Raw genomic sequence first — 55,348 nt, 5'->3', positions numbered from 1 at the left:
GTAATGAAACTCGATGGCACCGTGGCCGCCATGGGCGAGCGCGTGCCGGTGAATCAACAGTTCCTGGTGCCAGACCCGAAGCGGCGCGGTGTTACCTGGCGCCGGTTTGTGCAACTCCTGGTAGGCATGGGCTACCAGGTGGAATGGCGCATTGTGAAAGCCTGCGACTATGGCGCACCTACCACCCGTGAGCGCCTATTCATGCTCGCCCGCTGTGACGGCCAGCCCATTGTTTGGCCGGAACCGACCCACGCCAAGAAGCCCGCAAAGGGCCAGCAGAAGCATCGCACCGCCGCCGACTGCATCGACTGGACTGTGCCGAGCAAAAGCATTTTCGGCCGCAAGAAACCCTTGGCCGAGGCCACGCTGCGCCGGGTAGCAAAAGGAATGAAAAAGTTCGTTCTGGACAATCCGAGCCCATTTATCGTGCCGATAGCCAACTGGTCGGGGGAAAGCGTGCAGCCCCTGGACGAACCCTTGCGCACCGTCACGTCCTGGCCACGCGGGGGCACTTTCGCCATGGCAAGCCCAACCCTGGTACAGACGGGGTACGGAGAACGCGAGGGGCAGCAGCCACGCGCCCCAGGCATCGATCAGCCCCTGGGCACCGTCGTCGCCGGCGGCGTGAAGCATGCGCTGGCCAGCGCCGTGGTTCTGCCGGCAACCCACCAGGGCAGCGATCGTACCAACGACCCAGCCGAACCAATGCCGACCGTGACCGCTGCCAACCGAGGCGAACTGATGTTGGCCAGTCCGGTGATGGTGACCGCCGCGCACGGCGAAGGGAAGCCGGGCGGCGTACAGCGCTGGGGGAACGGCAGCAAATCAGCCAGCGAACCGCTGGGAACTGTCACCGCCAGCGGCGGCCATTCGATTGCTACGGCGCACCTGGTCAAGTTCCGCTTCAACAGCGAAGGCGCAGCCATCACCGAACCGCTACCCACCATCACCAGCGGCGGCAACTACAAGCGCCCGGCAGGGGCAGCTCATGCCCTGGGCACCTGCACGGCGTTCATTGAACAGGCCAATGGCGGCTTCAACGCCACCCACGCCAAAGGAATCACCGAGCCCATGACCACTGTGACCAGCAGCGGCAGCCAGCAGCGCTTGGTCACCGCGAACCTGGCTACCCTGCGCCGCAACTGCACCGGGGTCGCCATTGAAGACCCAGTGCCAACCATGACCGCCGGCGCCGAGCATCACGCCCTGGTCGAGTACAAGCTGTCTCCAGACCAGGAAGCCGGCGCCCTTCGCGTCGCGGCCTTTCTGATCCGCTACTACGGCACTCACAACATGAGCCCCTGCGACGAACCGCTCTCGACGATCACCACCAAGGACCGCCTGGCCTTGGTCACTGTGTACGTGAAAGGCACGCCCTATGTGATCGTCGATATCTGCCTGCGCATGCTCCAGCCGCACGAGCTGTACCGCGCCCAAGGCTTCCCGGCCAGCTACATCATCGACAAGGGCGCCGACGGCAAGCCATTCACCAAGACCGAACAGGTCCACATGTGCGGCAACAGTGTCAGCCCACCGCCGATGGCCGCACTGGCCCGGGCCAATGACCCATGGCGCAACGTCGAGCAGATCAAGGAGGCCGCATGAGCCGGAAACCCATGTGCGAATGCAACCAGGGCCGCCTGCCCTGTAGCTGTACCGGTATCAATTGCGCCCGCTGTGGCCAGCGCAACGTACCAATTACCCACTTCAAGGATAACGGTGTATGCGCCAGCGCGGAGCCGAGTGCCGCTACTTGTCTCGACGACCGGACCGCTCCAGGAGGCGAGCCTACCGAATGCGTGCACGAATTCATCCCGTTTACCAAAGGCTGCAGCAAGTGCGGCGAGCCCTACCGCGCCGAGGGCACGAGCCATGAGTAACGGCGCGCTATCGCATTTCCGGTATGTCTGCCGCACCTGCAAGAAAGAAACTCTGCAGCCAATCGACAAAGACAAGCCGAAACAAACTCCAATCCCAACCTGCTGCGCAGGTGGACGCAAAAATATGGCCTTTCAGGGGTGTATCTATGGGCGCTCACACAATGAGTAACGAACCTATTCCCTGTCCGACCTGCGGACAGTTCTGCGGCGATCAGTTCGACCAGACCTGCGATGAACTGCGCACCAGGATCAGCACTGGCCCGCTCCTCAACGTCCCACGCGAAATGCTCCAACAGTGGATGGACGACATCGGCGAAAGCCGGCACGTCACCCGGTACGCAGCACGCAAGCGCGAGGAGCTGCGCGCCCTTCTCGCCCAGCCTGCCGAACCAGTTGTAAGCCCCGGCGACGAAAATTTTTCACACCTCAGCACAATAGAACTGAGGGGGTATCACAAGGGTTGGGCAGCGGCTTCGGCAATCCAGCTCGCAGAGATCACGCGGCTGAAAGGGCTGCAGCCAGACCTTCCCCCTCGCCCGCCCGAGGGAGAAGGTCTGCCACGTTACGGTTTGCGCTGGAATGGCCCCCAGCAGCCACTCGCGACACCAATGGACGACGGCTACTGGACTCCGTGGCACCTGGCCAACGAGCTGCACAAGGACGCCGAGCGCTACCAGTGGCTGATCAGGAGAATTTCGAAATCCCAGTATTACCTCCTGGGCGCACAACTGACCAGCAATACCGTTGAAGGCGTAGACGCAGCTATTGACGCGGCCATGGCCCAGGAGGTGCAGCCATGACCGTCTACGTCGACGACATGAACGCAACGTTCGGCCGCATGAAGATGTGCCACATGTTCGCGGACAGCACCGAGGAACTGCTGCGGATGGCCGACAAGATCGGCGTACAGCGTAAGTGGATACAGAAAGCCGGCACCACCCGCGAACACTTCGATATCTGCCTCAGCAAGCGCGCTAGAGCAGTAGGCATGGGCGCGGTGGAAATCAGCTACCCAGGTGACGTTGCCGAGCTGATGCGGAAGCGCAAGGCAGCAGTGCCGGGGGTGCAGCCATGATCCTGCTCACCTTCCCCGCCCTGCTCTACCTCGCCTGGCATATCCATACAGGGCCAAAACAATGAACCAAGCCATCGCTTACGCGAAAGCCAGTCTGCACCGGGCGATCAACCAGGGCGACAAGGTAATGAGCATATCGACTCTTGACCTCAAGGACGTCCTGGCCGAGCTGGAGAAGCTGCAAACCCATCAAGACCCCGCACGCCCTAGCGCGCCACTGGTGGGCTGGGCCGACCCGGAGAAGATCGAACAGATGCGTCAAGGTCACCGCCGATATCTCACTGTCAGCCGCAAGCGCGCCGAGACATTCACCCAACAAGTCTGCGCCACGAAAGCGCAGCCAGCCTACAACCAGACCGAGGAGGCAGCATGAGCGCGGCAGAAAAGATCGAAATTGAGATCGAACATAACTTCGTCATGCCCGGCGCATGGTTCAGGGAGCAACTACTGCCAACTGTTTTCGGAATCAGCACCGAGGCCGCCCGAAAATACCGATCCAGGGGTAAATGGCTGGAAGGCAAGCACTATCGAACCGACCCCGCAAACGTTCTGGTTTACAACAAAGAAGCCATCGAGAAGTGGATGGCCGGCCAACCATGAAGGGGAAAATGCCAACAGGCGTCGAAATGAACGGCAAGCAACTACGCATTGTGTTCATGCTCCACGGGCAGCGGTGCCGAGAACCGCTGCCCGGCATAGCTGCCATCAACAAAGCATCGATTGCTTATGCCGACAACAAGCGCCGGACGATCCTTACAGAGATCAAAGAGGGGCGGTTTGATTACGCCGCCCACTTCCCTGACTCACCGAGGGCGACCATGTTTTCAGGGGCCGGCGGCCACTCGACAAAACGAACCGTGCAAGAAGGCATAGATAGGTGGCTAGAGGTACAGCGCGCACTTCGTGCCTCCAGCACAGTGGCGAACTACGCCAGTAAATCGAAACACGTCGGCGCCAAATTCGGCAAACAGCGCATTGTCGACATCAGCAAAAGCGATATCGAACTGTTCCAGGCGCAACTGCTCAAGCAGAACCTATCACCGAAGACCGTAAATGATATTTTCACCGTAGTCCGTGGTGTCTGGGCCGACGCATTTGGCGACGGAATACTAAAAACGAATCCCCTGGAGCGGATCAGCAATGTCGGCAGCGATTCCGACTCCGAACATGCTGACCCTTTCAGCCGGGAGGAAATCGAGCTAATTGCGACGGGGGACCCAGAGCGCCTGGAAGACGCCCGCATGCTCGCCTTCAACTGCTGGACCGGTCTGTCAATGTCCGAAATCATCGCCCTGGCCCTGGAGGACGTGGATCTCGTCGCCGGCACCGTTCATGTGCGCCGCGCGTTAGTCGTGGGAGAATTCAAAGTCCCCAAGGAACGATCACGGATACGAATCGTCGAGCTGATAGATCCAGCCCTCGACCTGATGCGCGAGATTGTTGCCGCAGCACGGACAGCACCGGCAGTAGAGATCAAAGTGATGCAGCGCGACAACATCACAGCGAAGAAACAGAAAGTACGGTTTCTTTTCCGCAACTCAAGAAGCGCCTTGCTTTGGAACGGAAAAACCCTTAGCAAATGGTTTACCGCCCATCTGAAAAAGATCGGAGTCCGGCACCGCGGCGCCAACCAATGCCGCCACACGTTCGCAAGCCAGATGCTATCTAGCTATGTGCCTGTTGAATGGGTGGCCCGCCAGCTAGGCCACTCGGATACCACAATGGTGCGGAAGCACTATGGCAGATGGATTCCCAGGGACACTAAGAGCATGGCGGGTAACGTATCGAAGATGCTGGGCTTTAGAACAGAGTGATCCCCCCCCCTGTGGCATCCCACCACAGGGGAAGATTCAGACAGAATGTCACTGAACATTCATCACTATTACACTACCCACATGATTCTCAATTATTTTTCCAGCAGGTGTATTTGCAAAGGTGTGCATGTAGGAGTGATGCACCGTGAGCACAAGGTCTTGCAGCTCTGCGTCATCCTCAAGCCGAACAACCTTCAAACCAAGGCCGACCGCATCCTCGATATGAAGATGCCTTGAATGCGTTTTCGTGCCTGAATGATCATTCAACGCAAGCAAGATGTTTCGAGCCTTTGTAACCGCATCTTCTTCACCGCTGAACATGCCAGTCACCAGCCAGCCGTTAACCACCATATCAGCCAGCTCGATAGCCTTCTGGCACTCGCCCAAAAAAGTAGGGTGGTATTTGCTAATGATTGTTTGCCAGATTGGCGTTGATTGAGGGTCAGCTTTCACTCTCTCGATCGCCATTTCAAACTCCTCAAGCACACCATGCGCCGGAAGCCCGCCGAGCTGCGGATCGAACGGGCCGATATTAGATTGCTTTCCCATCACAATCTCTTTACAGGCGCACGAAATCATCGTGCCGGCAGACATGGCGATTTGAGGAACGATTGCTCGTATGTCGAAACCAAACATCTGCCGAAGGTAATGCACGATCGACTCAGCCGCCGCTAAATCGCCTCCAGGCGTATGCAAAATCAAATCTAGGCCAAGACTCCTATCAAGCCCATGCACGGCATTCATGAGCCCATTTTTATCGTCGTCATTGATCTGCCCAATGGAAAACCCTGGTTTCTGCAGGAAGCCGGAGTAGTAGGCAATCACATTCCTGCCGGTTTTTTCTTGAAGCAGCGCCAGATATTTCCGACGCACCTCATCTATTCCATTTCCGCTGGTGTTCTGCTTGAAGATGATTTCTTGTAAAACCTGAGTCCAATTCGGCATGTCTTCATCCATAAAAAAGCCCGGGAGTCCGGGCTTTTTGAGTCATCGGGCTAATTCCTATTTTCGAGAGGATAGCTTTCCTTCGCTTCCCGTCGAGGTGCTAGCCGAGTAAGTAACATTCACATCAGTCAGAATCGAGCACTTCTTGAATTGTCGAGGATAGGCCACAGCACCAAGGGTGTTTGCACCAGGCTTGGTGTCTAAGCCCAAGAGGGCGAAACCAGCTTCGAAATCAGTGCGATTGGTATGCATGTTCTGCTCCGATAAAGATCTCGTATCCCTACGAGCCCTATAAATTTGGTTCGCGATACTAGCAAAGCGATATTTGCAATGAAAGCACGCGTTACGTTGTCCGTTCGTAAATCCGACGACCGTAAATGGCGTTCGTTCCTTTATTCAACGTTTCAATTCCTGAATCGTGATTCGCATTCGACTGTAGCTGATGAAATATCCTCCCGCCATCGCCGACGATCACCTACGCGCGTAAGCTTTTTCGTACACGAAGAATATTCGAGAACGCAGCCGAGACTCTCAGAGCAAAATGCCCTAAAAATGCCCTAAACGGAATGCAAGAAACGAAAAAGCCCCTGTAATCTTTAACGATTACAGGGGCTTAGTCTTGTTCAATAATGGCGGAGAGATAGGGATTCGAACCCTAGGTACCCGCGAAGGTACAACGGATTTCGAATCCGTCCCATTCGGCCACTCTGGCATCTCTCCAACGGCGCGCATCATAACAGCACCTTTGCCGGAAGCGAAGCCCCTTGAGCAAAAATTTTCCGTGCTATCAGATGCTTGCGTCGATTACAGCGGTACGCCGAGGCGCTGGGCCACTTCTTCGTAGGCTTCGATCACGTCACCGAGGCCCTGGCGGAAGCGGTCCTTGTCCATCTTCTTCTTGGTGTCCTTGTCCCACAGGCGGCAACCGTCCGGGCTGAACTCGTCACCCAGGACGATGGAGCCGTCGCTGAACACGCCGAACTCCAGCTTGAAGTCCACCAGCAGCAGGCCGGCGTCGTCGAACAGCTTGCTCAGGACTTCGTTGACCTTGAGCGACAACTCTTTCATGCGGGCCAGTTGCTCGGCGGTGCCCCAGCCGAATGCCACTACGTGGGATTCGTTGATGAACGGGTCGCCCTTGGCGTCGTCCTTGAGGAACAGCTCGAAGGTGTAGGGGTTGAGCTTCATGCCCTCTTCAACGCCCAGACGCTTGACCAGGCTGCCGGCGGCGTAGTTACGCACAACGCACTCGACCGGGATCATGTCGAGTTTTTTCACCAGCACTTCGTTGTCGGCCAGCAGCTTGTCGAATTGGGTCGGCACGCCCGCGGCTTCGAGCTTCTGCATGATGAAGGCGTTGAACTTGTTGTTCACCATCCCCTTGCGATCCAACTGCTCGATGCGCTTGCCATCGAACGCCGAAGTGTCGTTGCGAAACAGCAGGATCAGGCGGTCGGCGTCATCGGTCTTGTAAACCGATTTGGCTTTGCCACGGTAGAGTTCTTCACGTTTTTCCATGATGGGCTCCGCTTGCTAAGTAGGTGGGCTAGGCGATGTAGCGCCAGTCGAGCCCTGAATCTTGATCGGCCAGTTGCAGCCAGTCCGGATCGCACCCGAGGGTGTCGACAAAACATTGCCGGGCCAGCTGCGGCAGGTTGTTCTTGCTGCTCAGATGGGCCAGGACCAGGTGTTGCAGGCCCTGCCATCCCAATTCGGCCACCAGGCTTGCGGCCTGATGGTTGTTCAAATGTCCCTGGTCACCGCCAACCCGCTGCTTGAGAAAGTACGGGTAGTGACCGCGCGCCAGCAGGTCGCGGCAGTGGTTGGCCTCGATCATCAAGGCGTCCAGGCCACGGTAGCTGCCCAGCACATCAATGCCATAGGAGCCAAGGTCCGTCAGCAGGCCAAAACGCCGCCGACCGTCGCTGAAGACAAACTGCGTAGGTTCCTGGGCATCATGGGCAACGGCAATCACCTCGATACCCAAGGCACCGATCTGCAGCCGCTCGCCACCACTGACAAAACCTGCCGCCTCAACCGGCTTGCGCATCCCGCGCAAGGTGCCCTGGCTGAGGTAGACCGGTAGATTGTAGCGCCGCGACAGCAAGCCCACGCCATGCACGTGATCGGCATGTTCGTGGGTCACCAGGATAGCGCTCAGCTGCGCGGGATCGACTCCCAGTCGCAGCAAGCGCCGCTCGGTTTCTCGCAGGGAAAAACCACAATCCACCAGAACACAGGTATCGGCGCTGGCGATCAGCGTGCCATTCCCTTGGCTACCACTGCCGAGAACGGCAAAACGCATCCAATCAGCCCAGGTTGTCCTGAATCACGCCCAGCACCTTGCGCGCCACATCGGCGGGGGCAACGGTGTTGATGTTCTTCTCGACAGTGACCTGTACGTTCTCGCCCACCTTGCTCAGGCGAACCTGATAGCGCTCGGCACGGGCCTCGATTTCTTCCTTGGCCGGCTTGCTGCCGAACAACTTGCCGAAGAAGCCTGGCTCGTCGTTCTTCTTCTCGGCTTTTTCGGCCAGGTTGATGTAGTACAGGCCCAGGCTGCGGTTGATGTCTTCAACTCGCCATTCGCCCTGCTCCAGGGCACGACCCACGCTGGACCAGGCACGATCGAGGTCGGCCCCCAGGTTCAGCACCGGGTTGCCGCTGCCGTCTTCGCTGAGGCTGACTCGGCTCGGGGTATCGAAATCACGGGCCGCCAGCAACGATACCGAACCGCCTTTCTCGGAGGTGCGGCTCATGCTTGCCAGCATGTCGTCCACCAGGGCGGCGTCCAGGCCAGTGTTGACCGAACGATTGGTGAACTCCACATCCGCGCTGCTTCCGGCAGGACGCTCGGCGCTGACCACATAGACTTCACTGGTGTTGCGCTGCACGCCCGGCTCGATACGCACTCGTACGCGGGTCTCGCTGTCAGCGGCGACGCCGGCACTGGCCAGGCGCTTGGCCACGGCAGCCGACAGTTCGTCGGAGCGCTGCCAACGGGTGGTGAATTCACCGGTCTGTGGGCGCTGCTGGTCCAGGCGGAAACCATTGTCCTGGAAGAACTGCACGGCCACAGGCCAGACTTCAGCCGGTGGGTGCTGGGCCATTACCCAGCGGGAATCGCCGCTCTTCTGCAGGGTGTAGTCGCTGGAGTCGGCAATGGCCGACAACGGCAGCGGACGAGGCACTTCGTACTCGCCCTTGACGTTGTCATCGGCAACGTTGCGTGGAATCGGCAACAGCGGATCCAGGCGCTTGGAGGTCTGGACATCCGTTGGCAATTGCATCGGTGCTGTTTGTTGCGCTTGCAGGTAATCGCTACCCCGGTCACGGAAGTAGCCTTCCGGCCCCCAGATCCAACCGCAGCCACTGGTGCTGGAGATAATCAAGGCAAGTGCGGAAAGTCCGGCCATTCGCTTCATGCGTTGTACTTCCTCAATTAAACCAAGACGCCGGACTGGCGCATGGCCTGCCGCAGCGGTTCGTGACAGGCAGCACTGAGCCAGGTGAGCGGCAGACGGATACCGTCCGGCATCATGCCCATTTCGTGCAGGGCCCATTTCACGGGAATAGGGTTGGATTCGATGAAAAGTGTCTTGTTCAGCGGCATCAGGGTCTCGTGGATCGCCCGGGCCTTGTCGGCATCGCCAGCCATGGCTGCGGCGCACATTTGGCTCATGGCCCGTGGCGCAACGTTGGCGGTCACCGAGATATTGCCCTTGCCGCCCAGCAGGATCAGCTCCACAGCAGTGGCGTCATCGCCGGAGTACACCAGGAAATCGGCAGGCACGCCGGCCAGGATCGCCTTGGCCCGGTCCAGGTCGCCGGTGGCTTCCTTGATACCGATGATGTTCTTCACGCTGGAGAGGCGAATCACGGTCTCGGCCTGCATGTCGCAAGCGGTGCGGCCCGGCACGTTGTAGAGGATCTGCGGAATGTCCACCGCCTCGGCGATCGTGCGAAAGTGCTGGTACAGGCCTTCCTGGGTCGGCTTGTTGTAGTACGGGGTCACCAGCAGGCAGGCATCGGCGCCGGCGATCTTCGCATTGGAGGTCAGTTCGATCGCTTCGCGCGTCGAGTTGGCGCCAGTACCGGCAATTACCGGGATGCGCCCAGCCACCTGGTCAACCACCCGGCGGATCACTTCGATGTGCTCGTCGACGTCCAGGGTAGCCGATTCACCTGTGGTGCCGACCGCCACGATGGCGTTGGTGCCCTCTTGCAGGTGAAAGTCCACCAGTTTGCTCAGGCTGTCCCAGTCGAGATTCCCCTGTGCATCCATGGGTGTGACCAGTGCCACCATACTGCCCGCAATCATGCAACCGCTCCTGCCGGAAAAAGAGAGCGGTAATGGTACTGGCGCCAAGTTCCTTGCACAAGCGAAGTCCCGCACCCTGAGCATTCCCCTGAGCGATGGTTTTCGCTACCCTTCAGCCTTTGATTGCTACTGAATAAGCACATAAGCCGGGTTATCGCCTGCCTGCTGGTTCTGCAAAGCCCCACTCTTGTGTTGCCTGCCCGTGTTCCGCGAGTTTCGGGACCCGCCGTCGGCTTGAGGTTCAAGGCCCATCCAGACCCGTCCACGGCCCTTGCCCGGTGTTGGCTTGTTCACAGTGGCGACCGCTCATCGCTTTAGGAATGCTGCATGTCCACCCCCACAGTTCGCGAACAATTCCTTGTCATCAGTGCCCTCGGCGCCAACCCCATGGAGCTGACCAACGTCCTGTGCCGCGCCAGCCATGAAAACCGCTGCGCCGTGGTGACCTCGCGCCTGACCCGGCACGGCGAGTGCAGTGCGTTGGTACTGGAGGTTTCCGGTAGCTGGGACGCCCTGGCGCGCCTGGAAAGCAGCCTGCCGTTCCTGGCCAAGAAGCATGCCTTCACCGCCAATGTAGTGCGTAGTGCCGCCCTGGAGAATCGCCCCCAGGCCTTGCCTTATGTCGCCTACGTCAGTGCAGCCTATCGCCCCGACATCATCAACGAGCTGTGCCAGTTCTTCATAGACCACCAAATCGAACTGGAAAACCTCACCTGCGACACATACCAGGCGCCGCAAACCGGCGGCACCATGCTCAATGCCACCTTTACCGTGACCTTGCCCGCCGGGACCCAGATCAGCTGGCTGCGCGATCAGTTCCTGGACTTCGCCGACGCCATGAACCTCGATGCCCTGATCGAACCCTGGCGCCCACAGAACCCCATGTAAGGAAACCCTCATGGCCGTAGCTATCGACCAACCCGTCGCCGATTTCCAGGCCCCCGCTACCAGCGGCCAGACCGTCAGCCTGTCTGGCCTGAAGGGCAAGCAGGTGGTGATCTATTTCTATCCCAAGGACAGCACTCCGGGTTGCACCACCGAAGGCCAGGGCTTTCGCGACCAATACGCCGCCTTCCAGGCTGCCAATACCGAGGTTTTCGGTATTTCCCGCGATGGCCTCAAGTCCCACGAAAACTTCAAGTGCAAGCAGGAATTCCCCTTCGAGCTGATCAGTGACAAGGACGAAGCCGTCTGCCAGCTGTTCGACGTGATCAAGCTGAAGAAGCTCTATGGCAAGGAATACCTGGGTGTAGACCGCAGCACCTTCCTGATCGACAAGGACGGCGTGCTGCGCCAGGAATGGCGCGGCGTGAAGGTTCCCGGTCATGTCGATGCGGTACTGGCTGCCGCCCAGGCACTGCACAAGGCTTGAAAACAACGGGGCGGCATAAGCCGCCCCGCTTGCATCTACCGACCCTGCACTAGAGCAGAGGCGCCACCACCGGGTCTTTTCGTGGCCAGGCATCCAGTACGGCCTTGAACAAGGTCGCCAGGGGAATCGCAAAGAATACCCCCCAGAATCCCCATAACCCGCCAAACAGCAGCACCGCACAGATGATCGCCACGGGATGCAGGTTCACCGCACCGGAGAACAACAGTGGCACCAGCACGTTGCCGTCCAGGGTCTGGATGATCCCGTAGACCGCCATCAGATAGATGAACTGATCACTCCAGCCCCACTGAAACAGTGCGATCAGCGCCACCGGCACCGTCACTATCACCGTGCCGACATACGGCACCACCACCGAAATCCCCACCAACAACGCCAACAGCGCCGCATAGTTCAAGCCAAGCATGACAAAGGCGACATAGGTCACGCCGCCACAGATGACAATCTCGATGACTTTGCCACGGATGTAATTGGCAATCTGCTGGTTCATTTCATGGGCTACCCGGGTAATCAGGGCCCGCTCTCGCGGCAAGTAGCCAATGACCCAGCGACTGATCATCGCCCGGTCCTTGAGGAAGAAGAACACCAGGATGGGCACCAGCACCAGGTAGATCATGATGTTCACCAGCAACGGGAGGCTGGACAGGGAGAACGTCAGCGCCCATTGCCCGAACTTGCCGATTTCACCGCGCGCCACCTCGATAGCCTGGAGCACCTGCTCATCGGATACCAGGTGCGGATAACGCTCAGGCAACAGCAACAACAGCGACTGCCACTTGGCGAGCATGCCCGGCAGTTCGTTGAACAACGTGATCAACTGGTGCCAGAGCAACGGCACCACCACCAGGATGAACAACAGCAGCACCCCCATGAACAGCGCAAATACCAGCCCCACCGCCGCAGCCCCGGGCAGACGCAAGCGCTCCAGGCTCACCACCAGGCCTTGCATCAGGTAGGCCAGGACCATGCCGGCCAGCACCGGCGCAAGCATCCCGCCCAGGGTCAGTACGGCCGTGAAGGCCAGGAACAGCAGGACGGCCAGCACCACCGCCTCTTCATCCGAGAAGTAGCGCTGTATCCAGTCGCGTAGCACTTTGAACATCAATGATCCTTAAAAGATGAAAGCGGTGAACGGCGCTCAGGCCTTTTTCAGCCAGTAGCGATAAACCCCGGCATCGTCCTCTTCGCGCAGCAGGGTATGACCGGCCAGCCGGGCGAAAGTGCGAAAGTCGCGCTGGGAGCCAGCATCGGTGGCAATGACCTTGAGCACCGCGCCACTGGCCAGGCGATTGAGCTCCATCTTGGCCTTGAGCAGCGGCAGCGGGCAGTTCAAGCCACTGGCATCCAGCTCGGCATCATGGGTGACAACATCCGTCATGGCGTTACTCCGGTGATCGATTCAAGGTGCCTAGAATACCCTGCGAGGCCAAGCTGCCGACAAATAAGACAGCCTGAGAAATCAACATGCAACTGGGGTATCACGCTGCTTGTGTAGACGCAGGATATTGCCGAAAAGCACCTTTTTTCGATCAGAGTTTTCAATGCTATTGTCTGGTCCCCAGGCAGGTGTCCAGCTACAGTAGACCCTTTGTCGATTAAGGCTTTGTGCATGAATTTTTTGCGCCCTACCCTGCTGACGCTCGCTTGCCTGCTCGCCTCACCGGGCTTCGCCGACGACCTGCCGTCACTCGGTGATGCCAGTTCAGCCATTGTCTCGCCACAACAGGAATACCAACTGGGCCGTGCCTGGCTGGCCCTGCTACGCAGCCAGGTTTCGCAACTCAACGACCCGCAGCTCAAGGACTACGTCGAAAGCAGCGTCTACAAGCTGGTGGAGACCAGCCAGGTCAATGACCGCCGCCTGGAGTTCATCCTGATCAACAGCCCACAACTCAACGCCTTTGCCGCTCCAGGCGGGATTGTCGGGGTCAATGGCGGGCTGTTCCTCAATGCCCAGACCGAGGGCGAATACGTTTCGGTACTGGCCCACGAACTGGCGCACCTTTCCCAACGCCACTTCGCTCGCGGCGTCGAGGCCCAGCAACGGATGCAGATCCCCATGATGGCCGCGCTACTCGCCGGCATCGTGGTGGCCGCCGCCGGCGCTGGCGATGCAGGGATCGCGACCATTGCCGGCACCCAGGCAGCGGCGATCCAGGAACAACGGCGCTTCTCTCGGCAGAACGAGCAAGAGGCTGACCGGATCGGCATTCTCAACCTGGAGAAGGCCGGCTACGACCCTCGCTCGATGCCGACAATGTTCGAACGCCTGATGCGCCAATACCGTTTCGATGCCAAACCGCCAGAATTCCTCCTCACCCACCCGGTCACCGAATCGCGGATTGCCGACACCCGCAACCGCGCGGAACAGGCCAGGCCCGGGGGAGTCGAGGACAGCTTGCGCTATCAACTGATCCGCGCACGGGTGCAGCTCAATTACGAAGAGTCTCCGGGCCTGGCGGCCAAGCGTTTTCGGGCCCAGCTCGATGAAAACCCAAAGAACGACATCGCTCGCTACGGACTGGCCATCGCCCAGCTCAAAGGCAGCCAGTGGAACGAAGCCAGGGAGAATCTCAAGCCATTGCTGGCCAAGTCGCCCAACGACATCACTTACAACCTGGCCCAGATCGAACTGGACATGAACAACAATCGCCTGCCGGACGCGCAGTCGCGCGTCGAGCGGATGCTCGGCCTGTACCCGAACAACTATCCGCTGAACCAGATCCGGGTCGACCTGATGCTCAAGCAGAATCGCCCCAGCGATGCGGAAAAAGCCCTGGAGGGCCTGCTCAAGAGCCGGCCTAACGACCCAGACGTTTGGTACCTGGTCGCAGAAACCCGTGGCCTGTCGGGCAACATCATCGGCCTGCATCAGGCTCGGGCCGAGTACTTCGCCCTGGTGGGCGACTATCGCCAGGCCATTCAACAGCTGGATTTTGCCAAGCGCCGTGCCGGAAGCAATTTCCCCCTGTCCTCACGAATCGATGCTCGCCAGCGCGAGATGATGGACCAGGAACAGATGGTCAAGAACATGATGCGCTGACCCTGGCAACAACAAAAAAGCCCGCCTCTTGTGAGGCGGGCTTTTTATTGGGTTAACCCCGGGGCTGGTGAATTATTCCGCCAACTTGAAGGTAATGAAGCTGGCTCGGCCCTGGCGCAACACGCGCATGGACACCGAACGATTCTTCGGCAGCGCCTTGGCGATCTCGGTGAACTCCTTCGCCGAGGTGATCGCCTGGTTGTTCAGGTGCGTGATCACATCACCTGGCTGCAAGCCGATCATCGCGGCCGGGCCATCCTGGACTTCCTTGATGACCACGCCACTCTTGAGGTCGTAAGCCTTCTTCTGCTCTTCGCTGAGTTCGACCACGGCCACCCCAAGACGATTGCTGCTACGCTCGACACCGGATTTGGACGCCTGGCTCAGGTCCTTGTCTTCTTCCGGGATAGCGCCAACGGTCAACTCGATGTTCTTGCGCTTACCATCGCGAATCACTTCCAGGTTGGCCTTGGCGCCCGCCTTGAGTGCACCAACCAGATGTGGCAGGTCCGCCGACATGACAATCGGCTGGCCATTGAGACTGAGGATCACATCACCGACCTGCAGGCCGCCCTTGGCCGCAGGGCCATCGTCCTGGATCTGGGCGACCAGGGCACCAGCCGGTTTTTCCAGGCCGAAAGATTCAGCCAGGTCCTTGTTGACCTCCTGGATCACCACACCAAGCCAGCCACGGCTGACTTTGCCGCCTGCCTTGAGCTGGGAAGAAACATCCATGGCCACGTCGATCGGAATGGCGAAAGACACTCCCATGAAGCCGCCGGAACGGGTATAGATCTGCGAGTTGATCCCTACGACTTCACCCGCCAGGTTGAACAGTGGACCACCCGAGTTGCCTGGGTTGATTGGCACATCTGTCTGGATGAACGGGACATAGTTCTCGTTGGGCAAGCTGCGGCCAATGGCGCTGACGATGCCCTGGGTCACCGTGTGATCGAAACCGAATGGCGAGCCGATGGCCACGACCCACTGGCCAGCCTTCAGATCCTGGGATTTACCCAGCTTCAGCACTGGCAGGTTCTTGCCGTCGATTTTCAACAAGGCCACGTCGGAGCGTGGGTCTGTACCGATCAGCTTGGCTTTCAGTTCGCTGCGATCGGCCAGGCGCACGAGGATCTCGTCGGCGTCGGCGATCACATGGTTATTGGTCAGGATGTAGCCATCCGGAGAGATGATGAAGCCCGAACCCAGCGATTGGGCCTCACGCTGGCGATCCCCGCGAGGAGAGCGCTGCTGGGGCATGCCACGCTCGAAGAACTCGCGCAGCATGGGCGGCAGCCCTTCAAGGTCAGGCATCTGCGCCGAAACACGGCGATCAGGCAATTTCTGGGTAGTACTGATGTTCACCACCGCAGGCGACGCCTGCTCGACCAGTTGCGTGAAATCAGGCAACTCGGCGGCCTGGGCAGAAACAGCCTGCCCAAGCACCAGCACAGTGGCAAGAATGGTGAAGTACGACTTCAAGCGTGGTATCGACATACGGCTCCCGTTACGACGAGCGTGGTTAAGCGATATGGAACAAGCCGTGCCGTAGTAGCAGGGGCGGCACTTTTATTCCAGGAACGACGAATAAGGTCAGAACCGAGGGGGCTCTGACCTATAGAAAAACTCTGGGAATTTTGCAAATGAAATTGTTCACCGAACATTTCATCTTCTCAATTGTGAAGTAGCCATCCCTGCCCTCTTGCACAACCAGCGACGCTTCATTGCTTGGTGCTGGAGTCAGAACGCATCGACAAGGCGATACGCTCGGCAGTACCAATAGGAATTTCCCCGACCACAGTGACCATCATTTCGCCGTCGGGCGTGGTCAGACGACGAGACACCGCAACGGTAGGCCCAAGCTGAGTCCGAGTATCGGTGACCGTCGCGCCATTGAGTGGTTCGAGAAACACCGAGAAACGCGCCAATCCATCGTCATACAGCAGGCTGTTGACCATGACCTTGGTTTCAGGGTCCTTGCGGGCGCTACTGCTGGTCAGTTCGAAACCTGGCGGAAGCCAATCGGAATGCCATGCCTGCGTAGCCTTGATCGCCGAGGCCTTGTCGCTGTCCAGCACTACGGCCTTGCAATTGCCGCTAGGACGTAGCTCGGCATCCCCAGGCACATCAGCCGTATCCAGCTGGGTGAACTGGAAACGCTCGAGCAGCTGCCCCTTGTCGTTCAATAACAGCGACTTGAGCGGTAGCCCGGTTTCACGATCCAGATGCAGTTCAAAACCGTAACGGTGCTGGTCCCTGGGTGCGAGCGAAACGATGACTGCCGGACGCCCAGCCACTCGCGACTTGCCGATAACGGCAAGATCGTACCAATTCTTGAGTTTCTGCGGGTCCAAAGAACGCGCCGCAGAATCGGGCGAGTCTCCCAAGCCTGCGACCAGCGCACCACTGACGCATTGAGTGCGACCATCGACGCGCACGACCTCTTGGGCGGAACCATCGAGCTGGATCAGCCGCTCAACAACCTTCCCATCCTGGACTCGATGCCAGATGTTATGGGTGGAGAAACTGCCATTGCGCTCGTAAACGAAGGTACCTTGAAAGCTTTGCTGTTGTTCCGCTTGCCCAAGACGCTGCAGCCAGTCCTGGGCTTCATCGGCATGGGCTGGAACCACGAACCAGCCACTGAGCAGAAGCGAGAGTAGAGGGATGGCGCGCATGATCCTCCTTAACGGTTTTCCAAGCTCGCCGCACGAGCATAAGGCAGTGCGCTTTCAGTGCCTTTGAGTGCAGCTTGCTGGGCATGCTGACGCAGATAGCTTGGCAGACGCTGGTCATGCCAACCTGGCTGCCCTTGCAATACGCCATTGGCCATGGGGCCTGTGGCTTCCGAGCTTTCATTGTAGCCGGCCAATACCGCTGGACCTTTGACCTGAGGCGTTACCAGAGGAGGTTGATTAGCCTGTTGGGCTAATTCGACACCCGCAATTTCGTCGTGGTTATACAAACGTACACCAGCCAGCACGGCCACGGTCACCGACGCAGCGACTGCCAGGCGACCCAGGCTGCGCCAAGGACCACGGGAGGCCTTGGTCGGTGTGGCTTCATCAGCCAAGGCTGCAGAAACGGCAGCGGCGATATCCAGACGCGGAAGCAGCAACTCCTTGTGCATGGCGGCCCGAGCGATCTGATAACGAGCCCAGGTCTCACGGGTCTCCACTTCGTCGACGGCATTCAATACCCGACGTAATTCCAATTCGTCCGCTTCGTTATCCATCACCGCGGACAGCGATTCCTGCAGGGCTTCACGACTCATGGCGGTTCCTCTCTTGGCTGTCGCCGCTGTCTCAGGTTTCCTGCAACAACGGCTGCAGGGCTTTGTCGATGGCTTCCCGGGCGCGGAAAATCCGGGAGCGCACGGTACCAACCGGACATTGCATGACGCTGGCAATGTCTTCATAACTCAGACCATCGAATTCACGTAAAGTTAACGCTGTACGCAAATCTTCCGGCAATTGCTGGATGGTTCGATGGACAGTGCCCTCGATCTCATCCCTTAGCAGTGCACGCTCCGGTGACTCAAGATCTTTCAGGCCATGATCGCCGTCATAGAACTCCGCATCCTCGGAACTTACATCGCTATCCGGCGGCCGGCGGCCGCGTGAAACCAGATAGTTTTTCGCCGTGTTGATGGCGATGCGGTACAGCCACGTGTAGAACGCGCTGTCACCTCGAAAATTACCTAGTGCACGGTATGCCTTGATAAAGGCTTCCTGTGCGACATCCTGGGCTTCATGGGTGTCGTGCACGAAACGCACGATCAACCCGAGAATTTTGTGCTGGTATTTCAGCACGAGCAGATCGAACGCTCGCTTGTCGCCACGCTGAACGCGCTCGACCAGCTGCTGATCCTCTTCCTGGGTTAGCATGAACACTCCTCGATAAGCTCGGAGGAGGCTTGCATCACTAATCGATCAGGCTTGCAAACATAGACTCGGGCTTTTCGCAAAAGTTCTCCCCCTCCAAGCAAGTTTCCTGCGGGCTCTGAAGCGGCACGCACGAAAAACGCAGCGCGGGCTAGGCCGGCTGCGCGAATAATCCTGTCATCGATTCCGACCGAGGGAAATACACTGCAAACCCTGGGTAAAACCGACGCTGTCCCTTCTTTCAGGCAACCTTCTATTGAGTTTGGGGCCTCGGCAAAAGTTCCCAATCTTTATAGCTGCGCTGGACGAAGATTGTGTAACGCTAAAGAGAAAAACAGCCCGGCGCCCTCGATCTACCCGGCTACGAACAACATCCAACACGCCGCAGTGATCGAGAACAACGCATTTGCTCAGCGAAGTCGCACAATGCCATGAAGGCGCGACTATTGTGCCGATCCCCCCCTCTATATACTAGTGGGCTGTGTGGCTGCTTCGACTCGCCGATTCAGGCGTCTTGCGCCAACCCCATATCGGGTCGCTTTGAGCGGAATCCATCAAATGAGCCAACAGTTTCAACACGATGTCCTGGTGATTGGCAGCGGCGCCGCCGGCTTGAGCCTGGCCCTGACCCTGCCCAGCCATATGCGTATCGCGGTACTGAGCAAGGGCAACCTGGCCAACGGCTCGACCTATCGTGCCCAGGGTGGTGTAGCCGCGGTGCTGGATGACACCGATACCATAGAATCCCATGTCGACGACACCCTCAACGCCGGCGCCGGCCTGTGCCATGAGGATGCGGTGCGTTTTACCGTGGAACACAGTCGAGAAGCCATCCAGTGGCTGATCGACCAAGGCGTGCCCTTTACCCGTGACGACGAGTCCGGCAACGATGACAACGGCTTCGAATTCCACCTGACCCGAGAAGGTGGCCATAGCCACCGGCGGATCATCCATGCCGCCGACGCCACTGGCGCAGCCATTTTCACCACCCTGCTGGCCCAGGCCCGGCAACACGCCAATATCGAACTGCTGGAACAGCGGGTCGCCATCGACCTGATCACCGAAAAACGCCTGGGCCTTGGGGGCGAGCGCTGCCTGGGCGCCTACGTACTCAATCGTGCTACCGGTGAAGTCGACACCTTTGGCGCACGCTTCGTGATCCTGGCCTCCGGTGGTGCAGCCAAGGTCTACCTCTATACCAGCAATCCCGACAGCGCCTGTGGGGATGGCATCGCCATGGCCTGGCGTGCCGGTTGCCGGGTGGCCAACCTGGAGTTCAACCAGTTCCACCCCACCTGCCTCTACCATCCGCAGGCCAAGAATTTCCTGGTGACCGAAGCCCTGCGTGGCGAGGGCGCCCATCTGAAACTGCCCAACGGCGAGCGCTTCATGCACCGCTTCGATGCCAGGGCGGAACTGGCGCCCCGGGATATCGTCGCCCGGGCCATCGACCATGAAATGAAGCGCCTGGGTATCGATTGTGTCTACCTGGACATCAGCCACCAGCCGGAAGCCTTCATCAAGAGCCATTTCCCGACGGTGTACGAGCGTTGCCTGGAGTTCTCCATCGACATCACCCGGCAACCGATCCCGGTAGTACCGGCCGCCCATTACACCTGTGGTGGGGTGATGGTCGACCAACACGGCCACACCGACGTCCCAGGCCTGTATGCCATCGGCGAAACCAGCTTCACCGGCCTGCACGGGGCCAACCGCATGGCCAGCAACTCACTGCTGGAATGCTTTGTCTATGCTCGCTCGGCCGCAGCCGACATCCTCCGGCAACTGCCGCATGTCTCGATTCCCATCGCCCTGCCCGCCTGGGACGCAAGCCAGGTCACCGACTCCGACGAGGACGTGATCATTGCGCACAACTGGGATGAACTACGGCGCTTCATGTGGGACTACGTTGGCATCGTGCGCACCAACAAACGCCTGCAACGCGCCCAGCATCGAGTCCGCCTGTTGCTGGATGAAATCGATGAGTTCTACAGCAACTACAAGGTCAGCCGTGACCTGATCGAGCTGCGCAACCTGGCCCAGGTCGCCGAACTGATGATTCTCTCGGCCATGGAGCGCAAGGAAAGCCGCGGCCTGCACTACACGCTGGACTATCCAGGTATGCTCGACGAAGCCAAAGACACCATTCTCTGCCCGACCTGATCCGGCCAACGGGGCTTGAGCATGATGCGCCAGTCCCTTTCCGTCTCTTCGCAACACCTTCTTTGGGGCCAGCCCTCCCCCTAGACCGATCCCCATCTGCTGCGGCCGAACTTGAGCCGCACACGCAGTCGCCGGTGCTCATCGGACGCCATCGAGTCCCATGGCACGCAAATGCAATGAACCCAAGGCCGCCCCGGCAACCGAAAACGCAGCACCACGATCAATGGCAATGCCAGGCTATCGGGACGCAGCTCCACAGCCTGCCAACCCCGTGCCGGGCTCCACAATTGCCAACCGCTGGTACCGTGGCGCAAGCACCTGAATGCCCGGGAGTGGCTCAGCAAGACTTGCCGGGGCAACACCCAGGCGCCGTGCAGCAGGCACGACAAAACCGCCAGTACCTTGGCAACTGAAGGGATATCAAGCAGGAAGATGGCGCCCAGGGCCATGGCCTGGGCCAGCAGGTACGCCGCCAGCAGCAGCCTTGAGGCCTGCCAGCGGCATTCGAACAACTTACTTGGGTTGGACACGGTCCAGGATCATGCGCACCATGCGCTGCAACTCAGGGTCCGAGGACTCGCTGCGCTCCATGAACCAGCCGAACATGTCCTGGTCCTCGCATTCGAGCAACTTGCGATAGCACTCGCGGTCGGTCTCGTTGAGATTCGGGTACACCTCCCTGACGAACGGCACCAGCAATACATCCAGCTCGAGCATGCCGCGACGGCTGTGCCAGTAGAGGCGATTCAGTTCAACATCTTCAACCATGGAACGCTCCTCAAATAGGGCGCCAGTATACAGCCCGAGGAAAGCGATGACAGTCGGCTTTGGTCGTCCACCGCCTATCCTTTGTGAACTATCCATTTCAAGGGCACCCCCTTATCATGTGCCCCAGACTTTTTACCCTGCGATGACCCATGGCTGACTCCGCTTTTTTCTGCCCCCTGTCCCACGAAGGCGTACTCGCCGTCCGCGGCCCCGACGCCAGCAAATTCCTGCAGGGCCAATTGACCTGCAACCTCAACTATCTCAGTGCCGACCAATCCAGCCTGGGCGCGCGCTGCACCCAGAAGGGCCGAATGCAGTCGAGCTTCCGCATTCTCCTGGAAGGCGACGGTTGCCTGCTGGCCATGGCCTGCGAACTGATCGAGCCGCAACTGGCGGACCTGAAGAAATACGCGGTGTTTTCCAAGGCCAAGCTCACCGATGAAAGCGCCAGCTGGGCACGTTTCGGCCTTAACGCCGCCCAGCATGTGCTAGCCGGCCTGGGCCTGGAACTGCCCCAGGAAGCCGGCGCCGTGGTCCGGACGGACGACCTGATCGCCGTACGCGTCTCGACCGATCGCGCCGAGCTCTGGGCCCGGGCCGAACGCGCCGAGAGCCTGCACCAGCAACTGATCGCACAACTGCCCCAAGGCGACTTGAACCAGTGGCTGCTGGGCCAGATCCGTGCAGGCCTCGGCCAGGTCATGCCGCAGACCCGTGAGCTGTTCATCCCGCAGATGCTCAACCTGCAAGCCGTGGGCGGTGTCAGTTTCAAGAAGGGCTGCTATACCGGCCAGGAAATCGTCGCGCGCATGCAATACCTCGGCAAACTCAAGCGTCGCCTGTACCGCCTGGCACTTGCCGCCGACGAGCTTCCCGCTCCTGGCACGCCGCTGTTTTCCCCAACCCACGGCAGCTCCATCGGTGAAGTGGTGCTGTCCGCCCAGGCATCCGGCCAGGTGGAACTGCTGGCCGTGGTGCAGGCCGAAGCGGTAGAGGATGACAACCTGCACCTGGGGACGCTCGAAGGACCTGGCCTGCAATTGCTGGACCTGCCCTACCAGTTGGATCGTGATCGAGAAATCCAGCGCTGATTGCCTGCCCCTTTCCTGCAATACCCTAGAGAATTGAAATGACTGAGCTGGCGGAAAAGGTCCAACAGGATTTGGTCGAGGCCATCGACAACGATGACCTGGTCCTGCCAACCCTCCCGGAGGTGGCCATGCAAATTCGCCAGGCCGCCGAAGACCCGGAAATCAGCGTCAGCACCCTGAGCAAAGTGATAGGCCGCGATACCGCGCTGTCGGCGCGGCTGATCAAGGTGGTCAACAGCCCGTTGCTGCGAGCGACCCAGGAAGTCACCGACCTGCACACCGCCATCACCCGCCTGGGCGTCAACTACAGCAGCAACCTGGCCATCGGCCTGGTGATGGAGCAGATCTTCAACGCCCGTTCCGAGGTCGTGGAGCGCAAGATGCGCGATGTCTGGCGCCGGAGCCTGGAAGTGGCCGGGGTCAGCTATGCCCTGTGCCGCAGCTACACCCAACTCAAGCCGGACCAGGCGGCGCTCGGTGGCCTGGTGCACCAGATCGGCGTACTGCCGATCCTGACCTACGCCGAAGATCACTATGAGCTGCTGGCCGACTCGGTGAGCCTCAATCACGTGATCGAAGAGATCCACCCACTCCTGGGCAAGAAGCTGCTGCAAGTCTGGGAGTTTCCCGAACAACTGGTGCAGATCCCCGAGCACTACCTGGACTTCAATCGCCAATCCAGCGGGATCGACTACGTGGACCTGGTCCAGGTGGCGACCCTGTACTGCCACAAGGACAGCGACCACCCGCTCTCGCGCATCGATGCCTTCAGCGTACCGGCCTTCAAGAAACTCAAGATCGATCCGGACGACCAGGCCATGTGCAACGACCTGCAAGAATCCCGTTCGATGCTCTATTGAGAGCGTGCCTTGTCAGGACTCCCGGCCCGCGACGAAGCTCACCCGCACCTTCAATCCCGACGGCTGGCCGTCATGCAGGCTGATCTGCGCCAAATGTGCACGACAGATCTCGCCGACGATCGCCAGCCCCAACCCTGACCCTGCCACCTGCTGGTTACGTCGGTAGAAACGCTCGAAGACCCGGTCGCGCTCCTCCAGGGGAATCCCCGGCCCGTCGTCCTCCACCTCCAGCACCCCTGGTGGGGTAACCCGCAACACCACATTGCCGCCCGACGGGGTGTGGGCCAGTGCGTTGTCCACCAGATTGCTCAGCAACTCATTGAGCAGGGTTGGCTCGCCTTTGAGCCAGACCGGCTCGTCGGCTTCCAGGGCCAATGCCACGCCACGGGCATGGGCCAGGGGTGCCATGGCCATGCCCAGCTCCCGCGCCAGTTGACTGAGATCGAGCAATTGCGCACCGCCTTCGGCGATGGCCCTGGCACCGTTCTCCACCCGGGCCAGGGACAACAACTGGTTGGCCAGGTGGGTCAGGCGGTCGGTCCCCTGGGCCGTGCTCTCCAGGGTGGAGCGCCAGGCTTGTGGTTCATTGGAGCGCAGCCCCAACTCCAGGCGCGCCTTGAGCGCCGCCAGGGGCGTGCGCAGCTCATGGGAAGCATCGGCGATAAATTGCGCCTGGCGCTCGAACTGCCCGCGCAAGCGTTCGGTGAAATGGTTCAACGCCCGCACCAGAGGCCAGAGCTCGCGCTGCACCGAAACCAGCGGCAAGGGCCGCAAGTCGTCCGGCTGGCGCTCCTCCACCGCACTGCGCAAACGCTCCAGGGGCCGCAAGGCGGCGCTCACCGCAAACCACACCAGGAGCAAGGCGCCGATGGCCAGCATGCCCAGGCGCAGCAGGGTATCGGCCATCAGGCTGCGGGCCATGGCGACCCGAGCCTCATCGGTCTCGGCCACGCGGATTTCCGCCATGCCATTCATGTTCGGCTCGCTGACCGCCTTGAGCAGGCTCACCACCCGCACGTTCTGCCCCAGATAGCTGGCGTCGTAGAACCGCGCCAGGGCCGGATAGTCATCGGTACGCGGAGTACCTGGTGGCGGCCCGGGCAGGTTCTCGTAGCCGGAAATCAGTTGCTGGTGAATGTCGTTGACCTGGTAGTAGATGCGCCCGGCGCTGTCATAGGCAAAGGTATCCAGGGCCACATAGGGCACATTGGCACTCAGGCTGCCATCGCGCTGGGACAGGCCGGCAGCGATGGTTCGCGCCGACGCCAGCAGGGTCCGGTCATAGGCAGTATCGGCCGCCTCGCGGCCATTCCAGTAGGCGCTCAGGCCGCTGGCCAGCATCAGCACCACCAGCAGCAGCGCCAGGTTCCACAGCAGGCGCCAGCGTAGGCTGCTGGGCTTATGCATCGCGGCTTTCCAGCAGATAACCCAGGCCACGGAAAGTGACGATGGCCACCGCGTGGCCATCGAGCTTCTTGCGCAGACGATGGACGTAGATCTCGATGGCATCGGGACTGGCCTCCTCGTCCAGGCCGAAAACCTGGGAGGCCAGTTGCTCCTTGCTCATCACCCTTCCTGGCCGGGCGATCAACGCCTCGAGCACCGCATGCTCGCGAGACGTCAGGGTCAACAGCTCATCACCCAGAGTGAAACGCCGGGTATCCAGGTCATAAGCCAGCCCTCCACAGCGTTGCTGGCGCTCCCCGCCCAGCACGCTGCGACGCAGCAGGGCCTTGACCCGGGCCTCCAGCTCGCTCAGTTCGAAGGGCTTGGCCAGGTAGTCATCGGCCCCAAGGTTGAGGCCGTGGACCCGATCCTTGACGTCGCTGCGAGCGGTAAGCATCAGCACCGGCAGGTTCTTGCCACGGGTACGCAAGCGCGCCAGCACCTCGAAACCGTCCATGCGCGGCAGGCCGACATCCAGCACCGCCATGGCGTACTCCTCGCTGCTCAGCGCCAGGTCGGCGGCCACCCCGTCGTGCAGCACGTCCACGGTCAGGCCCGTGCTCTTGAGCGCCTGGGCGACACTTTCAGCCAGTTGCAGATGGTCTTCGACCAGCAGGACCCGCATGGTTTTGCACCTCGTTCAGGGGGGAATCGACAGTACTTTTGCGCGCGGAGTGTACCGCCGCAACCGCTGCTGTGAAGCCTGGAAACCGCGAAAGCTGGCTGAAAGGTTAGCGAAAGGTTGGCCCTTTAGAGTCCTGTTACGGAAAGTTTCGGCAGCCTTGCCGAGTTCCGCCGACATGCAAAGCGCCTCGAAGCGTTTTCATCAGAATAAGAACAATATCGGAGTACCACCGGATGCCATCCACGCACTCCCAGGCCAGCGCGCCTGTGCGTTTCTCCCGCCTGACCCCGACCGCCCTCGCCAGCGCCGCCGCCCTTGCTGCTCCGCTGACCCAGGCCGCGTTCTTCGAAGACAGCAGCGCCACCTTCGAAACCCGCAATATGTACTTCAATCGCGACTTTCGCGACGGCACCAGCGCCCAGCAATCCAAGCGCGACGAGTGGGCCCAGGGCTTCATGCTCAACCTGCAGTCGGGCTACACCGAAGGCACCGTGGGATTTGGCGTCGATGCCCTGGGCATGCTGGGCGTCAAGCTCGACTCCAGCCCCGACCGTACCGGCACCGGCCTGTTGCCGACCCACGACGATGGGCGCGCGGCCAACCAGTACTCCAAGCTGGGCCTGACCGGCAAAATCAGGTTCTCCGCCACCGAACTGAAGGTCGGCAGCCTGATCCCCGAACTGCCGATCCTCAAGCCCAACGACGGGCGCATCCTGCCACAGACCTTCCAGGGCGGCCTGCTGACCTCCAGGGAAATCAAGAACCTGACCTTCACCGGCGGCCGCCTGGACAAAGCCAAGGACCGCGACGACAGCAACTACGAGGATATCCGCCTCAACAACAAGAACAGCCGCTTCGCCGGCAACGTGGCCGGCAAACACTTCAACTTCGGCGGCCTGGACTACAAGCTCAGCGACAAGATCACCGCCAGCTACCATTTCGCCCAGCTCGACGACGTCTACAACCAGCACTTTGTCGGCTTGGTGGCGTCGCGCCCCATGGGGCCCGGCACCTTCGCCAGCGACCTGCGCCTGGCCATCAGCAATGACCAGGGCCAGGCCCGCGGTGGAAAAATCGACAACCGCGCCCTCAACGGCCTGGTGAGCTACGCCCTCAAGGGGCATAAACTCAGCGCCGGCTATCAGCACCTGTCCGGCTCCAGCGCCTTTCCCTACGTGGATGGCAGCGACCCTTACCTGGTGAACTTCGTGCAGATCAACGATTTCGCCGGCGCCGAGGAACGTTCCTGGCAAGCCCGCTACGACTACGACTTCGCCAAGCTGGGGATCCCCGGCCTGAGCTTCATGACCCGCTACCTGAGCGGCGACAACATCGCCTTGAAGAACGGCGACACCGGCAAGGAATGGGAACGCAACACCGAGGTCAAGTACGTGGTGCAAAGCGGCACCTTCAAGGATGTTGCGGTGCGCCTGCGCAACGCCACCTACCGCTCCAACTATTCGGCTCGCGACGCGGACGAGGTACGCCTGCTGGTGAGCTACAGCGTGGCCCTGTGGTGACCCCACAGGCCGCGCCCACGGCCGGTGCTGGCAAGCCGGCCCCTGCGCCCAAGGATCGAGGACGACCCGGGCATACCGATAACAACTCCTGTGGAGACACTCATGGACTTTTCATTGCGTAAACTGGCCCTCGCCGTCGGCTGCCTGTTGTTCACCGGCCAGCTGCTGGCCGCATCCGCCGAACCCAAGCGCCCGGAATGCATCGCCCCGGCCTCCCCCGGCGGCGGCTTCGACCTGACCTGCAAGCTGGTGCAGAGCGCCCTGGTCAACGAGAAGATCCTCAGCAAACCGATGCGCGTCACCTACATGCCCGGCGGCGTCGGGGCCGTGGCCTATAACGCGGTCGTGGCCCAGCGCCCGGCCGATGCCGGGACCCTGGTGGCCTGGTCCAGCGGTTCGCTGCTGAACCTGGCCCAGGGCAAGTTCGGGCGCTTCGATGAAAACGCCGTGCACTGGCTGGCGGCCGTGGGCACCAGCTATGGCGCCATCGCGGTGAAGAACGATTCGCCCTACAAGACTCTCGATGACCTGGTCGCGGCCCTGAAGAAAGATCCGAGCAAGGTGGTGATCGGCTCCGGCGGCACCGTCGGCAGCCAGGACTGGATGCAAACCGCGCTGATCGCCAAGGCCGCCGGGATCAACCCGCGGGACCTGCGCTACGTGGCCCTGGAGGGCGGCGGGGAAATCGCCACGGCCCTGCTGGGCGGGCACATCCAGGTGGGCAGTACCGACATCTCCGACTCCATGCCACACATCCTCGCGGGCGACATGCGCCTGCTGGCGGTGTTCTCCGAACAACGCCTGGACGAACCGGAAATGAAGAACATCCCCACTGCCAAGGAACAGGGCTATGACATCGTCTGGCCGGTGGTGCGCGGCTTCTACCTGGGGCCGAAGGTCAGCGACGAGGAATACGCCTGGTGGAAAAACGCCTTCGACAAGCTCCTGGCCTCCGAGGAGTTCGCCAAGCTGCGTGACCAGCGCGAGCTGTTCCCCTTCGCCATGACCGGCCCGGAGCTGGACACCTACGTGAAGAAACAGGTGGCCGACTACAAGGCCCTGGCCAAGGAATTCGGCCTGATCCAGTGACCACCCCATTCTGACGGCCCGGCCCTTGCGCAGCGGGGGTCGAGCCCGGGAGTTAGCCATGCTCGTTCAACGTCTATTCGCCTCGGTGCTGTTGCTGGCCTGTGCTGGCCTTGCACTGATGGCCTGGCCGTACCAGGCGGCCTTTTCCTACGAACCCGTGGGCCCAAGGGCCTTTCCGCTACTCATGCTCGGCCTGATGGGCCTGGCGCTGCTGTACCTGCTGGTGCGCCCGACACCGATCAAGCACAGCGACGACGAACCGCCCCTGGACCGTGAAACCCTGGTCAAGATCGCCCTCTGCGTGGCCCTGCTGCTGGTATTGGCCGGCACCTTCGAACCCCTGGGCTTCATCCTCGCCGGGATCCTCGTCGGCGTCCCCATGGCCCGCCTGTATGGCGGCCGCTGGTTGCCCAGTCTGGTGATCGTCAGCCTGCTCAGCATCGGCCTGTACTGGCTGTTCGATCGGGTCATGGACGTGCCCCTGCCCCTGGGCCTGCTCGACGTTCTGGAGAATTGATATGGATACCTTGAGCTATCTCGGCCAGGGCTTCGGCGTCGCGCTGAGCCCGTACAACCTGGTCACCGCCCTCACCGGCACCCTGATCGGCACCGTCGTCGGCCTGCTGCCGGGCCTGGGCCCGATCAACGGCGTGGCGCTGCTGATCCCCATCGCCTTCGCCCTGGGCCTGCCGCCGGAGTCGGCGCTGATCCTGCTGGCGGCGGTCTACCTGGGCTGCGAGTACGGCGGCCGGATCAGTTCGATCCTGCTGAACATCCCCGGCGAGGCCTCTACGGTGATGACCACCCTCGACGGTTATCCGATGGCTCGCAAGGGCCTGGCCGGGGTGGCCCTGTCGTTGTCGGCCTGGAGTTCGTTCCTTGGCGCCTTCATCGCCACCTGCGGCATGGTGCTGTTCGCCCCGCTGCTGGCCAAGTGGGCCATCGCCTTCGGCCCTGCGGAATATTTCGTGCTGATGGTGTTCGCCATCGTCGCCCTCGGCGGCATGGCGGGCGACCGGCCACTGAAGACCTTCATTGCCGCGCTGATCGGGCTGTTCCTGTCGGCGGTAGGCATCGATGCCAACAGCGGCGTGTATCGCTTCACCGGTGACAGCATCCATCTGGCCGACGGCATTCAGTTCGTGGTCCTGGTACTGGGCCTGTTTTCCATCAGCGAAATCCTCCTGCTGCTGGAAAAGACCCACCGCGGCCAGGAAGCGGTCAAGGCCACCGGACGCATGCTGTTCAACTTCAAGGAAGCCGCCTCGGTGTTCACCGTCAACCTGCGCTGTGGCCTGCTGGGCTTCATCATGGGGGTATTGCCCGGTGCAGGCGCGACCCTGGCCAGTGCCGTGGCCTACATGACCGAGAAACGCATCGCTGGCGCCACCGGCACTTTTGGCCAGGGCGACAAGCGCGGCCTGGCGGCTCCGGAAACCGCGATCGGCGCCTCGGCCTGCGGCGCCCTGGTGCCGATGCTGACCCTGGGCGTGCCGGGCTCGGGCACCACGGCGGTGATGATCGGCGCCCTGTCGCTGTACAACATCACGCCGGGGCCGTTGCTGTTCCAGCAACAACCGGACATCGTCTGGGGCCTGATCGCCTCGTTGTTCATCGCCAACATCATGCTGGTGATCCTCAACATCCCGATGATCCGCATCTTCACCCGCATCCTCGCGGTGCCGAACTGGGCCCTGGTGCCGGCCATCGCGATCATCACCGCGATCGGCGTCTATGCCGTGCATGCCACCACTTTCGACCTGTTCCTGATGGTGGGCATCGGCATTTTCGGCTACATCCTGCGCAAGCTGGACTTCCCGCTCTCGCCGGTGCTGCTGGGCTTCATCCTTGGCGGCTTGATGGAACAGAACCTGCGTCGTGCACTGTCGATCTCCAATGGCGCTCTGGAAATCCTCTGGTCGAGCCCGATCACCGTCGGTGTCTGGGCACTGACCCTGTGCATGCTGCTCATGCCGCTGCTGCGCATCTGGCGCAAGCGTGCCAGCCAACGCCGCGCCTTAGCCGATGTCTGACGCCACCTTCAGGCAATGGTGGGGCACGCCCCTGGTGGGCCTGGCGGGTGGCTACCTGGCCAGCCAGGTCGGCTGGCCATTGCCCTGGATGGTCGGTTCGTTGCTGGCCGTCATCCTGGTGCGCTGCCTGACCCCATGGCAGTTGGGGGAAATTCCCGGCGGTCGCAAATGCGGACAATGGGTGGTGGGCATCGGCATCGGCCTGCACTTCACCCCGGCGGTGATGGAACAGGTCATGAGCCATTTCGGCCTGATCTTCTGCGGTGCGCTGGTTACCAGCCTGTCCAGCGTAGTGGCGGTCTGGTTGCTACGACGTACCGGCGAGGATCGGGCCACCGCCTTCTTCTCCAGCATGCCGGGTGGTTCGGGGGAAATGGTCAACCTCGGCGCACGCAATGGCGCGGTACTCAGCCGGGTAGCCGCCGGACAGAGCTTGCGGGTACTGGCGGTGGTGCTGTGCGTACCCGCCGCCTTCAAGTACCTGCTGGGCCAAGGCTCACCGGTATTGCAAGGGGCGGTCGTCGACTGGCACTGGCTGGCCCTGCTGTTTCCCGCCGGAGCGCTGCTGGCCTGGCTCTGGCAGCGCCTGCGCCAACCCAACCCCTGGTTGTTCGGCCCCTTGCTGCTCAGCGCCACGGCGAGCATCGCCTGGAACCTGCACATCGGCCTGCCGGACGGAGCCAGCCAGCTGGGCCAGTGGCTGATCGGCAGCGGCCTGGGTTGTCATTTCAATCGGCAGTTCTTTCGTCGGGCGCCCTCATTCATGGGGCGTACGCTGGTGGGCACCGCCCTGAGCATGTTGATCGCCGGCCTGGCGGCCTGGTGCTTGAGCCTGCTGACCCACCTGGATCTGCGTTCACTGACCCTGGGCATGATGCCCGGAGGCATTGCGGAAATGAGCCTGACGGCCGAGGTGCTGCAACTGTCGGTGCCATTGGTGACAGCGATGCAGGTGATGCGCCTGTTGTTCGTGCTGTTCCTCGCCGAGCCCCTGTTCCGCCACTGGAACAAGGATCTGTAGCCGCTGCCGCAGACGGGGTCGGGCAGCGACCACAGGGCTGGCCTACAGCGGTGGCAGGCGCCACTCGATCGGGGCTTCGCCGTTCTGCTCGAGGAACTTGTTGGTACGACTGAAATGCCCGCAACCGAGGAACCCACGGTAAGCGGACAGGGGCGATGGGTGCACGGAAGTCAGCACCAGGTGCTTGGTCGCGTCGATCAACTTCTGCTTGCTCTGGGCATGGGAGCCCCAGAGCAGGAAGACCAGGTGCGGCTGGTGGGCGCTGACCACCTCGATGATCCGGTCGGTGAAGAATTGCCAGCCCTTGCCCGCATGGGAGGCGGCATTGGCGCGCTCCACGGTCATGGTGGTGTTGAGCATCAACACGCCCTGGTCGGCCCAGCTCTGCAGGTAACCGTGGTTGGGGATGTCGATGTTCAAGTCGCGCTTGAGCTCTTTGTAGATATTCACCAGCGAGGGTGGCGCGGGCACGCCCGGCTGCACCGAAAAGCACAATCCATGGGCCTGGCCCGGGCCGTGGTAGGGGTCCTGGCCGAGGATCACCACCTTGACCTTGTCCAGGGGTGTCGAATTCAGGGCGTTGAAGATCAGCGGACCCGGCGGATAGATCTGCTTGCCGGCGGCATGTTCTTGGCGCAGGAACTCCCGCAGTTCGCTCATGTAGGGCTGCTCGAATTCGGCACGCAGTGCCTCCTTCCAGCTCGGTTCGAGTTTGATACGATCGTCAGCAGTCATGGCCATGCCCGTGAAAAACAATGGCCGCACCCTAGGAAAGCCGACTTCGCTTGTCAATTGATCTGACACAGGAGCAGTACTTTCCCTCACGGCGATCATACTGACCGCTCTTATTTTCCATCGAGGTCACGATGAACCTGCACGTCGAAGAACTCACCGGTACCGGCGGCGCCCGCATCGCCATCGCTACCCTGGACGCGGAAAAATCCCTCAACGCCCTGTCGCTGCCCATGATCCAGCAGTTGAGCGAACGCCTCGACGCCTGGGCCAAGGCCCCCCGCGTGGTCTGCGTGATGTTGCGTGGCAACGGTGCCAAGGCCTTTTGTGCCGGTGGCGAGGTCCGCAGCCTGGCCCAGGCTTGCCTGGCACAACCCGGCCAGGTACCAGCCCTGGCCGGGCATTTCTTCGCCGCGGAGTATCGTCTCGACTACCGTCTGCACACCTATCCCAAGCCATTGATCTGCTGGGGCCATGGCTATGTGCTCGGAGGCGGCATGGGCCTGCTGCAAGGCGCCGGCATCCGCATCGTCACCCCCAGCAGCCGCCTGGCGATGCCGGAAATCAGCATTGGCCTGTATCCCGACGTGGGGGCCAGCTGGTTCCTTTCGCGCATGCCCGGCAAGCTGGGGCTGTTCCTGGGGCTCACCGGTGCCCACATGAACGGCCGCGACGCCCTGGACCTGGGCCTGGCGGACCGCTTCCTGCTGGATGAGCAACAAGAGGCGTTGATCCAGGGGCTGCTGCAATTGAACTGGCAGGAACAGACCCCACGCCAGCTCAATAGCCTGCTCAAGGCCCTGCAACAAGAAGCCCTGGGGCAGATGCCCGACGCCCAATGGTTGCCGCGCCGGGCCGAAATCGATCAATGGCTGGACGTCAGCGACGTGGCCTGTGCCTGGCGCGCCATTGGCCAGTTGCACGACCATCAGGACACGCTCTACAGCCGTGCGGCCAAGACCCTCGCCGAAGGCTGTCCACTGACGGCGCACCTGGTCTGGGAACAGATCCGCCGGGCCCGCTACCTGTCGCTGGCCGAGGTGTTCCAGATGGAGTACACCCTGAGCCTGAATTGCTGCCGGCACCCGGAGTTCGCCGAAGGGGTGCGTGCACGCCTGATCGACAAGGATCACCAGCCACGTTGGCACTGGGCAGATATCACCAGCGTGCCGGAAGCCGTGGTCGAGGCGCATTTCCACAAGGCCTGGGAGGGCCGTCATCCGTTGGCGGACCTCACAGGCTATTAACGGCCAACCCACTACCGGGGATGGGAAGTATCCAGCCCCGGCGTGCAACGGCCCTAGGATTGCGGGTCGTGCGAGCCTCAGTGGCCGCGCCCTCCCCGGCCGCGGTCATGACCGCCATGGCCTCCCCAGTCGTGGTTGCCCCCATTGTTATTGCCCCAGTTACCCTGATGATCATGCCCTCCCCAACCATGACCCGGGTATGGCCGGTACCCCGGTCGAGGCTGGTAGTAGCGTGGTGCCGGTTGGTAGTAACGGGGGGCTGGCTGGTAATAGCGGGGCGCGTAGTAGCTGCGCCCAGTGGAGTAGTAATAGGAAGAACCGCCACCGTAGTAATAGGCCGGCGCCGGCGAGCTGTAGACCCGGGAGCCGTAGTAACCGGAGTCTCCATCGTAATAGGGGACGCACGCGCAAAGACTCGAACCCAACAGGATAAGCAGCAGAAGTCGACGATACATGGCGGCCTCCTGGACCGCGAAGAAGCCAGACCAGCGACGCTGGCAGGCGGCAGCCAGCAATGCTGACTGACAACATATCTGACCGCGAAAACCGCTTTCAGTGCGGTTCTCACCCCCACATTTATAGTGCCTGACGACCACCGGCGACCTGGGCACGAGAACCCTCCAGGCCACGTTACTTGCCGCTGATCGTCAGCCGCTGCTTGACCGGTCCGCAATCCGCAGACACCCTGCACAACCTGTTACCCCGAGCCGCCCATGCGAAGCAGGCCGGACACCATCGAGCCTGCGCGCAAACACCCCTGCATACCATGAACAGACCCGACCTTTGCCCAGCCTGCGGCGCCCGCAATGACTGCACCCTGGCCGACCCGCGCAGCGCCGACCGTGCCTGCTGGTGCTACAGCGTGAGTATCGACCCTGCCGTCATCGAGGCCCTGCCGCAGGAGCTGCGCAACCAATCGTGCCTGTGTCCGCGCTGTGCGGGTGTCGAGGCGCAGTTGCGCACGGCCCAGGCACCACGCTCATGAGCCCGCGCTTCCTGCCTGCAAGGCCTGGGCACCATGCGTATTGATCGCTTCCTCGGTAACCTGCCGCACTTGAACCGCCAGCAAGCCCGCCTGTTGCTAGCGCAACAGCGCGTACGCATCGATGGTCGGCCAGTCACCGATGCCATGGCCGAGGTCCGCGAATTCAGCCGGGTGGAGCTGGACGGCGAGGTGGTGCAGGCCGGCAAGCCAGCGCGCTACTTCATGCTGCACAAGCCCATGGGCTGCGTCAGCGCCACCCGCGACCCCGAACACAAGACCGTGCTCGAGCTGCTCGACGAGCCCGACCTGCATGAACTGCATATCGCCGGACGCCTGGACTACAACACCACCGGGCTGTTGCTGATCACCAACGACGGCAGCTGGTCACGGCGACTGACCCAGCCACAAACCAAGCTGCCCAAGCGCTACTACGTGGAGACCGAACGGCAGATTGGCCCCGAGTATGTCCAGACCTTCGCCCAGGGCCTGTACTTCGCCTTCGAAGACCTCACTACCCTGCCGGCGCAGTTGCAGATCCTCGGTCCCCGCAGTGCCCGGCTGAGCATCGTCGAAGGGCGCTACCACCAGGTCAAGCGCATGTTCGGTCATTTCGACAACAAGGTCGTGCGCCTGCATCGCGAGAGCATGGGGCCGCTGATACTGGACCCGGCCCTGGCCCCTGGTGAATATCGGCCCCTTCACACCGCCGAGATAGAGCAGGTGTGACACCTTTCGCCCAGGGACGACCGCTGGGCGGAAGCTGTCGAACAATTTACCCAACGGCACTTGCGGGTTCCGGACCTCCCTGCTTGAATCAGTCCGTCGGCCGAATTATGACCGACCAGTCACACCCATAACCAGAAACCCTTTGCCGGCTTGAGCCCTGCCTGCTCTGCATTCGCGCCGGTAAATCGCCCGCCTATAACAATACCCGTCGACCTGCCTTACCGGATCGACATGGGCCCCGATTCCAGGCGTATGCCTACCTGTCACATTGCCCGTGCACACTCATCGTATGCGCGCATACCCGCTTGCCAGGAGTCTTATGACATGAGGCCAGAAATCGCTGTGCTGGATATACAAGGTCAGTATCGGGTTTACACGGAGTTCTATCGCGCGGAAGCTGCGGACAAGACCATCATCCTGGTCAACGGCTCGATGGCCACCACGGCGTCCTTTGCCCAAACCGTGAAGAACCTCCATCCGCAGTTCAACGTGGTGCTCTACGACCAGCCCTATGCAGGTCGCTCCAAGGCCCATAACCGGCATGAGCGCATGCTGACCAAGGAAATCGAGGGGCAGATCCTGCTGGAGCTCATCGAACACTTCGCCGCCGAGCATGTGCTGTCGTTTTCCTGGGGCGGGGCCGCGACCTTGCAGGCACTCGCCCAATGCCCGCGGCGCATCGAAAAGGCGGTGATCAGCTCATTCTCGCCGGTGATCAACGAACCGATGCGCGACTACCTGGAACGCGGCGTCGACTACCTCGGCAACCTTGACCGCCATCGCGTCGGCCATCTGGTCAACGACACCATCGGCAAGCACTTGCCATCGCTGTTCAAGCGCTTCAACTATCGCCATGTGAGCAGCCTGGCCGAGCATGAGTACGGGCAGATGCACTTTCACATCAGTCATGTGCTCAACAGCGATCGCCAGTGCTACATCAAGGCGGCGAAGAATATTCAGATACCCGTGCTGTTCATCAATGGCGAGTGGGACGAGTACACCTCGGCCAAGGACGCCCGGCTGTTCGCCAACCATGTGCGAAACTCGAGCTTCAGTACGATCAGCGCGACAGGGCATTTCCTGGACATGGAACACAAGGCCGCTTGCCAGGACAGTCGCCGGGCGCTGCTGAGCTTCCTCAAGCCCTTGCAATACGATGCTCGTCCGCGCCCCTCCTACGTTCAGGGCCAACATGCACGAGCCGTCTGAAATCCCGCTTCCACAGGTCGCCATCCGTCTTTGGACGAGCCCTCTGTCCGTGGCGCCTGGCGTCCCTGTGGCAAGTGTGGGAAAACAGATAAATGCGGGCCAGATAAAGAAAAACTTCAAATTCCCGGTTACATCTGGTACAAAGTCAGCCGTTCGAGCGGGTGTCGTATAATGGCATTACTCCAGCTTCCCAAGCTGATAACGAGGGTTCGATTCCCTTCACCCGCTCCACTTCCCTCCTCAACTCATGGATTTTCAATAAATCACATGAGCTAAAGCACAAAGTCACTCGAGTCCTCCTGTAAAGGGTTATGGATGTGACACGACGCAACAAACTCCAACACCACCCGAACAGAATCGATGTCCTGGGCATTACGCTCCCGCTACACCATCGCTCGCACTTTTGAAGCAACAAGACGTGCACGAATCAATTCACGATCGTCCAATCTTTCTATTGCCCTCACACACCGTGAGAAGGGAACGATAGGCTTCGATGTGGCTACAACCGGTACAGAGTCCGCTCCAGTGGCTAGCTCAATCACTGGCTAGGTGATTCTTCCAAAGGCTTGCGGCACCCGGATGAAACAACAACGGATGAAGCCACTTGTGAACAATGCTCAACGTTTTCTTGATTTCAGCAGCTACTGCGCATCCCCAGGATGGGCTGGTTATTTCCATTCAAAAAAAGGTATTAACCGAAGAGCCTGCGCCGCGGCAGCAAACTCCATCGTCCTTGACTACCTCCGACAGCACCCGCAGAAAGTTACCGTGTACAGCTCACTTGTAACCGCCTATACGCAAAGACAGTTGCGAGGGAAAGGGTACAAGGCACGCGAAGCGCAAGAGTTGTACGCCCGGGCTATCAATCGTGGGAGGTTTGTCCAGTTCGTCGATTACAACTATCACGACGCCCCTGCGGAACTCCCGATACGCGACATTGAGCTTTCGCCAGAAAACCTTGATGGCTTTCTGGCTGTGAGTCATGCGACTTTGGCGCAGAACACCTTGAGCGGTGGGTTCCACGGACATCTTTTTGTTGTTTTCGAGAAAAGTGGCTTAGTGATCTATCCCCATGACGACTGCGGTTATGGCGCGTTTGATAATGAACCAGCCGCAAGCCGAGCATTTTTTTCATTGGTCGATCCCGAGCGCTTCGAACTCACTCGCCAAACCGAGCGGAGGGCGAGCCAGCCCCCTCTTCCGTGAGCCGGTTCCTTCATGTGCAGCTCTCCTGCCAATCCCATGGCGCAAGCGCCTGCGCTACCGACTACAAGCTTGGCCACTCAAGCCTGATTCTTGCCAGGGTTTCAGGGAATACCTGCTACCCAGGCCGATCAGGGCTGGCCAGGAAGGCTGCATAGCTATCGGCGACGACTGAAGCCTGGCCTGTCTCATGGGACCAAAGCACCACCACGGGTTCGCCGGTTTCACCGAGCGTGGCGTAATCGAAGCAGTAGCAGTCCCCCGTTCCGAACTCCGCGAACGGCAGTAACCTGGAGCAGCCTTCCGGACGATCGCCAAAATTCTCTTGCCACCGCTGCCAGCCCCCCTGGAAATAGCGAACGATGGAGTCCCAGGTCTTGCGTGGATCACGCGCATCGAAGACCGGGAGCACCACCAAGGCGCCCAGGGCCCTGCCATTGTTAGCCAAAAGCCAATCGGCGAAAGACTTCGGCAGGGGCAGCCCCAATTGCGTCTCGGCGGCATGGATCGCCTCCTGCGTCGTGCCTAGCACCCTCACTTTGCCCATGATGCCTCTCCCCATACGCAAAACCGGCCCAACGGCCGGTTCTTGAAGCGGTTCATTATCCCTTCAAGGCTATGGATGGGCCACATAACGGGCAAAGAACTCACTGAGGTCCACGCGCAAGGAACGCAACGCCAAGCCGCGGTCGATGCTGCCGAACACCTCCCCCATCTCTTCGACCACGGGCCCTGGGAGCACCCAGCGGCCATCGGTGAAATCATGGTGGCCTGCATTCCCCAGGACCTTGCGCACCCCCGGCCCTCGATGGACGGCCCAGACCTGGTCCATGCTGGCATCCTGCGGATCGTTACCAGCCGAATACAGCAGCAGGGGCTTGTTCCAGGGGCCGGCCAGGCTGCCCTGGATGGTACCGTCCAGGTTCGCTGCGGCCCGCAAGCGCTTGTCTACCCGAGCGGCTTGCAGGGCGGCCGACCCACCGAAGGAATGGCCCAGGGCACCGATGCGATTCAAGTCCAGATGGCCACCCAGCAAGTGCTTGGGGTCCTGGTTCTGCCGCTGCAGCCAGTCCAGTGTCGTGCGCAGGTCATCCACCACCACCGGCGCAGCGCTCGCCAAGCGGGTCTCGTCTTCTTCCAGGGCCGCAAGCATCGGGACCACCCGCTCTCCAGGCAACACGGTGACCCCGGAGATGTGGGGATGGTTGATGGCCACGACCACGTAGCCACGGCTGGCCAGGTCTTCGAGCAGGCCACTGTAGAACTCGGCCACCGCTCCCAACCCGGGAGAAAACAGCAAGACCGGATATTGACGCTGTTTCTGCATCCGGGCTCCTGCGCCGGAGTGGCTGAGCACCGCGAGCTCCTCAGGGGCAATCTTCATCGCCATCAGGGCCTGGGGTTCGGCATATTCGGCACGAGGCAGCTGGCGTGCGGGATTGGCAATCGGGTACCAGACTTTCAGCGCCAGCTCGCGCCGGGCATTTTCCGTCCTGGAGAATGGCTCGGGGCGTGCCGCGTCCCGCAATGCGAAACTGGCCTTGCCGACGCACCAGGCACCACCAGGCGCGGGGAGTTGCCGAACCTGCGCACTGACTGCCGGCAACTCGCAACGGCGCATGTATGGCTGTTCCAGCGCAGCGTGACTACAGCTGGCCATACCGAACAGCAGCGCACCACAGCAGGCCATGGCTCTGACAGGCTTCATCATGCAGCGATCCTTAGGGCATCAGGCTAAAAATGACAGCAGCCTAAAGAAGTGCCCTGGGCTCTTCATCACGAAGTGTGCGGATTTTGTATAGAAAGGTTAAACCCCCACCTGCCCTGGCCAGGGCCTCTCCGCCACGACCCAAGGCAGCGATCCGGCCAACACGGGCGACATCGCCTGGCGCTGGCCAGGCCACACAATGCTAGAAGCCTGCCTGCAGCGGAAAGCGCTGCGCTTCGCTACGGGCCAGGAACTTGTCCTGGGGCATGGGCCGGGCCAGGAAGTAACCCTGGGCCTCGTCACAGCCGAAGGACCGCAACATCTGCAGGCACTTGAAGCTCTCGATGCCCTCGGCCACGGTGCGGTAGCCCAGTTCGCGGGCCAGGGCGATCACCGAGCGGGTGATCTTCTGGTGCTGTGCGCTGCTCTCAAGGTCAGTGACCATGGATTTGTCGAGCTTCACCACATTGGCCGGAATCTGGTGCAGATAGGCGAAGTTGCTGTAGCCGGTACCAAAATCGTCGATGGCCACATCCATGCCCAGGGCGCGAATCTTGCTCAACTGCTCCAACACTTTCGGGTTGGAGCGCAGCCAGGCGCCTTCGGTGATCTCCACTTCCAGGCGCCGGGGATTGATGCGGTGGCGCAGGCAGGCATCGCGCAACACATCGGCGATGTCCTGGTCCTCGAAATCCTGGGGTGACAGGTTGATCGACAGGCGTTGCACATCACTGGCACTCCATAGATGCAACTTGTGCAACACCGCATCGATCAGCCAGTGGGTCACCTGGTGGATCTGGGCGTTGCGCTCCATCACCGGAATGAACTCCGCAGGGGAAATCGGCCCCAGCCAGGGATGGTCCCAGCGGATCAGCGCCTCGGCACTGACCTGGGCGCCATCGGGCAGGGCGAAGCGCGGCTGGAACATCAGGTAGATCTGCCCGGTGTCCAGAGCCTCGCCGATGTCCGCGGCCAGGTTGAAGGCACGCCGGTAGGCCTGGTCGCGCACCAGGTCGTAGGGCGCCCAGGTACAGCGCTCCAGCGCGGCCAGCTCCAGGGCGAACATGGCCTTGCGCAACACGTCCGGCACGGCGTCATGATCCGTGGAAAACTCCACCATGCCCGCGCACACTCCCGGCACCATCGGCAATTCCAGGCCCGGCGGCTGGCGGCGCAAGCGACGCACCAGGCCCTCCAGCAAACGCTCGACCCCAGGTGCGGCCGGCAGCAGGAAGCCGAAGCGCTTGGCCGAGACGTGATAGACCCGCACATGCCGACCCAGGTAGGCGAGCAACTGCTGGGCAAGAAAACGCACGATGATCTCGAACGGCGCCATGCCCAGGGCCAGGGTCAACTCATGGGCCACGGTCATGTCCACCGCATCCACCAGCACCAGCACCCGTCGCTCCCCGGGGTGTTCGTCCGCCAGATCGTGCAAGTCGCGCTGGAACTGCTCGCGGTTGGGCAGGCCACTGACCGGATCACGGCGGGTCTGGCGCTGGCGTTGCTCGATCTGCTCCATCACCAGGGAGGCCAGGTCACGCAGCTGTTGACGCTCGGCGGCATCGAGCCGCTGCGGCTGCTTGTCGATGACGCACAGGCTGCCGATGGCGTGCCCCGTGGAAGTGATCAAGGGCGCCCCGGCATAAAAACCTATGCCCGGGCCCTCGGTCACCAGTGGATTGGCATGGAAACGCACGTCCTGGCGAGCGTCCTGAACTTCGAACACCTCACCGGACTTGATCGTGTAGGCGCAGAACGACTGATCGATCGGCGTCTGCTCGACGGCAAACCCCACGCGCGACTTGAACCACTGTCGATCACGATCCACCAGGGTAATCAGCGCCGTGGGGACCTTGAAGAACTGCGCGGCCAGGCGGCAGATGCGATCGAAGCTTTCGCAGCGGGCCGTATCCAGCAGCTCGAGGGCATACAAGGCGGCCAGGCGCTGCTCCTCGGCCAATGCCTTATCCGGCATGCCGCGACTCGGACAGGATCAACACAATCATCAGAACACCTATTTCACCATCGAAGGGGAGCCCAACAGCAGCTATGAAATGTCCATACCGCCAAAGTAGTGGCACTACGACATCCTCTGACAGCATGCCGCAGTGACTGATACTTGCCAATTCCATCCGTCGGACGAACGGTAATCTGGAGAGAGTGTTCCCCACCGAGGTAATGGCCGGGCCAGAGCCTTCCGTTAGCACAGGTAGCAGATATGCCGGGGGTTCATGCTCCGCAAAGCCGGAGCCCGGCAACAGGACCAAACTCATTGACCGGCCATTTGCGGGCACAAAAAAAGCGATCCCAAGATCGCTTTCTCTGTTATTGCGTACTGCTGTTGCTGCATGGGAAGGTCGGGGCCGTAGCCCCGACCTCACTGCCCCCTTGTCCACCCGGCTCCTGCCGAGTGCGTGAACGTTGTAACAGCCCGCTCCTGTCTGTTGGCTGAACCTGTCCCGGGCAAACGTCACAATTCATGACAGCCATACCTCTTAACAGGTACTTGCCAAGCGCCTCCAATCCCGGAACCATGCGCCCCCCGGTGCCGTTGGCGCCTCATCCATGGAAGGAGCCGCACGTGAAAAAACTCATCCTCCTGTTGGTTATCGGCCTGCTGGTCGAGCTCAATATCGGCTACTACACCGAATTGGAAGAAGCTGAAACCCACACCCGCTGGTTCCTCAAGCATTCGCCGAGCCTGCAACTGGAGTTCTTCAATATCCACGCCAACGACGGCGATTACCGGCGCGTGGAGAAGCTCACCGCCGAAGAACGGCAGATGATCATCGACTACTGCAAATATCGCCTTGGCATCGACACCCAGGTCACCACCCAGGCCGATGTGGCGCGGTGCGCCAAACTCTGACTCTCTGCCTTGCGCCCTGCCCAGCCAGCCATCATCTGCGGGCGAACCTGCGCCCTGATGTCGTTGGGAATGGTATGGTGGCCGGCTGCCCTGCATGCAGGGTCAATCGGAGGAGCAATACACCAAGCGCCTGGTCGCAAGGTTCGAGGAGGTCATTGAAGAGCTATGTGCAACGCCGAAGATATCTACACCGCAGGTTGGGTACTGGTGGTCATGTCCGCACTGGTGTCCCTGGCGATCCAGGTCTACCTGGGTTACTTCAGGCTCGACGACATGGTCGGGCATCTATCCCGCTGCCGGGCCATCGCCATTCGCCTGCCCCTGCTGGGCAAGGACCCACTTAGCCGCTTCTTCATGCTGCTGTGCATCGGCGCCATGTTCGCCATGCCCCACTTGTTCCTGCGTAACGGCGGCTTGAACGCGCGGGACTATCGAAACTTCCCCCTGGGCCTGAAGTGGTCGATCAATCTGTTCCAACTCTCGGCCTTGGTCGCCTGCATCGCGTTCCTGGTGCTGTGGTGGGTCGGCCGCCACCTCTGATCCCAAGCGTTCAACATCACGTGGCGCCAAGCAATGGCGCCACGCCTGCCAGTCTCAGGCACGCGACAATCCAGCGCTGGCCTGCTGCCGAAGAAAATCCTCGCGGGTCATCTCGAAGAAACGGCTGGGCAGGCCTTCGAAGTCAGCGTCGTGGGAAACCCGAAAGCCAATCTTGCGGGCCACTGCCAACGAGGCAAGGTTGTCCACATGTGCATCGGCCACCAGCCGCTCGACCTGCGGATCGGCGAACGCGTGCTCGACGATCCGTCGGGCCGCCTCGGAAGCGAAGCCCCGCCCCCAGGCTCGTTGCACCAGGCGCCAGCCCATCTCCAACTCGGGCCCTACGGCATCGAAGGGGATGAACGAGACCCAGCCCAGCAACTCGTCAGGCGCCTGCCTGGCGAAGATCGCCCAATAACCGCACCGCTCACCAAAGTCCTGGGAAATCCGCGCCTGCAGGAAACCCCGGTGCCACTGCCCGCCGTCCCACTCACCGGGTATGAAACGCGTGACTTGCGGGTCCTGGTCCATGCGAAGGCAGGCCTCGAAATGCTCGAAGGTGCGCGGTCGCAGCAACAGGTTGGCGGTTTCGAAGTGCAAGTCCATGGCAGGTCTCCTTGTTCGGACGGTATCGACGAAGGCGTAATCTGGGGCAAAAGAACATCGCCCGCAACAACCTCAGAATCCCGGATGCGCAGCCAACAACCCCAAGTTTGGCTGACGACCAGCCTATCGATCCGAATACATTTTTAGACATGATTGTTCGGATAGATCCGATTGAATGACACAAATTCGCATATGAGAATTACTTCCAAATAAACCGGAGGTCATATCTCAATGTCCAGCACTACCCGTCCACATTCTTGGAAGTTGTGGCCCACATCCCTTGGCTTGCTGGCCCTCAGTGAAGCCAGCCTGGGTGCTACCTCGGAACACCCCGAAGCGCCATCCGGCAGCGCTGCCGTCACCCTCGGCACCACCCAGGTCAAGGGGCAGCACCAGCCCGGTTACAAGCGTGAGGCCTCCGACTCGGTGAAATTCACAGCCCCGCTGAGAGAAACCCCGAAGTCGGTCACCATCATCACCGAATCCCTGATGCAGGAGCGTGCGGTATCGACCCTGGCAGACGCCCTGCGCACCACTCCTGGCATCACCTTCGGCGCTGGCGAAGGTGGCACACCATTGGGCGATCGCCCGTTCATTCGCGGTTTCGAAGCCAGCACCGACATCATGATCGATGGTATTCGCGATGTAGGGCGCATGACCCACGAAGCCTTCAACGTCGAACAGATCGAGGTCGTCAAGGGACCAGGCTCAGCCTATTCCGGCCGCGGCTCCACGGGTGGCAGCATCAACCTGATCAGCAAGGCCCCGAAGCAGGAATCCTTCGCCTCCGGCAGCCTGACCCTGGGGACCGATCAACTTCGCCGTAGCACCCTCGACGTCAACCAGTACCTGCCCGAACAGAACATGGCCCTGCGCCTGAACGCGATGAAGCACGAAGCCGACACGCCCGGGCGCGACGATGTCGAAGTCACCCGCTGGGGCCTGGCCCCGAGCGTCTCCTTCGGCCTGAACACCGATACCCGCGGTACGCTGAGCTACTACCACATGCAGAGCGACGACATTCCCGACCAGGGGCATCCGGTGTCGGCCATCACTGGCAAGCCGGCCAAGGTCGACAGGGATAACTTCTACGGTTTTGCCAAGCGCGACTTCCGCAAGACCTCCTCCGACATCGCCACCCTGCAGCTGGAACATGACGTCAATGAACACCTGACCCTGCGCAATACCACCCGCCAGGGGCGCAGCATGCAGGACTACATCATGAGTCGGCCGACCTTCGGCTCCATCGACAATGAGCTGGCCGGCGTGGTGATGCGTGGCCCCGCACGTGGACGCAACGTGGTCAACACCTCGCTGATCAACCAGACCGACATCTTCGGTACCTTCGACACCGGTCCCATCGGCCACAGCTACAGCGCCGGCCTGGAGTTCTCCCGTGAACGGATCGATGTGAAGAACCGCTACGCCCCCCGTGGTTCCGATCCAGGCAGCCTGCACGCCCCCAACCCACGTGATGCCCATGCCCCGGTAGCACGAGGTAATGGCAGTCACGACGTCACCCGGCACAACAACCGCGCCCTGTATGTGATGGACACCCTGGCCCTGCACGAGCAGTGGGACCTGAACCTGGGAACGCGCTTCGACAACTACCACGTCCGGGACGCTGCCCAGAGCAACCGCAGCAATATCTGGACCTACCAGGCCGGCCTCGTTTTCAAGCCCCTGCCCTACGCCAGCCTCTATCTGTCCTACGGCACCTCGTTCAACCCATCTGGGGAAACAGCCGGGCAATCCGGCGGGGCCGACGGCGCGGCCGGCGGCCGCTTGAGCAACCTGGATCCGGAAAAGAGCCGCAGCATCGAACTGGGTACCAAGTGGGACCTGCTCGATGAACGCCTGGCCCTGACGGCCGCGGTGTTCAAGACCGAAAAGTCCAATGCGCGGACCTACGACCCGCTCAGCAATGAGGTGACCCTGGACGGCAACGTCGAGGTCAAGGGTTTTGAAGTGGGAGCCACTGGCCATCTCACGGACCAGTGGGAAGTGATGGCAGGCTACACCTACCTGGACGCCAAGACGGTCAAGTACGCCTCAGGCAAGAACACCAACTTCGACGGCAACCGCGCCAAGTTCATCGCTCCCAACAGCGGCTCGGTGTGGACCACCTACAGCTTCGCCGAACGCTGGAAGGCCGGTGCCGGCGCCAACTATGTAGACAAGCGCTACACCGACGATGCCAATACCCGGAGCCTGGATTCCTACTGGCGCTACGACGCCATGCTGGCCTACCGGGTGAACAAGAACCTCGACCTGCAGCTCAACCTGCTGAACCTCACCGACGAGACCTACTACGACGCCTCCCACGTCGGCATGTTCGCCATCGTCGCCCCTGGCCGTTCAGCCGAACTGGCAGCCAACGTGCGCTTCTGATACCCCGGATACCAGCCGGCCCCACGATCTTCGTGGGGCCGGCTGGTCAGCTATGGGTCCAGGGATTCCGACCAGCCGCCTTGAGCAGGTCCTCTGTGCTCAAGACCGCAAGCCGTCATCGATTGAAAGAGACGGCGCTCACTCTTCTTCGTCGCCATCCAGCGCCAGCTTGGCACTGGGAACGCCGGTATTGGCTCCCCAGTAGTAGATACACAGTGCCATCAGGGTGACGGTCAAGGTATCGAACGGATGCGCCAGGACGCCGATCCCGCCAAAGCTGCCCAGGTAGGAAATGACGATGGTCAGCGCGTAGAAAGCGATCAGCCACGACGACGAACGTACCTGCTCACCCAGGCTCAGGTGATCGGTGGGTACCAGGCGCTTGCACAGCAGGTAAATCACGAACATCAGGATCTGCAGCCCCAGCAGCCAGGACACGGTGCTCCAACCTGACCAATAGACGATCAGCGCAGCGATCACGAACGACAACGGCCCCAGCACGGCGAACGCCCTGACCCGAAACGGTCGCGCCAGATCAGGGGCGCTCTTGCGCAAGGCGGCGACGCTCACTGGCGCGACGGCATAGCTCAATACCAACGCGGCCGAGACCACATTGATCAGGGCTTCCCAGGACGGGAACGGCAATGTCCAGAATACCGACAGGCCGAAGGTCAGCCACAGCGCCGGACGTGGGATACCCGACTGCTCGTCGATACGGGTGAATATCTTGAAGAAGGTGCCGGTCCGGGCCCAGCCGTAGACCACTCGCGGCGTGGCGTTCATGTAGATATTGCCGCAACCGCTGGGGGAGATCACCGCGTCGGCCACCACCAGGTAGGCCAGCCAGCCCACCCCGAGGGTCAGGGCGATATCACGGTACGGCAGCGAGAACTCCTTGCTGATACCGCTCCAGCCATTGGCCAGCATTTCCGTGGGGATGCTGCCCAGGAATGCCAGTTGCAGCAAGCCGTAGATCAAGGTCGAGAGCAGCACCGAGAGGATCAGCGCAATGGGAATCGTCCGCTGGGGGTTACGTACCTCGCTGGCCACGGAGATGATCGGGGTCAGCCCCAGGTAGGCAAAGATGATGCCGCCCGCCGAGACCGCCATCTCGATCCCCGACAGGCCGAATGGGGCGAAACCCTGGACATGGAAGTTGTCGGGCTTGAAGAAGGTGAACAGGACGCCGATCACCAGCAACGGCACCACGAACTTGAACAGGCTGATGAAGTTGTTGGATTTGGCGAAGGTCTTGACGCTGTAGTAGTTGAGCCAGAAGAACAGGCACAGCAACGCGAACTGTACCAACCAGCCTATGATCGTCGGGTCGCTGCTGCCTTCATGGGTCAAGCTGGGAAACCAGGCCGCTGCGTATTGCCGGGCCGCCACTACCTCGATCGCCACCAGGCTGGAAAAGGCGATCAAGGTGATAAACCCCATCAAGTACCCCAGCAGCGGGCCATGGGAGAACACCGGATAGCGCACCACGCCACCAGCGCGCGGCAAGGCGGCCCCCAGCTCGCAGTAGACGATGCCCAGCAACAGCACGGCAAAACCGCCCAGCAGCCAGGAAAAGATCCCTGCCGGTCCGGCAATCGCCGAGACATGGCTGGCGGCAAACAGCCAGCCGGAACCGAAGATCGCACCCAACCCGATGAAGGTCAGGTCCACCAGAGAGAGTTGTTTCTTGAATTTACCTTTGCCTGACATGGAGGCGCGCCTTTTTGAGGTTATTGGAATAGGCAGATCGAACGTTGCGCCGGCCGGTTCATCCGGCAGCGGCAGTGCTGTACCCAGCTGTGCGTAGTGGCTTCACAAGCGCGGTAGCGCCTCAGGACAGTGAATCCGCCCGGCCGGGCGCGGCCTCCAGCTGGCAACGCAATACCTTGCGCAAAGCTGACAGGTGATGGGGGCAACCGGTGTCGAACTGAGGGGGCTCGGAGGGCGATGCACCGCTCCGGCGGATGGCTGTACGGCTCATGGTCTTGTCCTTATATGGAGTCGTCCCAGCCGATCAAGGCCGGAAACAAAAACCAGAGTCGCCTTTTCTCCTCGTTGCAGCTTGAGGTTTTTCCTCCTCGAAATAGACGAAATCAGCACACTTTCAAGCCCCGCGCGGAGGAGCAAGCGTTCTCTATTTCGCTAGGCGCCAAGCAAATAGCTGCCTCATCCCGCGTACCTCACGAGAGGCGCCCAACCTTTCGACTATGCTGATTTCGTCATCAAAGCCAGCGAAAACCCACAAGCACCAAGCCCCTGTCTCGCTCACTCTGTAGCTCTTTTCCATCAGGTGCTGCCATGAAAAAAATATCCGTGATCGACTCCCATACCGGCGGCGAACCCACTCGCCTGGTCATCGATGGTTTCCCCGACCTGGGCCGGGGTTCCATGGCCGAGCGCCTGGATATCCTGCGCGATCGGCATGATCAATGGCGCCGCGCCTGCGTTCTCGAACCCCGCGGCAGCGACGTACTGGTGGGAGCCCTGCTCTGCGAGCCGCAGGCGGCCGACGCCTGTGCCGGAGTGATCTTCTTCAACAACAGCGGCTACCTGGGCATGTGCGGCCACGGCACCATCGGCCTGGTCCGCTCGCTGTACCACCTGGGGCGCATCGGCTGTGGCGTGCACCACATCGAAACACCGGTGGGCGCGGTGCAGGCCACCCTGCACGAAGACCTGTCGGTGAGCGTGCGCAACGTCCCCGCCTATCGCTATCGTCGCCAGGTGGGCGTGCAGGTTCCCGGCCTGGGCCTGGTGCACGGTGATATCGCCTGGGGTGGCAACTGGTTCTTCCTCATTAGCGAGCACGGCCAACGCATCGCCCTGGACAACGTCGAAGCCCTGACCCAGTACACCTGGAACGTACGCCAGGCCCTCGAGGCCACCGGGATCACCGGCGCCGAAGGCGCAGTGATCGACCATATCGAGCTGTTCGCCGACGATCCCCAAGCCGACAGCCGCAACTTCGTACTGTGTCCCGGCAAGGCCTACGACCGCTCCCCCTGCGGTACCGGCACCAGCGCCAAGCTGGCCTGCCTGGCAGCCGACGGCAAGCTCGCTCCGGGCCAGACGTGGCGCCAGGCCAGCGTCATCGGCAGCCAGTTCAGCGCCTCCTATGAAACTACCGGTGAGCGCATCATCCCGACCTTGCGTGGCAGCGCGCATATCAGCGCCGAAGCCACCCTGCTACTGGACGACAGCGATCCGTTCGCCTGGGGCATCGGCTCGTGAGCCACGGGGCCGAAGCGGATGTGATCGTGGTCGGCGCCGGGATCATCGGCGCAGCCTGCGCCCATGAGCTGGCGCTGCGCGGATTGCGGGTACTGGTACTGGACGACGCCGTCGGCGGCGCCACCGGGGCGGGCATGGGCCACCTGGTGGTCATGGACGACAACCCCGCCGAGCTGGCCTTGAGTCATTACTCCATAGAACTCTGGCGACAGTTCCAGAAGCGCCTGCCGACAGCCTGCGCCTATCGCAATTGCGGCACGTTGTGGCTGGCCGCCGATAGCGCGGAAATGGACCTGGCACGGGCCAAGCAGCGCACTCTGGCCGAGCACGGCGTGGCCACCCAGCTACTGGATGCAACGCATCTGGCGAAGCTGGAACCCATGCTGCGCAAGGGGCTGGGTGGTGCCTTGAAGATTCCTGGCGACGGCATTCTCTACGCACCCGCCACGGCCCAATGGCTGCTGGAAAGTCACCCTTCGATCAGCCGCCGGCGCGGCCATGTACGACATGTCGCCCAAGATCGGCTGGAACTCGATGACGGCCAGCTGTTGCACGCCCCAAGGATCCTGGTGGCCAACGGCTTCGGTGCTCGCCAACTGCTACCGACCCTGCCCCTGCGCCCGAAAAAAGGCCACCTGCTGATTACCGATCGCTATCCGCGTCAGGTTAATCATCAATTGGTGGAGCTGGGGTACGCCGCCAGCGCCCACGCCAGCAATGGCACCTCCGTGGCCTTCAACGTCCAGCCACGCCCAACCGGCCAGTTGCTGATCGGCTCGTCCCGCCAGTTCGACACCCTCGATCCACAGGTCGATCCCGAAGTGCTGGCACCGATGCTGCGCCGGGCCGTGGGCTACCTGCCGGAACTGGCGCAACTCAACGGTATTCGAAGCTGGACCGGTTTTCGCTCGGCGACCCCGGATGGCCTGCCGATCCTCGGCGAACATCCGCAACAGCCAGGTTTGTGGCTGGCAGTCGGACATGAAGGACTGGGGGTGACCACCGCCCCCGCCAGTGCACGGTTGCTGGCTGACCTGATGTGCGACCGGCCCCCAGCGATCGACCCTCGTCCCTACCTCCCCGGGCGCTTTACCTCCCTGACTGGAGTCACCCCATGATCATCTACCTGGACCAGCAGGCCGTGCTGGTACGCCCTGGCATCAGCGTTGCCGCTGCCTTGGCCGTCAGCGGCAACTCACGCACCCGGCTCTCTTGTACCGGAAGTCCCAGGGCAGCGTTCTGCGGCATGGGAATCTGCCAGGAATGCCGGATGACCATCGACGGGCGCCGCCAACTGGCCTGCCAGACCCTGTGCCGCGACGGCATGCAGGTGGAGCGCAGTCAATGACGAACCCTCACCTGCAATGCCAGGTCCTGATCGTCGGCAGTGGCCCCGCGGGGCTGGCCGCCGCCCGGGCCGCCAGCCACAACGCCCGTTCGATCCTGATGATCGACGATAATCCGCGCCCTGGCGGGCAGATCTGGCGCAACGGCCCGAACCATCCGCCGACACCCGCTCAGGCCGAATACTTCCAGATCCTGCAACATCCATCGGTACGCTACCTCAGTGGCACCCGCATCATCTGTGCACTGGGGCCCGACAGCCTGCTCCTGGAGGACGCCGAGCAAGCCTGGCAGGTGCAGTACGAGCGGCTGATCCTGTGTTGCGGCGCCCAGGAGTTGCTGCTGCCTTTTCCCGGCTGGACCTTGCCAGGCGTCACCGGCGCCGGCGGCTTGCAAGCCCTGTTGAAGAACGGCCTGCCAATGGCCGGCCAGTCCGTGGTGATCGCCGGTAGCGGCCCCCTGCTGCTGGCCAGTGCCGCCACCGCACGCCAGGCCGGGGCTCGGGTGAAGCGAGTACTGGAGCAAGCCTCGGCAAGTGCCTTGCTCGGGTTCGCCAGCCAGCTGTGGCGCTGGCCGAACAAACTGGCCCAGGCCCTGCACCTGAGCACCACGGCCTATCGTTGCAACGCCCATGTGGTCGAGGCACTGGGCGAACGGCGCCTGGAAGCCGTCCGCATCCGCCAGGGCCGACGCATCCGGGAAATCTCCTGCGACTACCTGGCATGTGGCTTCGGCCTGGTACCCAACACGCGTCTTGCCAGCCACCTGGGCTGCCGCCTGGAACAAGGTGCCATTGCCGTGGACTCGGAGCAGCGCAGTAGCCTGCCCCTGGTCTACGCCGCGGGAGAATGCACGGGTATCGGCGGCAGTGAGCTGGCCCTGGTCGAAGGGGAAATCGCCGGCTACGCCGCCACCGGCCAGGCCGGTCGAGCCGCCGCATTGAACGCCCAGCGGCAGCACTGGCAGCGGTTTGCCGGTCAACTGCGGAAACACTTCGCCCTGCAGCCGCAGATACTGGAATTGGCCCAGCCTGATACGCTGCTGTGCCGCTGCGAAGACGTACCCTACGCCGCCGTGGCAGCAGCCCCCGACTGGCCTACCGCGAAGCTGCAAAGCCGCTGTGGCATGGGGGCTTGCCAGGGCCGGGTCTGTGCCAGTGCCGCCCAGCAGCTGTTCGGCTGGAGCATCCCGGCGCCACGGGCGCCACTGGTGCCGGCCCGGATTGCCAGCCTGCTGCTCGATGACGCGCAACCAGCCTGCGACCCCTGAATGGGCGCACGGGGAAATACCCCGGCCAGTTCATGCCGCATCCGACCCGCCAAGCACCCAGGAGAGAGGCCGACGATGATCGATAGCGCACAACTGCACCATCTGCCCCGGGCCATGGCCGCCCAGCGCCCCCGGGACATCGACAGCCTGCTGGCCAACCTGGCCCTGGTCATGCCCCTGCTGGACGGCATTCCCAGCGCCGTGTTCTTCGTCAAGGACCTGCAGGCCCGCTACCTGATTGCCAACCTGACCCTGGCCCAACGCTGTGGCTTCAAGAACATCCGCCCGTTGCTGGGCAAGACCTCCGCCGAGGTCTTCCCCGAAATGCTCGGGCCCGTCTATACCGAGCAGGATCGGCGCGTGCTGCTCCAGGGCATCACTATCAAGGGCCAGCTGGAATTGCACCTGTATGGCAGCCGCGAACCAGGCTGGTGCCTGACCCACAAGCTGCCACTGCACGGAAGCAGTGGCGAGATCATCGGCATGGCCGGCATATCCCTTGACTTGCAAGCCGCTCGCGACACCCACCCGGCCTACGAACGCCTGGCAGCGGTGGATCGGCACATTCGCGAGCACTACAACGAGGCCATCCGCCTGGAGGACCTGACCCGCATCGCCAACCTGTCCATCGCCCAGCTGGAGCGCTACTGCAAGCGCATCTTCCACCTGACGCCACGGCAGATGATTCACAAGGCCCGCCTGGAAAACGCCTCGCGCCTCCTGATCACCGAGGAACCGATCACCGAGGTGGCGCTGCAGTGCGGCTACACCGACCACAGCGCCTTCAGCCGACAGTTCAAGGCCCTGACCGGAGTCAGCCCGCGCCAGTTCCGACTTAATGCCGGTCGCTAGCGGCGCGAGTCACTCCTGGCAGAAGGTGCGGTAGTCGAACAGGCGCTTGAAGCCGACCTTGCGATAGATCGACAGGCCGTCCAGAGACGCCTCCAGGACGCAAGTCCCGGCCCCCTGGGCCTTGGCGAAAGCCAGCACATGGTGGATGAGCGCCGTGGCGTGACCGCGCCCCTGGCACTGTTGCAAGGTACCGATGTCGTCCAGGCGCGCCACTGCGGGCCCCAGGGAGAGGGTCAAGGCGCTCACCGGACGTTGATCGACATACAGGGTGAAATGGCGCAATGCCCTACCGGACTGCAACGCGGCCCGGTGCCGGGCCAGGTACTGTTCGATCCCCCCTGCGCCGGACTCGAATGCGCTCTCCACCGGCAGCCCCCAGTCTTCAAGGCAATCATCGGTGCAACGGATATCCATCCGTTGCGCCGATACCTGTGGCGCTTCATAGGCCTCGAGGTCGAGGACCATGCAAGTGGTTCGGTCTGCCGGCAGTAGCTGTTGCTGGCGTAACGGTTCGCTGACATGAGCTACATGAGCCTCGGGTACCACGACGCAAAACGGCATGCCGGTCAGTTGCAGGAAGGCCACGCCTTCGGCCAGCTGGGCAGCGCTGTGCGGGCCCTGGTTCTTCATGATCAGCAAGTTCAGGCTGCTGGCCTCGACCCCGGTGCAATAGGCACTCAGGTCCGCTCCGAAGCGACGATAGAACTGGGAGATGGATACGAAGAAATAGTCCTCCGCACGGTGATACAGGTCGCAGACCGAATCCCCGGCCGTACTCGTCATGTGCTGTCTCCTTGAGCCTCGCGGCGCCCTGGCGGCACCGGGTCCTGGTCACGTTAAGCCCGCAACCGCCAAGGCTCCAGCACAATCCTGTTTTATTCTGCGAAGGAATGTTCTCAGGTGTAACCATCAGGGCAACCACCCGCCCGGTACCTGCCCTGAAGCCCGCTGTTCGTCACCCCTCCAGGTGATCGGACAGGCGTCCGGCCTGTAGTGCCTTGGCCATCTGCAGGTGATTTTTCAGCTTGGGCAAGGTTTCCTCGGCAAAGGCCTTGAGCTCAGGCAGCTCGCTGGCCTGGGCCTGCTGGCGGATCTGCCGGATCGCCTGCTCGGTACTCTTGATCTGGTTCGTCGCGTAGGCCCGGTCGACGTCCTCGCCTTCGGCGACGGTAGGAATCAGGCGCCTGGCCTGGTCCATCAATTGCTCGCGTGGAGCGATCGGCAAATCCAGTTGCTTGGCGATCCTGGCCAGGTGCTGGTTGGCGGTGGTGCGGTCATTGATGACCTGGATGGTGTATTCCTTGACCGCCCTGGAAGAGGTTTGCTGGTGCGCCTGGCGACTGGCCTCGATGTCGGCCATGCCTTGGGCCGATGCGTCATCGATGAAGGCCACAGGGGATTGGGCCAGGGCACTGTTGGCACACAGGCCCAGGAGCAGCGCCAGGCCGGCGCTGCGCATCACAGTGGCAATGGCGTTCATGGGGAGTTCTCCTGTTGCAGATGAATCGGTCGTGAACGAAAACGTTCGTCTGCATAGGGAAAAGCCCAAGCCATAAAGGTTTAGCTTGCACGACGAACGGCGCCCGGGACGGTGCTCGTTCGATCAGGCGTTGGAACGGCTCTTGTGGGCGCGCTTGACGGCATACATGGCCTCGTCGGCATGCTTGAACAGTTGCTTTTCCTCCAGGCCATGCTCGGGATACAGGCCAATGCCGATGCTCGGCAGGATGTGCAGCGAATGGCCGTCCAGGCGCAGCGGTTCACCCAGCGCACCGCGGATCTTGTCCGCCACCCGCTGGGCATCGTCGCTGTGCTGCACGCTCTCCAGCAGGATCACGAATTCATCGCCGCCAATCCGAGCCACGGTATCGGTCTCCCTGATACAGGCCTTGAGGCGGGTGGCCACGGCTTGCAACAGCATGTCGCCCACCGCATGCCCGCAGGTATCGTTGACCTCCTTGAACCTGTCCAGATCGACATACAACAAGGCCATGCGCCCGGCTTCACGCCGGGCACGGGCCAGGGCCGACCTGAGGCGCTCCCTCAGCAGCTCGCGGTTAGGCAGGTGAGTCAGCTGGTCATACTCGGCCATGTAGTGCAGCCGGGCATGCAACTGCTTGCGCTCGATGGCCGCGGCCAGCTGGGCGCTGACGTACTGCAGCAGTTCCTGGTCCTGCTCGCCGTAGCCCTGGGTACCCGGAGCACTCTTGACCATGAGCACGCCGATGGTGCCCTTCTGTGCGTTGAGCGGCACGCCAAGCCAGCACCGCGGCCCCTGGATCGCCGCAAATTCGTCCCAGATGCTTCGGGTCGGCGAGCACTCGGGCGCCAGCAGCAAGGGCTGGCCGCGGAGCAGCACCTCGTGGCAAAAGCGCCCGATCAATGTCCCCGGCAGTTCCGGGCTGCGCTCGCAATCATCCACATGGTAGGGAAAGCTCAAGCCGGCGCAACGCTCGTCATACAGCGCCAGGGAGCAGTTCAATGCCGGCAGCCACTCGCCGATGATCCGGTGCACGTGCTTGAACAGCACCAGCAGGTCCTCGGTGGCGTGGGCAGCTTCGGAGATCGCATACAGTGCCGCCTGCTTGGATTCGGCTCGCTTGCGCTCGGTGATATCCCGGGCCACGGCGATGCGCAACTGGTCCACTTCCGACCACCGCGCGGACCAGAGGATATGCGCCACCCGCCCGTCCTTGCGCAGGTAGCGGTTCTCGAAATTGGGCTTGGGCACGCCACCCATGATTTCCCGGGCGGCTTGCAAGGTGCGCTCGCGATCGTCCGGATGCACCAGCTCGATCATCATTCGGCCGATCAGTTCATCGGCCGTATAACCGAACACACGCTCGCAAGCCGCACTGACGAATACGAAGCGACCCTCGGCATCCACCGCACATACGGCGTCCAGGAGCAGGTCGATGAAACTGGCCAAAGGCGCGGAGTTTTTGGTTGCCATCAGAGAAAGTTACTACCCATGGAAAATGCACTGAGTACCCATCCCTTGAGCCCGATCAGCCGATGCCTGGCACCGGCTGCGCTGCGTCGCAACCTGCGAACGGCCTTGCCTACGATTTGTTGCCGACCAGCCCGGGCACCGCATGCACCAGGGCATTGACCGCAAAGCCGATGAACATCACGCCACACACCCGGGTGATCGCCAGTTCGTGACGCTGATACCAGCCGCGCACCTGGCGAGCCCCGACAATGCCGATGAGAATAGCGTATGCCGCAAGACCGCCAAGGAAACTCAAGGCAATCAGGCCGGGGAGCATCGACCAACTGAGCATCTCGGCCCGGCTGGAAAGCAGCGCAGTGAAGGTCGCCACCGCCACCGGATAAGCCTTGGGATTGGTCAGGCCGAAGAGGATGCCGTGCCAGAACGGATTACGAGCCGCCCCCTGGGGATCATCGGCGCTGCCACCCTTGCTGCGAATGGCTCGCAGACCGAGCCAGAACAGATACAGGCCA

58 protein-coding genes and 2 tRNA genes (2 of these 60 running past the window's edge) are annotated in these 55,348 nt (G+C 61.5%); 32 read left to right on the top strand and 28 right to left on the bottom strand.

Annotated elements, in window-relative coordinates:
- From C4K39_RS07395 to C4K39_RS07365, 7 genes are all read left to right on the top strand, one after another.
- A protein-coding gene (locus tag C4K39_RS07395) for a DNA cytosine methyltransferase (RefSeq protein WP_124345997.1) crosses the window boundary here: on the top strand, positions 1-1,605 show its 3' portion. 477 nt of this gene lie to the left of the window's left edge; the window shows 1,605 of its 2,082 coding nt (coding positions 478-2,082); its start codon lies beyond the left edge, outside the window; it ends in the stop codon at positions 1,603-1,605.
- Entirely contained in the window at positions 1,602-1,880 is a 279-nt protein-coding gene (locus C4K39_RS07390) for a hypothetical protein (protein WP_124345996.1), read from the top strand. Before C4K39_RS07395 ends, C4K39_RS07390 begins: the two co-directional genes overlap by 4 nt.
- 161 nt (positions 1,881-2,041) lie before the next feature.
- The gene (locus C4K39_RS31655; RefSeq protein ID WP_178083952.1) at positions 2,042-2,680 is read left to right on the top strand and encodes a hypothetical protein; all 639 of its coding nucleotides are present in this window, start codon (positions 2,042-2,044) and stop codon (positions 2,678-2,680) included.
- On the top strand, positions 2,677-2,955 hold the full coding sequence (locus C4K39_RS07380) for a DUF4031 domain-containing protein (RefSeq protein WP_124345995.1): 279 nt from the start codon (positions 2,677-2,679) through the stop codon (positions 2,953-2,955). The genes C4K39_RS31655 and C4K39_RS07380 overlap by 4 nt, the downstream gene beginning before the upstream one ends.
- Before the next feature lie 61 nt (positions 2,956-3,016).
- Positions 3,017-3,328, top strand: coding sequence for a hypothetical protein (locus tag C4K39_RS07375; RefSeq protein WP_124345994.1), 312 nt, complete (start codon positions 3,017-3,019; stop codon positions 3,326-3,328).
- Positions 3,325-3,555, top strand: coding sequence for an excisionase family protein (gene xisR, locus C4K39_RS07370; RefSeq protein WP_124345993.1), 231 nt, complete (start codon positions 3,325-3,327; stop codon positions 3,553-3,555). The genes C4K39_RS07375 and xisR overlap by 4 nt, the downstream gene beginning before the upstream one ends.
- Complete coding sequence (locus tag C4K39_RS07365; protein ID WP_124345992.1) at positions 3,552-4,769, top strand: Arm DNA-binding domain-containing protein; 1,218 nt, start codon at positions 3,552-3,554, stop codon at positions 4,767-4,769. The genes xisR and C4K39_RS07365 overlap by 4 nt, the downstream gene beginning before the upstream one ends.
- 48 nt (positions 4,770-4,817) lie before the next feature.
- Here C4K39_RS07365 and C4K39_RS07360 read toward each other — a convergent pair whose 3' ends face one another.
- From C4K39_RS07360 to dapA, 6 genes are all read right to left on the bottom strand, one after another.
- Positions 4,818-5,714, bottom strand: coding sequence for an SDH family Clp fold serine proteinase (locus tag C4K39_RS07360; RefSeq protein WP_124345991.1), 897 nt, complete (start codon positions 5,712-5,714; stop codon positions 4,818-4,820).
- Positions 5,715-6,344: 630 nt separating this feature from the next.
- Positions 6,345-6,434, bottom strand: a tRNA-Ser gene (locus C4K39_RS07355).
- 84 nt (positions 6,435-6,518) lie between these two features.
- Positions 6,519-7,232: a phosphoribosylaminoimidazolesuccinocarboxamide synthase gene (purC, locus tag C4K39_RS07350; RefSeq protein ID WP_124345990.1), complete on the bottom strand. Its 714-nt coding sequence runs from the start codon at positions 7,230-7,232 to the stop codon at positions 6,519-6,521.
- A 28-nt stretch (positions 7,233-7,260) separates the two neighbouring features.
- Positions 7,261-8,019 (bottom strand): MBL fold metallo-hydrolase, encoded by a 759-nt coding sequence (locus C4K39_RS07345; RefSeq protein WP_124345989.1) that lies wholly within the window; start codon positions 8,017-8,019, stop codon positions 7,261-7,263.
- Positions 8,020-8,023: 4 nt separating this feature from the next.
- Positions 8,024-9,139: an NlpB/DapX family lipoprotein gene (bamC, locus tag C4K39_RS07340; protein WP_068580025.1), complete on the bottom strand. Its 1,116-nt coding sequence runs from the start codon at positions 9,137-9,139 to the stop codon at positions 8,024-8,026.
- 17 nt (positions 9,140-9,156) lie between these two features.
- Positions 9,157-10,035: a 4-hydroxy-tetrahydrodipicolinate synthase gene (gene dapA / locus C4K39_RS07335; RefSeq protein ID WP_068580027.1), complete on the bottom strand. Its 879-nt coding sequence runs from the start codon at positions 10,033-10,035 to the stop codon at positions 9,157-9,159.
- A gap of 327 nt (positions 10,036-10,362) precedes the next feature.
- Here dapA and C4K39_RS07330 point away from each other — a divergent pair, with 327 nt between their 5' ends.
- The gene (locus tag C4K39_RS07330) at positions 10,363-10,923 is read left to right on the top strand and encodes a glycine cleavage system transcriptional repressor (RefSeq protein WP_068580029.1); all 561 of its coding nucleotides are present in this window, start codon (positions 10,363-10,365) and stop codon (positions 10,921-10,923) included.
- 10 nt (positions 10,924-10,933) lie between these two features.
- On the top strand, positions 10,934-11,407 hold the full coding sequence (locus C4K39_RS07325; protein ID WP_068580030.1) for a peroxiredoxin: 474 nt from the start codon (positions 10,934-10,936) through the stop codon (positions 11,405-11,407).
- A 49-nt stretch (positions 11,408-11,456) separates the two neighbouring features.
- Here the strand turns inward: C4K39_RS07325 and C4K39_RS07320 are convergent, their stop codons facing one another.
- Together C4K39_RS07320 and C4K39_RS07315 are read right to left on the bottom strand one after the other, a co-directional pair.
- Entirely contained in the window at positions 11,457-12,527 is a 1,071-nt protein-coding gene (locus C4K39_RS07320) for an AI-2E family transporter (protein ID WP_068580032.1), read from the bottom strand.
- A gap of 36 nt (positions 12,528-12,563) precedes the next feature.
- Positions 12,564-12,803 carry a sulfurtransferase TusA family protein gene (locus tag C4K39_RS07315; RefSeq protein ID WP_016963906.1) on the bottom strand — a complete coding sequence of 80 codons (240 nt, stop codon included), beginning with the start codon at positions 12,801-12,803 and terminating at the stop codon, positions 12,564-12,566.
- Positions 12,804-13,034: 231 nt separating this feature from the next.
- Here C4K39_RS07315 and C4K39_RS07310 point away from each other — a divergent pair, with 231 nt between their 5' ends.
- Positions 13,035-14,468 carry a M48 family metalloprotease gene (locus C4K39_RS07310; RefSeq protein WP_068580033.1) on the top strand — a complete coding sequence of 478 codons (1,434 nt, stop codon included), beginning with the start codon at positions 13,035-13,037 and terminating at the stop codon, positions 14,466-14,468.
- Between the two features lie 72 nt (positions 14,469-14,540).
- Here C4K39_RS07310 and C4K39_RS07305 read toward each other — a convergent pair whose 3' ends face one another.
- The 4 genes from C4K39_RS07305 to rpoE all read right to left on the bottom strand — a co-directional run bounded on the left by C4K39_RS07305 (position 14,541) and on the right by rpoE (position 18,355).
- Positions 14,541-15,965: a DegQ family serine endoprotease gene (locus C4K39_RS07305; RefSeq protein WP_068580035.1), complete on the bottom strand. Its 1,425-nt coding sequence runs from the start codon at positions 15,963-15,965 to the stop codon at positions 14,541-14,543.
- 224 nt (positions 15,966-16,189) lie between these two features.
- Complete coding sequence (locus tag C4K39_RS07300; protein ID WP_068580037.1) at positions 16,190-17,146, bottom strand: MucB/RseB C-terminal domain-containing protein; 957 nt, start codon at positions 17,144-17,146, stop codon at positions 16,190-16,192.
- An 8-nt stretch (positions 17,147-17,154) separates the two neighbouring features.
- Positions 17,155-17,742: a sigma-E factor negative regulatory protein gene (locus tag C4K39_RS07295; protein WP_124345988.1), complete on the bottom strand. Its 588-nt coding sequence runs from the start codon at positions 17,740-17,742 to the stop codon at positions 17,155-17,157.
- A gap of 31 nt (positions 17,743-17,773) precedes the next feature.
- Positions 17,774-18,355 (bottom strand): RNA polymerase sigma factor RpoE/AlgU, encoded by a 582-nt coding sequence (rpoE, locus tag C4K39_RS07290; RefSeq protein WP_007930230.1) that lies wholly within the window; start codon positions 18,353-18,355, stop codon positions 17,774-17,776.
- Positions 18,356-18,910: 555 nt separating this feature from the next.
- Here rpoE and nadB point away from each other — a divergent pair.
- Positions 18,911-20,515 carry an L-aspartate oxidase gene (nadB, locus tag C4K39_RS07285; protein ID WP_068580041.1) on the top strand — a complete coding sequence of 535 codons (1,605 nt, stop codon included), beginning with the start codon at positions 18,911-18,913 and terminating at the stop codon, positions 20,513-20,515.
- Positions 20,516-20,595: 80 nt separating this feature from the next.
- Here nadB and C4K39_RS07280 read toward each other — a convergent pair whose 3' ends face one another.
- Entirely contained in the window at positions 20,596-21,045 is a 450-nt protein-coding gene (locus C4K39_RS07280; protein ID WP_124345987.1) for a protein YgfX, read from the bottom strand.
- Positions 21,029-21,283, bottom strand: coding sequence for an FAD assembly factor SdhE (locus C4K39_RS07275; RefSeq protein WP_068580044.1), 255 nt, complete (start codon positions 21,281-21,283; stop codon positions 21,029-21,031). Before C4K39_RS07275 ends, C4K39_RS07280 begins: the two co-directional genes overlap by 17 nt.
- Before the next feature lie 149 nt (positions 21,284-21,432).
- On the opposite strand from C4K39_RS07275, the gene ygfZ reads away from it, so the two are divergent.
- On the top strand, positions 21,433-22,374 hold the full coding sequence (gene ygfZ / locus C4K39_RS07270; RefSeq protein ID WP_124345986.1) for a CAF17-like 4Fe-4S cluster assembly/insertion protein YgfZ: 942 nt from the start codon (positions 21,433-21,435) through the stop codon (positions 22,372-22,374).
- Between the two features lie 38 nt (positions 22,375-22,412).
- Positions 22,413-23,234: an HDOD domain-containing protein gene (locus C4K39_RS07265; RefSeq protein WP_068580048.1), complete on the top strand. Its 822-nt coding sequence runs from the start codon at positions 22,413-22,415 to the stop codon at positions 23,232-23,234.
- 12 nt (positions 23,235-23,246) lie between these two features.
- Here C4K39_RS07265 and C4K39_RS07260 read toward each other — a convergent pair whose 3' ends face one another.
- Together C4K39_RS07260 and C4K39_RS07255 are read right to left on the bottom strand one after the other, a co-directional pair.
- Entirely contained in the window at positions 23,247-24,641 is a 1,395-nt protein-coding gene (locus C4K39_RS07260) for a sensor histidine kinase (RefSeq protein WP_068580049.1), read from the bottom strand.
- Positions 24,634-25,305: a response regulator gene (locus C4K39_RS07255; protein WP_068580051.1), complete on the bottom strand. Its 672-nt coding sequence runs from the start codon at positions 25,303-25,305 to the stop codon at positions 24,634-24,636. Before C4K39_RS07255 ends, C4K39_RS07260 begins: the two co-directional genes overlap by 8 nt.
- Positions 25,306-25,538: 233 nt before the next feature.
- On the opposite strand from C4K39_RS07255, the gene C4K39_RS07250 reads away from it, so the two are divergent.
- The 5 genes from C4K39_RS07250 to C4K39_RS07230 all read left to right on the top strand — a co-directional run bounded on the left by C4K39_RS07250 (position 25,539) and on the right by C4K39_RS07230 (position 30,968).
- The gene (locus tag C4K39_RS07250) at positions 25,539-26,825 is read left to right on the top strand and encodes an OprD family porin (protein ID WP_124345985.1); all 1,287 of its coding nucleotides are present in this window, start codon (positions 25,539-25,541) and stop codon (positions 26,823-26,825) included.
- A 102-nt stretch (positions 26,826-26,927) separates the two neighbouring features.
- Complete coding sequence (locus C4K39_RS07245) at positions 26,928-27,914, top strand: Bug family tripartite tricarboxylate transporter substrate binding protein (RefSeq protein WP_068584320.1); 987 nt, start codon at positions 26,928-26,930, stop codon at positions 27,912-27,914.
- 58 nt (positions 27,915-27,972) lie between these two features.
- Entirely contained in the window at positions 27,973-28,431 is a 459-nt protein-coding gene (locus C4K39_RS07240; protein ID WP_124345984.1) for a tripartite tricarboxylate transporter TctB family protein, read from the top strand.
- Between the two features lies 1 nt (position 28,432).
- Entirely contained in the window at positions 28,433-29,947 is a 1,515-nt protein-coding gene (locus tag C4K39_RS07235) for a tripartite tricarboxylate transporter permease (protein WP_124345983.1), read from the top strand.
- The gene (locus tag C4K39_RS07230) at positions 29,940-30,968 is read left to right on the top strand and encodes an AbrB family transcriptional regulator (RefSeq protein WP_068584311.1); all 1,029 of its coding nucleotides are present in this window, start codon (positions 29,940-29,942) and stop codon (positions 30,966-30,968) included. Before C4K39_RS07235 ends, C4K39_RS07230 begins: the two co-directional genes overlap by 8 nt.
- A gap of 42 nt (positions 30,969-31,010) precedes the next feature.
- On the opposite strand, the gene ung is transcribed toward C4K39_RS07230, so the two are convergent.
- Positions 31,011-31,703, bottom strand: coding sequence for a uracil-DNA glycosylase (gene ung, locus C4K39_RS07225; RefSeq protein ID WP_124345982.1), 693 nt, complete (start codon positions 31,701-31,703; stop codon positions 31,011-31,013).
- Between the two features lie 131 nt (positions 31,704-31,834).
- Between ung and dspII the strand changes: the two genes are divergently transcribed.
- A complete protein-coding gene (gene dspII, locus C4K39_RS07220; protein ID WP_124345981.1) occupies positions 31,835-32,947 on the top strand; it encodes an enoyl-CoA hydratase/isomerase DspII in 1,113 nt (370 codons plus the stop codon).
- A gap of 77 nt (positions 32,948-33,024) precedes the next feature.
- Here dspII and C4K39_RS07215 read toward each other — a convergent pair whose 3' ends face one another.
- Positions 33,025-33,402, bottom strand: a complete 378-nt coding sequence (locus C4K39_RS07215; protein WP_083235914.1) for a hypothetical protein — start codon at positions 33,400-33,402, stop codon at positions 33,025-33,027.
- Between the two features lie 311 nt (positions 33,403-33,713).
- Here C4K39_RS07215 and C4K39_RS07210 point away from each other — a divergent pair, with 311 nt between their 5' ends.
- From C4K39_RS07210 to C4K39_RS07190, 5 genes are all read left to right on the top strand, one after another.
- Positions 33,714-33,932 (top strand): cysteine-rich CWC family protein, encoded by a 219-nt coding sequence (locus C4K39_RS07210; RefSeq protein ID WP_068584330.1) that lies wholly within the window; start codon positions 33,714-33,716, stop codon positions 33,930-33,932.
- A 33-nt stretch (positions 33,933-33,965) separates the two neighbouring features.
- A complete protein-coding gene (locus tag C4K39_RS07205) occupies positions 33,966-34,658 on the top strand; it encodes a pseudouridine synthase (protein WP_124345980.1) in 693 nt (230 codons plus the stop codon).
- Positions 34,659-34,982: 324 nt separating this feature from the next.
- Complete coding sequence (locus C4K39_RS07200; protein WP_068584303.1) at positions 34,983-35,867, top strand: alpha/beta fold hydrolase; 885 nt, start codon at positions 34,983-34,985, stop codon at positions 35,865-35,867.
- 157 nt (positions 35,868-36,024) lie between these two features.
- Positions 36,025-36,098, top strand: a tRNA-Gly gene (locus C4K39_RS07195).
- A 348-nt stretch (positions 36,099-36,446) separates the two neighbouring features.
- On the top strand, positions 36,447-37,073 hold the full coding sequence (locus tag C4K39_RS07190) for a hypothetical protein (protein ID WP_124345979.1): 627 nt from the start codon (positions 36,447-36,449) through the stop codon (positions 37,071-37,073).
- A gap of 115 nt (positions 37,074-37,188) precedes the next feature.
- Here the strand turns inward: C4K39_RS07190 and C4K39_RS07185 are convergent, their stop codons facing one another.
- From C4K39_RS07185 to C4K39_RS07175, 3 genes are all read right to left on the bottom strand, one after another.
- Complete coding sequence (locus tag C4K39_RS07185) at positions 37,189-37,617, bottom strand: SMI1/KNR4 family protein (protein WP_124345978.1); 429 nt, start codon at positions 37,615-37,617, stop codon at positions 37,189-37,191.
- 69 nt (positions 37,618-37,686) lie between these two features.
- Entirely contained in the window at positions 37,687-38,781 is a 1,095-nt protein-coding gene (locus C4K39_RS07180; protein WP_124345977.1) for an alpha/beta hydrolase family protein, read from the bottom strand.
- Between the two features lie 199 nt (positions 38,782-38,980).
- Positions 38,981-40,756, bottom strand: coding sequence for a sensor domain-containing diguanylate cyclase (locus C4K39_RS07175; protein WP_068584294.1), 1,776 nt, complete (start codon positions 40,754-40,756; stop codon positions 38,981-38,983).
- A gap of 606 nt (positions 40,757-41,362) precedes the next feature.
- On the opposite strand from C4K39_RS07175, the gene C4K39_RS07170 reads away from it, so the two are divergent.
- Together C4K39_RS07170 and C4K39_RS07165 are read left to right on the top strand one after the other, a co-directional pair.
- A complete protein-coding gene (locus C4K39_RS07170; RefSeq protein WP_124345976.1) occupies positions 41,363-41,650 on the top strand; it encodes a hypothetical protein in 288 nt (95 codons plus the stop codon).
- 165 nt (positions 41,651-41,815) lie between these two features.
- A complete protein-coding gene (locus tag C4K39_RS07165) occupies positions 41,816-42,190 on the top strand; it encodes a hypothetical protein (protein WP_068584289.1) in 375 nt (124 codons plus the stop codon).
- Positions 42,191-42,244: 54 nt separating this feature from the next.
- On the opposite strand, the gene C4K39_RS07160 is transcribed toward C4K39_RS07165, so the two are convergent.
- Entirely contained in the window at positions 42,245-42,796 is a 552-nt protein-coding gene (locus C4K39_RS07160; RefSeq protein ID WP_124345975.1) for a GNAT family N-acetyltransferase, read from the bottom strand.
- A gap of 231 nt (positions 42,797-43,027) precedes the next feature.
- Between C4K39_RS07160 and C4K39_RS07155 the strand changes: the two genes are divergently transcribed.
- Positions 43,028-45,187, top strand: coding sequence for a TonB-dependent receptor (locus C4K39_RS07155; RefSeq protein ID WP_124345974.1), 2,160 nt, complete (start codon positions 43,028-43,030; stop codon positions 45,185-45,187).
- 138 nt (positions 45,188-45,325) lie between these two features.
- Here the strand turns inward: C4K39_RS07155 and C4K39_RS07150 are convergent, their stop codons facing one another.
- The gene (locus tag C4K39_RS07150) at positions 45,326-46,897 is read right to left on the bottom strand and encodes an APC family permease (RefSeq protein WP_068584283.1); all 1,572 of its coding nucleotides are present in this window, start codon (positions 46,895-46,897) and stop codon (positions 45,326-45,328) included.
- A 121-nt stretch (positions 46,898-47,018) separates the two neighbouring features.
- Positions 47,019-47,168, bottom strand: a complete 150-nt coding sequence (locus C4K39_RS31485) for a hypothetical protein (protein WP_164487267.1) — start codon at positions 47,166-47,168, stop codon at positions 47,019-47,021.
- Positions 47,169-47,485: 317 nt separating this feature from the next.
- Here C4K39_RS31485 and C4K39_RS07145 point away from each other — a divergent pair, with 317 nt between their 5' ends.
- The 5 genes from C4K39_RS07145 to C4K39_RS07125 all read left to right on the top strand — a co-directional run bounded on the left by C4K39_RS07145 (position 47,486) and on the right by C4K39_RS07125 (position 51,883).
- Entirely contained in the window at positions 47,486-48,418 is a 933-nt protein-coding gene (locus tag C4K39_RS07145) for a 4-hydroxyproline epimerase (protein ID WP_124345973.1), read from the top strand.
- A complete protein-coding gene (locus C4K39_RS07140) occupies positions 48,415-49,536 on the top strand; it encodes an NAD(P)/FAD-dependent oxidoreductase (RefSeq protein WP_124345972.1) in 1,122 nt (373 codons plus the stop codon). The genes C4K39_RS07145 and C4K39_RS07140 overlap by 4 nt, the downstream gene beginning before the upstream one ends.
- Positions 49,533-49,766: a (2Fe-2S)-binding protein gene (locus C4K39_RS07135; RefSeq protein ID WP_068584276.1), complete on the top strand. Its 234-nt coding sequence runs from the start codon at positions 49,533-49,535 to the stop codon at positions 49,764-49,766. The genes C4K39_RS07140 and C4K39_RS07135 overlap by 4 nt, the downstream gene beginning before the upstream one ends.
- Entirely contained in the window at positions 49,763-51,031 is a 1,269-nt protein-coding gene (locus C4K39_RS07130; RefSeq protein WP_124345971.1) for an NAD(P)/FAD-dependent oxidoreductase, read from the top strand. Before C4K39_RS07135 ends, C4K39_RS07130 begins: the two co-directional genes overlap by 4 nt.
- A 75-nt stretch (positions 51,032-51,106) precedes the next feature.
- Entirely contained in the window at positions 51,107-51,883 is a 777-nt protein-coding gene (locus C4K39_RS07125) for an AraC family transcriptional regulator (RefSeq protein WP_124345970.1), read from the top strand.
- Positions 51,884-51,892: 9 nt separating this feature from the next.
- Here C4K39_RS07125 and C4K39_RS07120 read toward each other — a convergent pair whose 3' ends face one another.
- From C4K39_RS07120 to C4K39_RS07105, 4 genes are all read right to left on the bottom strand, one after another.
- Positions 51,893-52,666 (bottom strand): GNAT family N-acetyltransferase, encoded by a 774-nt coding sequence (locus C4K39_RS07120; protein ID WP_124345969.1) that lies wholly within the window; start codon positions 52,664-52,666, stop codon positions 51,893-51,895.
- Positions 52,667-52,838: 172 nt separating this feature from the next.
- On the bottom strand, positions 52,839-53,363 hold the full coding sequence (locus C4K39_RS07115; protein ID WP_124345968.1) for a DUF4142 domain-containing protein: 525 nt from the start codon (positions 53,361-53,363) through the stop codon (positions 52,839-52,841).
- Between the two features lie 123 nt (positions 53,364-53,486).
- Positions 53,487-54,836, bottom strand: a complete 1,350-nt coding sequence (locus C4K39_RS07110; protein ID WP_068582196.1) for a sensor domain-containing protein — start codon at positions 54,834-54,836, stop codon at positions 53,487-53,489.
- 109 nt (positions 54,837-54,945) lie between these two features.
- A protein-coding gene (locus C4K39_RS07105) for a LysE family translocator (RefSeq protein WP_068582191.1) crosses the window boundary here: on the bottom strand, positions 54,946-55,348 show its 3' portion. Its footprint extends 236 nt past the window's final position; the window shows 403 of its 639 coding nt (coding positions 237-639); the start codon falls outside the window, past its right edge — the gene reads right to left on this strand; its stop codon occupies positions 54,946-54,948.

This window comes from Pseudomonas sessilinigenes, assembly GCF_003850565.1.
Classification (GTDB): domain Bacteria; phylum Pseudomonadota; class Gammaproteobacteria; order Pseudomonadales; family Pseudomonadaceae; genus Aquipseudomonas; species Aquipseudomonas sessilinigenes.
Note: the sequence above shows the minus strand (reverse complement) of the source record. Positions and strands in the feature narration are given on the sequence as shown.

Bases quoted from the DNA above. Each gene is read 5' to 3' on its own strand.
- C4K39_RS07390 (WP_124345996.1), top strand. From the start codon at position 1,602: ATGAGCCGGAAACCCATGTGCGAATGCAACCAGGGCCGCCTGCCCTGT.
- C4K39_RS31655 (WP_178083952.1), top strand. From the start codon at position 2,042: ATGAGTAACGAACCTATTCCCTGTCCGACCTGCGGACAGTTCTGCGGC.
- C4K39_RS07380 (WP_124345995.1), top strand. From the start codon at position 2,677: ATGACCGTCTACGTCGACGACATGAACGCAACGTTCGGCCGCATGAAG.
- C4K39_RS07375 (WP_124345994.1), top strand. From the start codon at position 3,017: ATGAACCAAGCCATCGCTTACGCGAAAGCCAGTCTGCACCGGGCGATC.
- xisR (WP_124345993.1), top strand. From the start codon at position 3,325: ATGAGCGCGGCAGAAAAGATCGAAATTGAGATCGAACATAACTTCGTC.
- C4K39_RS07365 (WP_124345992.1), top strand. From the start codon at position 3,552: ATGAAGGGGAAAATGCCAACAGGCGTCGAAATGAACGGCAAGCAACTA.
- C4K39_RS07360 (WP_124345991.1), bottom strand. From the start codon at position 5,714: ATGCCGAATTGGACTCAGGTTTTACAAGAAATCATCTTCAAGCAGAAC.
- purC (WP_124345990.1), bottom strand. From the start codon at position 7,232: ATGGAAAAACGTGAAGAACTCTACCGTGGCAAAGCCAAATCGGTTTAC.
- C4K39_RS07345 (WP_124345989.1), bottom strand. From the start codon at position 8,019: ATGCGTTTTGCCGTTCTCGGCAGTGGTAGCCAAGGGAATGGCACGCTG.
- bamC (WP_068580025.1), bottom strand. From the start codon at position 9,139: ATGAAGCGAATGGCCGGACTTTCCGCACTTGCCTTGATTATCTCCAGC.
- dapA (WP_068580027.1), bottom strand. From the start codon at position 10,035: ATGATTGCGGGCAGTATGGTGGCACTGGTCACACCCATGGATGCACAG.
- C4K39_RS07330 (WP_068580029.1), top strand. From the start codon at position 10,363: ATGTCCACCCCCACAGTTCGCGAACAATTCCTTGTCATCAGTGCCCTC.
- C4K39_RS07325 (WP_068580030.1), top strand. From the start codon at position 10,934: ATGGCCGTAGCTATCGACCAACCCGTCGCCGATTTCCAGGCCCCCGCT.
- C4K39_RS07320 (WP_068580032.1), bottom strand. From the start codon at position 12,527: ATGTTCAAAGTGCTACGCGACTGGATACAGCGCTACTTCTCGGATGAA.
- C4K39_RS07315 (WP_016963906.1), bottom strand. From the start codon at position 12,803: ATGACGGATGTTGTCACCCATGATGCCGAGCTGGATGCCAGTGGCTTG.
- C4K39_RS07310 (WP_068580033.1), top strand. From the start codon at position 13,035: ATGAATTTTTTGCGCCCTACCCTGCTGACGCTCGCTTGCCTGCTCGCC.
- C4K39_RS07305 (WP_068580035.1), bottom strand. From the start codon at position 15,965: ATGTCGATACCACGCTTGAAGTCGTACTTCACCATTCTTGCCACTGTG.
- C4K39_RS07300 (WP_068580037.1), bottom strand. From the start codon at position 17,146: ATGCGCGCCATCCCTCTACTCTCGCTTCTGCTCAGTGGCTGGTTCGTG.
- C4K39_RS07295 (WP_124345988.1), bottom strand. From the start codon at position 17,742: ATGAGTCGTGAAGCCCTGCAGGAATCGCTGTCCGCGGTGATGGATAAC.
- rpoE (WP_007930230.1), bottom strand. From the start codon at position 18,355: ATGCTAACCCAGGAAGAGGATCAGCAGCTGGTCGAGCGCGTTCAGCGT.
- nadB (WP_068580041.1), top strand. From the start codon at position 18,911: ATGAGCCAACAGTTTCAACACGATGTCCTGGTGATTGGCAGCGGCGCC.
- C4K39_RS07275 (WP_068580044.1), bottom strand. From the start codon at position 21,283: ATGGTTGAAGATGTTGAACTGAATCGCCTCTACTGGCACAGCCGTCGC.
- ygfZ (WP_124345986.1), top strand. From the start codon at position 21,433: ATGGCTGACTCCGCTTTTTTCTGCCCCCTGTCCCACGAAGGCGTACTC.
- C4K39_RS07265 (WP_068580048.1), top strand. From the start codon at position 22,413: ATGACTGAGCTGGCGGAAAAGGTCCAACAGGATTTGGTCGAGGCCATC.
- C4K39_RS07260 (WP_068580049.1), bottom strand. From the start codon at position 24,641: ATGCATAAGCCCAGCAGCCTACGCTGGCGCCTGCTGTGGAACCTGGCG.
- C4K39_RS07255 (WP_068580051.1), bottom strand. From the start codon at position 25,305: ATGCGGGTCCTGCTGGTCGAAGACCATCTGCAACTGGCTGAAAGTGTC.
- C4K39_RS07250 (WP_124345985.1), top strand. From the start codon at position 25,539: ATGCCATCCACGCACTCCCAGGCCAGCGCGCCTGTGCGTTTCTCCCGC.
- C4K39_RS07245 (WP_068584320.1), top strand. From the start codon at position 26,928: ATGGACTTTTCATTGCGTAAACTGGCCCTCGCCGTCGGCTGCCTGTTG.
- C4K39_RS07240 (WP_124345984.1), top strand. From the start codon at position 27,973: ATGCTCGTTCAACGTCTATTCGCCTCGGTGCTGTTGCTGGCCTGTGCT.
- C4K39_RS07235 (WP_124345983.1), top strand. From the start codon at position 28,433: ATGGATACCTTGAGCTATCTCGGCCAGGGCTTCGGCGTCGCGCTGAGC.
- C4K39_RS07230 (WP_068584311.1), top strand. From the start codon at position 29,940: ATGTCTGACGCCACCTTCAGGCAATGGTGGGGCACGCCCCTGGTGGGC.
- ung (WP_124345982.1), bottom strand. From the start codon at position 31,703: ATGACTGCTGACGATCGTATCAAACTCGAACCGAGCTGGAAGGAGGCA.
- dspII (WP_124345981.1), top strand. From the start codon at position 31,835: ATGAACCTGCACGTCGAAGAACTCACCGGTACCGGCGGCGCCCGCATC.
- C4K39_RS07215 (WP_083235914.1), bottom strand. From the start codon at position 33,402: ATGTATCGTCGACTTCTGCTGCTTATCCTGTTGGGTTCGAGTCTTTGC.
- C4K39_RS07210 (WP_068584330.1), top strand. From the start codon at position 33,714: ATGAACAGACCCGACCTTTGCCCAGCCTGCGGCGCCCGCAATGACTGC.
- C4K39_RS07205 (WP_124345980.1), top strand. From the start codon at position 33,966: ATGCGTATTGATCGCTTCCTCGGTAACCTGCCGCACTTGAACCGCCAG.
- C4K39_RS07200 (WP_068584303.1), top strand. From the start codon at position 34,983: ATGAGGCCAGAAATCGCTGTGCTGGATATACAAGGTCAGTATCGGGTT.
- C4K39_RS07190 (WP_124345979.1), top strand. From the start codon at position 36,447: ATGAAACAACAACGGATGAAGCCACTTGTGAACAATGCTCAACGTTTT.
- C4K39_RS07185 (WP_124345978.1), bottom strand. From the start codon at position 37,617: ATGGGCAAAGTGAGGGTGCTAGGCACGACGCAGGAGGCGATCCATGCC.
- C4K39_RS07180 (WP_124345977.1), bottom strand. From the start codon at position 38,781: ATGATGAAGCCTGTCAGAGCCATGGCCTGCTGTGGTGCGCTGCTGTTC.
- C4K39_RS07175 (WP_068584294.1), bottom strand. From the start codon at position 40,756: ATGCCGGATAAGGCATTGGCCGAGGAGCAGCGCCTGGCCGCCTTGTAT.
- C4K39_RS07165 (WP_068584289.1), top strand. From the start codon at position 41,816: ATGTGCAACGCCGAAGATATCTACACCGCAGGTTGGGTACTGGTGGTC.
- C4K39_RS07160 (WP_124345975.1), bottom strand. From the start codon at position 42,796: ATGGACTTGCACTTCGAAACCGCCAACCTGTTGCTGCGACCGCGCACC.
- C4K39_RS07155 (WP_124345974.1), top strand. From the start codon at position 43,028: ATGTCCAGCACTACCCGTCCACATTCTTGGAAGTTGTGGCCCACATCC.
- C4K39_RS07150 (WP_068584283.1), bottom strand. From the start codon at position 46,897: ATGTCAGGCAAAGGTAAATTCAAGAAACAACTCTCTCTGGTGGACCTG.
- C4K39_RS31485 (WP_164487267.1), bottom strand. From the start codon at position 47,168: ATGAGCCGTACAGCCATCCGCCGGAGCGGTGCATCGCCCTCCGAGCCC.
- C4K39_RS07145 (WP_124345973.1), top strand. From the start codon at position 47,486: ATGAAAAAAATATCCGTGATCGACTCCCATACCGGCGGCGAACCCACT.
- C4K39_RS07135 (WP_068584276.1), top strand. From the start codon at position 49,533: ATGATCATCTACCTGGACCAGCAGGCCGTGCTGGTACGCCCTGGCATC.
- C4K39_RS07130 (WP_124345971.1), top strand. From the start codon at position 49,763: ATGACGAACCCTCACCTGCAATGCCAGGTCCTGATCGTCGGCAGTGGC.
- C4K39_RS07125 (WP_124345970.1), top strand. From the start codon at position 51,107: ATGATCGATAGCGCACAACTGCACCATCTGCCCCGGGCCATGGCCGCC.
- C4K39_RS07120 (WP_124345969.1), bottom strand. From the start codon at position 52,666: ATGACGAGTACGGCCGGGGATTCGGTCTGCGACCTGTATCACCGTGCG.
- C4K39_RS07115 (WP_124345968.1), bottom strand. From the start codon at position 53,363: ATGAACGCCATTGCCACTGTGATGCGCAGCGCCGGCCTGGCGCTGCTC.
- C4K39_RS07110 (WP_068582196.1), bottom strand. From the start codon at position 54,836: ATGGCAACCAAAAACTCCGCGCCTTTGGCCAGTTTCATCGACCTGCTC.